This window comes from Streptomyces sp. RGM 3693, assembly GCF_050471125.1.
GTDB lineage: Bacteria > Actinomycetota > Actinomycetes > Streptomycetales > Streptomycetaceae > Streptomyces.
This window is the reverse complement of the sequence record NZ_JBMPPQ010000001.1, coordinates 1137006-1194433: the sequence shown is the minus strand read 5'-3', so window position 1 is coordinate 1194433 and position 57428 is coordinate 1137006. Positions and strand designations below refer to the sequence as shown.

Genomic DNA, 57428 nt, shown 5'->3' with positions numbered 1-57428 from the left:
CGGACCCGCGGGAGGGGCACTGAAGGTGACGCCCTCCTTGGGGTGCCGTCGCTCGGCACGGGTGGTCGGTGACAGGGCAAGCGGCATGGTCACTGAGCGTTGCGAACTGGTAACCGTGTCATAACGGCGTTTCTGGGCCAAGCCCCGACACGCCGGGCAACTCGGCAATGTTGTGGCAGGCTGCACCCGGGCAGGCCACACTCGACTAGCGGAAGCAGCGACGCACGTGACGTCGGCAGGCACCACCCGGGAGGTCCCCATGCCCGAACTGCGTGTCGTGGCCGTCTCCAACGACGGCACACGGCTGGTGCTCAAAGCTGCGGACAGCACCGAGTACACGCTTCCGATCGACGAGCGGCTGCGCGCCGCCGTCCGTAACGACAGAGCGCGGCTGGGCCAGATCGAGATCGAGGTCGAGAGCCATCTGCGCCCGCGGGACATCCAGGCGCGGATACGAGCCGGCGCCTCCGCCGAGGAGGTCGCCCAGCTCGCCGGCATCCCCGTCGACCGAGTGCGCCGCTTCGAGGGACCAGTGCTCGCCGAACGGGCCTTCATGGCCGAGCGGGCCCGCAAGACCCCCGTACGCCGGCCGGGCGAGAACACCGGCCCGCAGTTGGGCGAGGCGGTCGCGGAGCGGTTGCTGCTGCGCGGCGCCGACAAGGACAGCACGCAGTGGGACTCCTGGCGTCGGGACGACGGCACGTGGGAGGTGCTGCTCGTCTACCGGGTCGCGGGTGAGCCGCGGTCGGCGACCTGGACGTACGACCCGCCGCGCCGCCTGGTGCAGGCCGTGGACGACGAGGCGCGAGCGCTGATCGGCGAGAGCGACGACACCCCCGAGCCGAGCTTCCCGTTCGTGCCCCGGATCGCGCGACTGCCGCGCGACCGGCCGCTGGACCGCGCCCTGGACCGGCAGATGCCCGAGCGATCCGGCGAGGACCGGGAACGGGACGGGCGGAGCGAGGAAGCCACCAGCGAGCGGGAGCGGGATTCGCTGACCAGCCTGCTGGAGGCGGTGCCCAGCTTCCGGGGCGACATGGTCGTACCGGAGAGCGCCAAAGCACCACAGGCGGACGAGGCTGAGCAGGCCGAGGTCGAGGAGCCGCCGGCACCGGCGGCGAGCGCGGGCGCGGGTTCCGCGTACGCCGACGTGCTGATGCCGCGGGCGGTCGCCGGCCACCGCGATCGGCTGACCGGGACGACGGACCGGCAGGCCGAGGCGGACGGGGTGCGCCCCGGGCGCCGGGCCGCGGTGCCCAGCTGGGACGAGATCGTCTTCGGCACCCGGAGGAAGAAGCCGGAATAGCCCGGAAGAACGGGGTTCCGGTCCCGTTGCACGAGACGTCCGCCCGCCCCCTGCGCGCAGGGGGCGGGCGGACGTCGTCGTGCGGGCCCGTGACGGGCCTCAGCGGCCGCTCAGCCGGGCTGTGAGCCGGTGGCGACGGGGCGGGAGGGGTCCGCGCACCATTCGCTCCAGGAGCCGACGTACAGCGCCGCGGGGATGCCGGCGACGGCGAGGGCGAGGACCTGGTGGGCGGCGGAGACGCCGGAACCGCAGTAGACGCCGACCTCAGCGTCGGCCGTGGCGCCCAGCGCCGCGAACCGCTCGGCCAGTTCGGCGGCGGGGCGGAAGGACGTACTGCCGTCGGCGACGTTCTCGGTCGTGGGGGCGGACACCGCGCCGGGGATGTGGCCGGCCACCGGGTCGATGGGTTCGGTCTCGCCTCGGTAGCGCTCCCCCGCCCGCGCGTCCAGGAGGACACCTCGGCGGGCCAGTGCGGCAGCGTCGTCCGCGGTCAGCATCGGTACCGCACCGGGTGCGGGGGTGAAGTCACCCACCTGCGAAGTCACTTTGTCGATACTCATGGCGCCGCCAGACGCCTGCCAGGCGGCAAGTCCACCGTCGAGAACCCGCACGTCCGGGTGACCCGCCCAGCGCAGCAGCCACCACGCGCGGGCGGCGGCCCAGCCCTGGCCGCCGTCGTAGGTGACCACCGGACGGCCGGCGCTGACGCCGGCGGCCTGCATCGCCGCGGTGAAGGCGGCGAGGTCGGGGAGCGGGTGGCGGCCCGCCTGGCCGGGCGGCCCGGCCAGTTCACCGTCGAGGTCCACATAGACCGCGCCGGGCAGGTGGCCGGCCTCGTACTCGGGGCGGCCGGGCGGGCCGCCGAGCTGGTAGCGCACGTCCAGGAGGAGCGGAGCGTCGGGGCCCGCCAACTCGCTCGCGAGTTCGGTAGCGGTGATGATGGCATTCATGGGACTCATCCTTGCGTAGCGGTGACTACGTACAGAAGGCGGGTGCCCACCCTCCGTATGACGGAGTTGCGGGGCGTCGCCCCGCCGCCGAAACGGAAGGGAAACGTCAAAACGGGCATTCTCCCTCGTGAACGCGCCGTGGACGGCGCGGCCGGGGCGCACACCCGGTGACAGGGTGCGAGCATCTGCTCGGGACCCGCGCCCGTACCGCACATGGCCAGCACCCCGATGCTCCGAGGAGAGTAACGATGACGACCGAGGCAGCAGCCCGGCGGATGCCCGGTGCGCCCTGCTGGGTGAGCCTCCTGGCACACAGCCTGCCCGCGACGCAGGAGTTCTACGGCGCGCTCTTCGGCTGGGAATTCCGCCCGGGACCGCAGCATTTCGGTCCGTACGCCCGTGCCTTCCTCGACGGGCTAGAAGTGGCCGGGGTCGGTGAGCTAGCGGCCGACCGGCACCTGCCGGTCGCCTGGACCACCTATCTGGCCAGCGATGACGCGGATGTGACCGCCGAGCAGATCCGCGCCTGCGGCGGCACGGTGGGCGTCGGCCCGCTCGACGCCGACGACGCCGGCCGGATGGCGATCGCCTCCGACCCGCAGGGCGCCATCTTCGGGGTCTGGCAGGGCCGGGCGATGTTGGGCACCGCGGTCAGCGGCGAACCGGGCACCCCGGTGTGGAACGAACTCGTCACCCAGGAGACGAACTCCGTCGCCCCGTTCTACGAGCACGTCTTCGGCTTCGAGTCCGAGGCTGTGGTCTCGGCCGACTTCGACTACCTGACGCTGCACATCAAGGGAAAGCCGGTCGCCGGCATCCACGGCGTCGGCAACGCGCTGCCGCGCGACCGCGGTCCGCACTGGATGACGTACTTCGCCGTCTCGGACACCGACGCCGCCGCGCGTCGGGTCGCCGAACTCGGTGGCCAGGTGCTGCGGCCGGCGCGGGACTCGGCGCACGGCCGGCTGGCGACCGTCGCCGACAACGAGGGCGCGGCCTTCACCATCATCCAGCGGCGCTGAGGCGCCCCGCGCGCCCGGCGGACCGGAGCGGCTAGCGCTGGGCGTCGACCGGCAGGACGTCGGGGGAGAGCGCGGCCGCGCGGGCGGTCGCCGCGGTCTGCCGGCGGCGGTGGTGGCGCCGGCACAGCACCTCGTAGCCGACCTCCGCCGGCCGCTCCGCGTCGGCGCCGTCGCTGCGCACGTCACCGACGACGACCTGTGCGCCCTCGACGACCATCCGGCCGTCGACCGTGCGGGCGTTGTGGGTGGCCCGGGCACCGCACCAGCACAGCGCCTCGACCTTCAGCACCTCTATGCGGTCGGCGAGTTCGACCAGCCGCTGGGAGCCGGGGAAGAGCTTGCTGCGGAAGTCGGTGGTGATGCCGAAGGCGAAGACGTCCAAGTCGAGGTCGTCGACGACCCGGGCGAGCTGGTCGACCTGTTCGGGGGCGAGGAACTGTGCTTCGTCGACGATGACGTAGTCGACCCGGCCGCCGGAGCTGAGGTGTTCGACGACGTGGACGTAGAAGTCCAGGTCGTCCTGCACCTCGACGGCCTCCGTGACCAGGCCCAGGCGGGAGGAGAGCTTGCCGTGTCCGGCCCGGTCGTCGCGGCTGTAGATCATGCCCTGCAGACCGCGGGTCGAGCGGTTGTGCTCGATCTGCAGCGCCAGTGTCGACTTTCCGCAGTCCATCGTTCCGGAGAAGAACACCAGCTCGGGCATGGGGGTTAGCGGGCCTTTCGGGCTCGTACGGGAGGGACAGTGGGGGTCGGTGGGGCGTCGGGGAATACAGGGCGCGCGGTCCGGGCGCGGCTACGGATCAGGTGCGGACTTCGAGGAGCGGTACCAACTGCTCCACCGGGGTCATGGAGCCGTGCAGGCCGACCATCTGCGACTCCCCTGGTTCCCGTTCGCTCGCGATGATCGCCATGTCGGCGTGGGCGGCGGCCACCACGTCGCCGATCCGGGCGCGGACCCGGTCGTCGACGTGCGGTCCGAACCAGCCCGCGGCGATGGCCTCCTCGCGGCTGGCCACCCACATCTGGTCGCCGACCACCTCACGCCAGACGGCGAGTACATCGGTGGCGGCGCCCGGGTGGGCGTACACGTGCCGGGCCCGGCCCTCGCCGCCCAACAGGCGTACGCCGGCGCGCAGTTCCCAGTCCTCGTCGAAGTCGATCCGGGAGTCAGGGTCGAAGGGGATGTCGATCATGCCGTGGTCGGCGGTGATGTACAGGGCGCTGCGTGGCGGGAGTTGTTCGGCGAGCCGCTGGGCGAGCCGGTCCACGTAGAGCAGTTGGCCGCGCCACGCGTCGGAGTCGACGCCGTAGCGGTGGCCCTTGCCGTCGACCTCGGAGTAGTACGTGTAGACCAGCGAGCGGTCGCCGGCGGCGAGTTGTTCGGCCGCGAGGTCCATCCGCTCCTCACCGGAGAGACGGCCGTGGAAGGCGCCGCCACTGAGCGCGATCCGGGTGAGCGGAGTCTGTGCGAAGTCCGGTGCGGAGACCTGGCAGGTGTGGATGCCGGCGGCGTCGGCGAGCTGGAAGACCGTCGGGTACGGCTGCCAGACGTGCGGATCGGTCCATGGGCGCCAGCGCAGCTGGTTCATCAGTGCGCCGGTCGCCGGGTCCTCGCAGGTGTATCCGGGCAGGCCGTGGGCGCCCGGGGGCAGGCCGGTGCCGACCGAGGCGAGGGAGGTGGCGGTGGTCGCGGGGAAGCCGGCGGTGAGCGGGTGGCCGGTGCCGTTGAAGGAGGTGTCCAGGAGGGAGGTGAGGAACGGTGCCTCGCCCGGGTGGGCGCGCAGCAGTTCCCAGCCGAGCCCGTCGATCAGGAAGACACAGGCGCGGTCGGCGGGGGCCAGCTCCATGCCGGTGGTGACACCGGGCAGGCCCTGGCCCGCGGCGATGGCGGGCAGCAGGTCGGCGAGGGAGCCGGTGCCGTAACGGGGCACCGGGGCGGTGAGCGGGTCGAGCGGTTCTGGTTCCGGCCAGGCGGGGGCGGTGTAGGCCATCAGCGGGTGCTGGTGGCCGCGGTGGCCTCGGAGAGCGCCTGGGCGAAGGTGAGCGTCTCGCGCACCGAGTCGGGGCCGTCGCCGGCCTCGCTGACCCGGAGGGAGAGGTCGTCGGCGGTGGACGAACCGGTGTAGCCGTGGTCCGCGTCGCAGTTGGGGTCGCCGCAGCTGGCCGGCTCCAGGTCGAGGCGGGCCACCGCGCCCCAGCCGATGGTGAGGACGACCTCGCGGGGAAGCTGGCCGGGGGTGTAGGACTCGGGGTTGGCGACGACGCGGCTGAGCACCACGGACGAGATCCGGCCGAGCTTGACGGATTCCGTGGAGGTGGTGGCGTAGGGGGACGGGGAGGTGGCGTCGGCGGCCTGCTCGTCGGTGTGGCTGACGATGAAGCGGGTGCCGGTCAGGACCAGGACCGTGACGTGGCGGCGGACCTCGTTGGCATCGAAGGTCGTCTCCTGGTGGACGAGGTACGACACCACCGGCTCACCGCCGACCGCAGCCTGCACCGCCTCGGCCACGAGCGTCGGGTAATAGCCACTGCGCTCGATCGCCGCGCGCAGCCCCTGGGTCGTCGTACCGGTCTTAGCCATGGGGTCCATCTTACGGGGCGTACCGGGGCGCGAGAGCCTCAGTAGACGGGCAGCCGACGGGGCCCGAGGTCAGTGGTAGCGGGCGGTCTGGCGAGCCGGACGGAGGCGCCCAGGACGGCCAGGCCGTGCGGGGCGACGACGACGGGTTCGAGGTCGACGGCGACCACCTCCGGGTGGTCGTCGACGAGCCGGGAGACCCGTAGCAGTAGTTCCTCCAGGGCGGCGGTGTCCACGGGCTGGGAGCCGCGCCAGCCGAACAGCAGGGGGGCGCTGCGGATCGACCGGATCTGCTCGTTGACCTCGCGATCGGTGGCCGGAATCAGACGGTGGGCGATGTCGCCGAGCAGCTGGGAGGGCGCGCCGGCCAGCCCGAAGGAGAGGACCGCGCCGGCGGCGGGGTCGATGGCGGCGCGGACGACGGTGTCGACGCCGCGCGGCACCATCGCCTGGACGACCGGCCGCAGCTCTTCGGGGGAACCCAGGAAGTCGGTCAATTCGGCGTAGGTGCGGCGGAGTTCGACCTCGCCGGCGATGTCGAGGCGGACGCCGCCGAGGTCGGCGCGGTGCCGCAGGTGGGGGGCGGTGGTCTTGAGGGCGACCGGGTAGCCGAGGCGGGCGGCGGCGCGGACGGCGGCGTCCGGGTCGGGGGCCGGGAGGGTGGGGCGGGGGTGGATGCCGTAGCGGGCCAGCAGGGCCTCGGCGTCGGCGGGGGGCAGCGCGACGGAGCGGCCGGGGGCGACGTCCGTGGTGAGCCGGTCGAGCAGCTGCTCGATGTCGGCGCCGGCCGCCGCCTCCTGGATGTCGTCGTATTCGGGCACCCGGCCTGGTTCGGTGGCCGCTCGGCGCCACGCTGCGTAGCGGACAGCCTCGGCGAGGGCGCGGACGGCACGCTCGGCGGCCGGGTAGGCGGGGATGTGGACGGGACGGGGGTGGGCCGGGGCCTCGGGGGCGGGCGCCCGGTCCGGGGCGTGCGCGGGGGCCGGGGGGCGGGGCGGGCCCGGGGGGTGCGGCGGCCGGGGCGGGGCGATGGGCCTGCCCTGGGCTTCGGGGGAGCTCTGGGGCTGGGCGGCCGGTTCGTGGGGCGCGTGCGGGTCGTAGGGCTCCGGTGGGGCCGCGAGCGTCGCGGCCAGGTCGTCCATCGCCAGGTGGACGACGGTGACCGGCTTGCCCGGGTCGGCGGCGGCCGCGGCGCGCAGGGCGTCGGCGAGCGCGGCGCCCTCACTCTCCCCCGGGACGGCGGCGTCCTCCTCGGCCACCCACGGGATGGCGGTGACGACGACGGCGTCGCAGCCGGGCCCGGCGAGCGCGGCGGCGAGCGCGGCGCGGAAGTCCTCGGGGATCGCCGCGGAGGGCAGTACGTGGGGGCGCTGCGGGCGCAGTCCTTCGGTGAGGCAGGCGTCGTAGGCCAGCAGGGCCAACGATTCGGAGTTGCCCAGGATGGCGACGCGCGGGCCGGCCGGTAGCGGCTGGGAGGCCAGCACCAGCCCGGCGTCGATGAGTTCGGTGACGGTGTCGACGCGGATCACGCCGGCCTGGCGCATCAGGGCGGCGACGGTGCTGTCGGGGACCCGGACGGTGGGGACGGCGTGGCCCAGGGGGGCGGTGCCGTGGTGCCGGGCCCCCTTGGCGACCACCACGGGTTTCACGGCGGCGGTGCGGCGGGCCAGCCGGGCGAATTTCCGGGGGTTGCCGATGGACTCCAGGTAGAGGATCGCGACGTCGGTGTGCGGGTCGTCGTACCAGTACTGGAGGAGGTCGTTGCCGGAGACGTCGGCGCGGTTGCCGGCGGAGACGAAGGTGGAGATGCCGGCGATGCCGCCGTCGCCGGGGCCGCGCTCGTGCAGTCCGCTGAGCAGTGCGATGCCGATCGCTCCGGACTGGGTGAACAGGCCGATCCGGCCGGCGCCGGGCATCTGGGGAGCGAGGGAGGCGTTCAGCCGGGCGTCGGGAGTGGTGTTGATCAGCCCGAAGGCGTTGGGCCCGATCAGGCGCATGCCGTAGGAGCGGGCTTGGCGGAGCAGGGCGCGCTGTCGCTCGCGGCCGTCGGTGCCGGCCTCGGCGTAACCGGAGGAGAGGACCAGCACCCCTTGGACGCCGTGTTCGCCGCAGTCGCGGACGACGTCGGGCACGCCGGCCGGGGGGACGGCGATCACTGCCAGGTCGACCGGCTCGGGGATCTCGCGCAAGGAACGGGCGACGGGGACGCCCTCGGGCTCCAGACGCCGCAGGTCCTCGGGGAAGGCGTGGTTGACGGCGTGCACCCGGCCGGTGAAGCCGGCGTCGAGGATGTTGCGCAGGGCCGTGCGGCCTACGCCGCCGAGGGCGCGGCCGGTGCCGATGACGGCGATCGAGCCCGGGGCGAGCAGGCGTTGGACGGAGCGGGCCTCCGCGCGCTGCTCGCGGCCGCGCATCACGGCCATGGACTGCTCGGTCGGTTCGAGGTCGAACTCCAGGCGGACGACGCCGTCCTCGAAGGTGCGCTTCTGGGTGTAGCCGGCGTCCGTGAACACCTTGATCATCTTGGTGTTGGCGGGCAGGACCTCGGCGGCGAACCGGCGGATGCCGCGCTCGCGGGCGACGGCGGCGATGTGCTCCAGGAGGGCGGAGGCGACGCCGCGGCCCTGATGGGCGTCCTGGACGAGGAAGGCGACCTCGGCCTGGTCGTCCTCGGGGCGCTTGGCGGGCAGTCCCCGCTCGTCGATCCGGTCGTAGCGGACGGTGGCGATGAATTCGCCGCCCACCGTGGCGGCCAGGCCGACCCGGTCGACGTAGTCGTGGTGGGTGAACCGGTGGACGTCACGGTCGGACAGGCGCGGATACGGCGCGAAGAAGCGGTAGTACTTCGATTCGTCCGAGACCTGCTCGTAGAAGGAGACCAGTCGCTCGGCGTCGGCGGGCGTGATGGGCCGGATGCGGGCCGTACCGCCGTCGCGCAGCACCACGTCGGCTTCCCAGTGGGTCGGGTAGGCGTGATCCGGCGGCGTCTGCATGCGGACAGCGTACGGCGGGGCACTGACAACGGGCTCGACGTGCGTACCCTCGTTTTTCCCGGCCTCGCCGCGGCGAGGCCAAGGACCTGGAAGGGGGGCCCGGAAGCCCGGACGGAATGCCGGGACGAAGGGCTTCGGGACCACTCCTGACAGCGTGCAAGAATGGTCTAGACAACAGTCACGACTTTGAAGGGCAACACCATGGCTGAGCGTCGCGTCAATGTCGGTTGGGCCGAGGGCCTGCACGCCCGCCCCGCGTCGATCTTCGTCCGAGCGGCCACCGCCTCCGGTGTCCCGATAACGATCTCCAAGGCCGGCGGCAACCCCGTCAACGCCGCGTCCATGCTCGCGGTCCTGGGCCTGGGCGCCCAGGGTGGCGAGGAGATCGTGCTGGCCTCCGACGCTGAGGGTGCCGAGGCTGCGCTCGAACGCCTGGCGAAGCTGGTCGCGGAGGGCCTTGAGGAGCTCCCCGAGACCGTCTGAGGAGCGCCGGGGCCGCGCGCCCCGTCCACTACTTCTCCTGATGCGGCCCTGCCGCGGTGACCGGGACATCCGGCTGCTGCGGCGGGGTCGTTTCGTTGCGGAGGCATCGCGGGAGCCTTGGCTCCGCGGACCATCGCCGGTGGCGTCACGGGCAGCGATCTCCCGAGCCTGCGTCACACCGACATCCGGAAGTGCGCAGAAAAGGGCGCCGGGGCATAGCGCGCGACCTCTGGTCAGCCGCGCCCGGAAAATTTCCCCTTGCCCTCTTTCGCCTCCGAGAATTCCCTCTCGCCCGGATATCGCCCCGACCGGAATCCTTCTCCGGTGAATTTATCGCGCCAGGATTCCGGAAACGGAGCGCGAACGCCAAGCCTCGCCCTCCCACCGTCCTCGCCATTCCTTCCGCTCACCAACAATTCCCCTACGCCTCCTCTTTGTATACGGGGTGATTGTTAAGCGCGGGCGCGTGCCGTGTTGACGGGCCGTTTCACCTCCCTCACAGCAGGAGCGGCACGCCGCAGCTGGTACACGGGCAGCGACCGCTCGACGTGCGCCGCCATGAGGGCGCGCGCCCGTTCCGCGTCACCACGGGCCACCGCGTCAAGTACGGCGCCGTGTTCGTCCCACGAATCGGCGGGGCGGGCCGGCGGCTCCACGACGTACACCCACTCGATCTTGCGCCGCAGCTGGGTGAGGAGCGCCGTGAGGCTGGGGCTGCCGGTCGCCTGGGCGAGCGTTTCGTGGAACCAGGCATCCAGTTGACGCAGGTCCGCGGGGTGGCCGTGGCGGGCCCGTTCCCGGCCGAGCCGCACCAGGCCGCGCAACACCTTCAGGTGGGCGGAGCTGCGGCGGGCGGCCGCACGGGCGGCGCCCAGCGGCTCCAGGAGGGCGCGGACGTCGAGGAGGTCGGCGGCCTCCTGTTCGGTGAGTTCGGCGACGCAGGCGCCCGCGTGGTGCCGGGTGGTCACGAATCCCTCGGACTGGAGGGTGCGCAGCGCTTCCCGCACCGGGACCCGGGAGACGCCGTACCGCGCGGCGAGAATGTCCTCGATCAGCCGGCTTCCCGGCGTGAGCACACCCGACACAATATCGTCGCGAATCGCTGTACACACCGCGTGCGCGGAAATGTGACCTCGCATCGTCCGTGCCTCCGCCGTAATCCCCGGAAAACGTCGCCGCTCGGCGACTTTCCCCGACTCTATTCGACCGGGACGGACTTTCCCTCGGGACGTCGTGAATTCATCGGCGCTTTTCGGCCGGTGGGCAGGGGAACCGTGGGGCGGTACGCCGATGGCCTTGGGGAGAAGCCGATGCCCTCGGGAAGACACCGGCGGCCCTATAGGGACAGCAGAACCCCGGCGCGCCAGGGGTGGCGGGCCGGGGTTCCGGGGGACGGTACTGCGGCGGAGAGATCGCGGTCAGGTCAGACGGTGACGCCGTGCGCGCGGAGGTAAGCGACCGGGTCGATGTCCGAGCCGTAGTCGGGGCCCGTCCGGGCCTCGAAGTGGAGGTGCGGTCCCGTGGTGTTGCCGGTGTTGCCCGAGAGGGCGATCTGCTGGCCCGGGGTGACCGTCTGGCCGACCGTCACCCCGAAAGACGAAAGGTGACCGTATTGGGTGTACGTACCGTCGTTCATCCGGATCACGATGTTGTTGCCGTACGCACCGCCCCAGCCGGCCTCGACGACGGTGCCCGAGCCCACGGCGTGGACGGGCGTACCGGAGGCGGCGTGGAAGTCGATACCGGTGTGGCTGCCCGAGGACCACAGGCCGCTGGACGCCTTGTACCCGGTGGAGACGTAGGAACCGGTCACGGGCGCGACGAAGGTGTTGAGGCGCTTGCGCTCGGCCTCGCGGGCGGCGCGCACCTTGGCCGCGCGTTCCTCGTCGGCCCTCTTCTTCGCCACCTCGGCCAGCCGGACGGCCTCGGCCTCGGCCTTCGCCCGGGCCGCGGTGGCCTCGGCGGCCGCCTGCTGCGCGTCGGCCTGGGCCTCGATCCGGACGGCGAGCTCGTCACCCATCACGACGGACTGCTGGAGACCGGTGTCGTGGGGGGCCGACTCGCCCGTGGCGGCCAGCGCGGGCGACGCCACGGAGGCGACGACACCAGAGGCCGCGAGGGTGGCTATGCCGGCGAGGTTACGGGTGGTACGAGCGGTGCGGCTCGCACGGCGGTGCTTCCCGGTGGCACGGGTGAACGCCATGTACTGGCTGGTCCTTTCCTTCCCTCTCGCCTACCGGGTTAGCTGACGGGTTCGGAGCAGGAAGGTCTCCTACGGACTCCTCCGGAGAGGGGTCCGATTCACCCCAAGGGACGGGTGGGTCCCCGGCTCCCCTGGCTCGCGCCGTACGGGGACTCGGCGATGACTGTCCGGTGCCACTGTTGTGGCGGACTTGTGACGAACAGCCGGACCGACGCTAAACGGGACAACTTTCAATCGGCAAACAGAACCGGACTTTTGTGCGGTACGCCACACGCGAATCGGGCAACCGACGCAACCGGGCGGGCAGCACCAGCCGCCCGCCGGACGCGACACCACGGAGTCCCGCACTCCCGGCACGCAGCCGACCGGACGGGCACGCAAAGCGGCTCCCGTGGCAAGTGACCGCCACGGGAGCCGCTTTGTCGACACGCGTCAATAAGTGACGAACCGTCGGGTGACTGGACGTCACGTGGACGGGTCAGCCGCTGACGACCGTCACCTCGCCGATGCCCAGCGCCTTGACGGGCTCGGCGATCTGCGCCGCGTCACCCACCAGGACCGTCACCAACCGGTCCACCGGGAAGGCGCTGACGACCGCCGCGGTCGCCTCGACCGTGCCGGTCTCCGCGAGCCGGACATACAACTGCGCCTGGTAGTCGTCCGGGAGCTGCTGCTCCACCTGGTCGGCCAGCGTCCCGGCGACGGCGGCGGCGGTCTCGTACTTCAGCGGCGCGACGCCGACGAGGTTCTGCACCGCGACGTCGCGCTCGGCGTCCGTCAGCCCCTCTGCCGCCAGGGTGCGCAGCACCGTCCACAGGTCCTGGAGGGCCGGCCCGGTGGACGCGGTGTCCACCGACCCGCTGATGGCGAGCAGGGCGGCGCCGGTCGCCCCCTCCGGGGAGGACGGCGCGGACGAGCGCAGGACCTGCCCGAAGGAGCGCACCCCGTAGGTGTAGCCCTTCTCCTCGCGCAGCACCCGGTCCAGACGGGACGTGAGGGTGCCGCCGAGGCAGTACGTGCCGAGCACCTGGGCGGGCCACACCTGGTCGTGCCGGTCGGCGCCGATCCGGCCGATGAGCAGCTGTGTCTGGACGGCGCCGGGACGGTCGACGATCACCACACGGCCGGTGTCGTCGGCGACGACCGGGGACGGCTTCGGCGGCTCGACGACGGAGCCCGTCCAGGCGCCCAGGGTGTCGGCCAGCGCCGCGCCCAGGTCGACGCCGGTGAAGTCACCGACGACGACGGCGGTGCCCGTGGCAGGCCGGATGTGCGTGTCGTAGAAGGCGCGGACGGCGGCCGCGTCGATCCGCGCGACGGTCTCCTCGGTGCCCTGCCGGGGCCGGGACATCCGGGAGGTGACCGGGAAGAGCTCCTTGGACAGCGCCATCGCGGCGCGCCGGGCCGGGTTGGCCAACTCGTGCGGGATCTCGTCGAGGCGGTTGCGGACCAGTCGCTCGACCTCACTGTCCGGGAAGGCGGGGGCGCGCAGCGCGTCGGCGAGCAGACCGAGGGCGCGCGGCAGCCGGGAGGCCGGGACCTCCAGCGAGACCCGTACGCCGGGGTGGTCGGCGTGCGCGTCCAGAGTGGCGCCGCAGCGCTCCAGCTCGGCGGCGAACTCCTCGGCGGTGTGTTTGTCAGTGCCCTCGGACAGGGCACGGGCCATGATCGTGGCGACGCCGTCGAGGCCCTCGGGCTCGGACTCCAGAGGGGCGACGAGGTTGATCTCCACGGCGACGACCTGCTGGCCGGGGCGGTGGCTGGTCAGGAGGGTCAGCCCATTGGGCAGCTGGCTGCGCTCGGGCGCGGGGAAGGCCCACGGCTTGGGGGCGCCGCCGCGCGGCTGCGGGTGGAACTCCATGGTGCTCACGGGGGCGTCTGCGGGGGTGGTGGCGTCGGTCACTTGGCCGCCTCCTCTTCCTCGGTGCCGGCGGCGTCGGTCTGCGCGGTGGGCTCGTAGACGAGCACGGCGCGGTTGTCGGGGCGCAGCCGGGCCTTGGCGGCCGCCTGCACCTCCAGCGGGGTGATCTCCAGGACACGCTGGACGGCGGTCAGCGCGAGCTGCGGGTCGCCGAACAGGACGGCGAAGCGGCACAGTTCGTCGGCGCGGCCGCTGACCGTGGCGAGCCGGTCCAGCCATTCGCGCTCCAGCTGGGCCTGGGCCCGCTCCATCTCCTCGGGCGTCGGCCCCACTTCGGCGAAGCGGGCCAGCTCCTCGTCGACGGCGGCCTCGATGGCGGGCACCTCCGCGCCACCGGATGCCTTCACGTCCAGCCAGCCCAACGAGGGCGCGCCCGCCAGCCGCAGCAGGCCGAAGCCGGCGGCGACGGCGCTGCGGTCGCGCCGCACCAGACGGTTGTACAGGCGGGAGGACTCGCCGCCGCCCAGGATGGTGAGCGCGAGGTCGGCGGCGTCCGCCTCACGGGTGCCGTCGTGCGGGAGGCGATACGCGGCCATCAGGGCGCGGGAGGGGACGTCCTCCGCCACGACGGTGCGGATCTGCTCACCGATGGTCTCGGGCAGGCTGCCGTCGCGCGGCGGCTGCTTGCCGTCGTGCGACGGGATCGAACCGAAGTACTTCTCCACCCAGGCCAGCGTCTGCTCGGGGTCGATGTCGCCCACGATGGACAGGACCGCGTTGTTGGGCGCGTAGTAGGTGCGGAAGAAGGCCCGCGCGTCCTCCAGGGAGGCGGCATCGAGGTCGGCCATCGATCCGATGGGGGTGTGGTGGTACGGGTGGCCGTCCGGGTACGCCATCGCCGTCAGCTTCTCGAAGGCCGTCCCGTAGGGGACGTTGTCGTAGCGCTGGCGGCGCTCGTTCTTGACGACGTCGCGCTGGTTCTCCAGGGATTCTTCGTCGAGTGCGACCAGCAACGAGCCCATCCGGTCCGCCTCCAGCCAGAGGGCGAGCTCCAGCTCGTGGGCGGGCATGGTCTCGAAGTAGTTGGTGCGCTCGAAGCTGGTGGTCCCGTTGAGCGAGCCGCCGGCGCCCTGGACGAGCTCGAAGTGGCCGTTGCCCTTCACCTGCCCGGACCCCTGGAACATCAGGTGCTCGAAGAGGTGAGCCAGGCCCGTACGGCCCTTGACCTCGTGGCGCGAGCCGACGTCGTACCACAGGCAGACGGCCGCGACCGGCGTCAGGTGGTCTTCGGAGAGCACCACGCGCAGGCCGTTGGCCAGCCTGTGCTCGGTCGCTGTCAGGCCGCCGGAGCCGGCTTCTTCTGTGGCCGTGTGACCCATGGGCATGTACGTCCCTTCGATCCGCTTGCGAGGAAGTCCTGTCACTGTATGCAACCGCGTCGGCATCTGGCGAAGTTCCCGTGAGGAAGGCCCCGAACGTGCGCCGCGCCCCGTGGTGGGGCGGGAAGGGGGGAGTCGTGGTGAGCGTTGTCAGTGGGGCGGTCCACAATGGTCCGCGTCAGACTCATCAGACTCGCCGGTCGGTCCGCCGGCCGGCCGGTCAACGTCGGTCCCAGCGTTGGGCCGAAGCGTTGACCCAATAGCGTTGATCCCCCAGCGTTGATCACACATCGGCAGTAGACGCAGCAGAAGGAGCCGCAGCCGCGATGGCCCGCCGCAGCACGAAGACCCCGCCGCCGGACGACTTCGAGGAGAGGATCCTCGACATCGACGTCGTCGACGAGATGCAGGGTTCCTTCCTCGAGTACGCGTACTCGGTCATCTACTCCCGCGCCCTGCCGGACGCCCGCGACGGTCTCAAGCCCGTACACCGCCGCATCCTGTACCAGATGAACGAGATGAGCCTGCGACCCGACCGCGGGTACGTGAAGTGCGCCCGGGTCGTCGGTGAGGTGATGGGTAAGCTCCACCCGCACGGCGACGCGTCGATCTACGACGCCCTGGTCCGCATGGCGCAGCCGTTCTCGATGCGGCTGCCGCTGGTGGACGGGCACGGCAACTTCGGCTCCCTGGGCAATGACGATCCGCCCGCCGCGATGCGGTACACCGAGTGCCGGATGGCGTCGGCGACGTCCCTGATGACGGAGTCCATCGAAGAGGACACCGTCGATTTCACGCCCAACTACGACGGCCAGGAGCAGGAGCCGGTCGCCCTCCCTGCCGCGTATCCGAACCTCCTCGTCAACGGGACGTCCGGAATCGCCGTCGGTATGGCGACGAACATGCCGCCGCACAACCTCGGCGAGGTGATCGCCGCGGCCCGCCACCTGATCAAGCATCCGAACGCCGATCTCGACGCCCTGATGCGCTTCGTGCCGGGTCCGGACCTGCCGACGGGCGGCCGGGTCGTGGGCCTGAGCGGCGTACGGGACGCGTACGAGAAGGGCCGCGGCACGTTCAAGATCCGCGCGACGGTCACGGTGGAGAACGTCACGGCCCGCCGCAAGGGCCTGATCGTCACCGAACTCCCCTTCGCGGTCGGCCCGGAGAAGGTCATCTCCAAGATCAAGGATCTGGTGGGGTCCAAGAAGCTCCAGGGCATCGCGGACGTGAAGGACCTCACCGACCGCCAGCACGGCCTGCGACTGGTGATCGAGGTCAAGAACGGCTTCCACCCCGAGGCCGTACTGGAGCAGCTCTACAAACTCACGCCGATGGAAGAGTCCTTCGGCATCAACAACGTCGCCCTGGTGGACGGCCAGCCGCTGACGCTGGGCCTGAAGGAGCTGCTGGAGGTCTATGTCGACCACCGCTTCGACGTGGTGCGCCGGCGCAGCGAGTTCCGTCGTACCAAGCGGCGCGACCGGCTCCACCTGGTCGAGGGCCTACTGACGGCCCTGGTGGACATCGACGAGGTCATCCGTCTGATCCGCTCCAGCGACAACAGTGCCCAGGCCAAGGAACGCCTGATGGAGCGGTTCGGGCTGAGCGAGGTGCAGACCCAGTACATCCTCGACACCCCACTGCGCCGGCTGACCAAGTTCGACCGGATCGAACTGGAGGCGGAGCGCGACCGGCTGGAGTCCGAGATCGCGGAACTGACCCGGATCCTGGAGTCGGACGCTGAACTGCGCAAGCTGGTCTCCGGCGAGCTGGCGGCGGTCGCCAAGAAGTACGGCACGCCACGCCGGACGGTCCTGCTGGAGTCCGCGGGCGCCTCGGTGGCCGCGGTCCCGCTGGAGGTCTCCGACGACCCGTGCCGGGTACTGCTGTCCTCCACGGGCCTGCTGGCGCGTACGACCACGGCGGAGACGGCGTTCGACGCCGACGCCAAGCGCGTCAAGCACGATGTGATCGTCTCGACGGTGCCGGCGACCGCGCGCGGCGAGGTGGGTGCGGTCACGTCCCACGGGCGGCTGCTGCGCCTGTCGGTCATCGACCTGCCGCAGCTTCCGGACACCACGACGCCCAGCCTCGCCGGTGGCGCGCAGATCTCGGAGTTCCTGAGCCTCCAGGACGACGAGCAGCTGGTGTGCCTGACGACGCTGGACGAGTCCTCACCGGGTCTCGCTCTCGGTACGGAGCAGGGCGTCGTGAAGCGGGTGGTGCCCGACTACCCGTCCAACAAGGACGAGTTGGAGGTCATCACCCTCAAGGAGGGCGACCGCATCGTGGGCGCGGCGGAGCTGCGTACGGGCGAGGAGGATCTCGTCTTCGTCACCGACGAGGCGCAGCTGCTCCGCTATCCGTCGTCGCAAGTACGGCCGCAGGGCCGGCCGGCGGGCGGTATGGCAGGCATCAAGCTGGGCCAGGGCACGAAGGTGATCGCCTTCGCGGTGGTCGATCCGGCCGCGGACGCCATGGTGTTCACGGTGGCCGGGTCGCACGGCACCCTGGACGACTCGGTGGCGACGGCCAAGCTCACCCCGTTCGACCAGTACCCGCGCAAGGGCCGGGCCACCGGCGGTGTCCGCTGCCAGCGGTTCCTGAAGGGTGAGGATTGCCTGACGATGGCCTGGGTCGGGCCGGCGCCGGTACGGGCCGCTGACGCCAAGGGCGCAGCAGTCCCGCTGCCGGAACCGGATCCCCGCCGAGACGGCTCAGGCATCCCGCTGGCCACGCAGGTGGCGGCACTGGCCGGTCCCGTGTAACCACGATGGACCGCACGCACGACGCCGCCGGGGTGGTGAACGACCACCTCGGCGGCGTCAGTTGTACGCACGGGAATCAATCTGGAGGGGCTGTCGCCGGCGGCCTACCCCACCGGCTCCCGGCCCGTAGGGTCGCTCCCCGCTACGAGCCGCCCCGCCACGAGCGCAACGGCCAGCCCGCACCCGACCTCCCTCATTCCTCCTGCGAGGGCACATACCGCAGCACACCCCACATGCTGTTCTCGTCGGCCTCCGCCAGCGCGGCCTGCCGGCAGTTCTCCAGCTCCTTGCGCAGCGCCGGAGCATCGACGCCACTGCCGATCATCACCAGCTGGGTGCACCGCTCCTCCCCCTTCGCCCAGGGCTCGGGGTAGAAACGCAGGAAATTGCCGACCGCGTGCAGCACGAACTTCTGACGGTTCTCCGGGACGTCGAAGTGGACGAATCCCTTGATGCGGTAGAGGCCACCGGGGCGACTGTCGAGGAACTCCATCAGTCGACGCGGATGCATCGGCTCGACGGACGTGAACTCCACGCTCTCGTAAGCGGCGTGAAGGTGCCCGGCGTGATCGTGATCGCAGTCGGGGCAGTCCTCGTGGTCATGCCCACTGTCACCGTCGACTCCCTGCCCCGGGGCCCCGTTGGCAGAAGCCTCACGCAGCAGGTCCTCGAACGACAGCTGGCGTACGGCCGCGTTGCGGTCCTCCCCCGGACCGCGGTCGAAGAACAGCTCCGGTTCGACCCGTCCGAAGGCCGTGCAGATCACCGGCCTGCCGGGAGCAAGATCCGCGAGCGTGCCGATGAGCGCCTGACGCGCCTCGTCCCCGATCCGGTCTGCCTTGTTGAGCACCACGAGGTCGGCGATCGCCACGTGCCGGTCCAGTTCGGGGTGTCGGGCACGCGTGTCGCCGAACTCCGCGGCATCGACGACCTCGATCAGTCCGCCGTAAACGATCCGGTCGTTGTCGCTCGCGAGGATCATCCGGATGAGTTCCTGCGGCTCGGCCAGCCCGCTGGCCTCGATGACAATCACGTCGATACGAGCGGCAGGACGGGCCAGCCGCTCCAGATAGGTGTCCAGTTCGCTGGTGTCGACCGCGCAGCACAGACACCCGTTGCCGAGCGAGACCATCGAGTCCACCTGCCCGGCGACCGTCATGGCATCGATCTCGATGCTGCCGAAATCATTGACGATCGCACCGATCCGGGTGCCGTCGCCGGCGCGCAGCAGGTGGTTGAGGAGCGTGGTCTTGCCCGACCCCAGAAAGCCCGCGAGGACAACGACCGGGATCTGTTGCGTGGCCAAGGGAGCGCCTCCATGGTGCGGGTGGCGGGCCGCACGGCCCGGCGGCGGACGAGCTGTCGATCGTAACGGACCGCCCACGTCACAACCTCGCCTGCTGCCGTCCCCACCCTGACCGCCCCAGAGGAACGCGTCACGATCGCGAACAGCGGCCACTGCCTACCGGACGCACCTCACCCCCAGATCGCCCCGCAGATGCACTCGGAGCTCCGGCCCTACCGCAGGTCAAGGGCCATCCCACCGACCACCTGAGGCATGCGCCCCCTACCTGACATCCTCAGGGCCTCCGCCCACCCGCCGTAGGCCCCGCCGGCAACGGTCTCCTGTTCCTCGGCCTCACAGGACGGCGCCGCAGCCATCGGCCTCCGTGCCCGACTCCGCTGTACCGGAGACACGACACGCCACCACCGCTCGTCGTCGCATGCCTCGCCACTCTCCCGGCATTCCGGACATGACGCTCCGGGTTAGGCTCACCTTCGTGAGCACATGCACCACCTCTTCCCTCGAAGCCGCCGAACCCCTCGCCGGAACAGCGGCCACTGCCCAGACCTGGCTGTTGATCGAACAGACCGGACCGTGGGGTGCCAAGGCACTGACGGACAGCCACCTCGACCCGCACATCGGCCGGGCCTTGGAAGCTGCGGCGGAAGGTACTGGTGTACGCGTTGCTCTCATCCGCCGCCCTGGACGCCATGCCGATCTTCACGGCATTCCCCGGCGTCGGCTCTTCCTCGCGCACACCGCACCTGGCCGCTCTTGGATCCGCACCACCGTCGCCACCGACCCTCGAGCTGCGCTCGGGCTGGATTTCGTCGCCGCGGGAGCCGGAGACCATGGCGGACTTTGGGAGCCGTACACCGGCGAACCTGTGGTGCTCGTGTGCACCAACGGCAAGCGGGATCGCTGCTGTGCGCTCCTCGGCCGCCCGCTGGCCGCGCAGCTGGCCGCCGAGGGCAACGCGACCTGGGAGGTGACGCACATCGGCGGTCATCGCTTCTCCCCCACTCTTTTCGTCCTCCCCTACGGCTACGCCTACGGACGTGCCTCGGCTCAGCTCGTCGAGGATGTCGTGGAAGCGGCGCGCAGTGGCCGCATCGCCCTCGACCAGTGCCGGGGCCGTTCGACGTGGGACCGGCCGGCCCAGGCCGCCGACCTCGCGGTCCGCGAGCTGCTCCGGGAGCGGCGCGCGGACGCACTCGACGTCGTACGGACCGACTCGGTGCGGCCCGAACCGGGGGACGCGCGCGGACGGACGTCCAGAGGCGGGCCGGCTGCGGACGCCGTTCGGAGTTGGGCGATTACCGTTGCGCACGCCGACGGGCGTGCCTGGCGCGTGGTGATCGATCAGCGGGCCGATGGTGCTCCGGCGCCCGCCAGCTGTGGTGCGCCGCTCGGCCCACCGACCCGCATGGCGGTCGCCTCCATCACCACGCTCACGGACAGCGCTGCCACCGGGCAGCCCCTCGCGCCTACTGTTCCGCCGCTCTGACGCCGGGGGCGGATCTGGTTCCACTACTTCCCCGCCCCGCCCGAATTGCCGCATTCCACCGGGCCGTCCGCCGCCTGCCCCCATGGCGCAAGCCAACGCAACTCCGAACGCCAGCCCCAGCGTCGCGGCAAACCCCAACCCCAACATCGGCCCTACGCATCGCAGCACGGTGGCCCGCCTCCCCGTGCCTCGCACCGGCACCCTCGATGCCCTCGCACCAGCCCCCACAGCACACATCCCCGTCCCCCTCCGCCCGCGGCCCTTGCGCGCACCCTGCCGGCTCTCTCGCCCGTCGCAGCGCGGCACTCCGCAGCGCCACCAACGGGAATGTGACCGACCCCGACTCTCGGATCTGACCCTGCGAGACTACGCACACACAATCCGCTACCGCAGAGCCTGTGGATAACTCCACGGCCGGCCCCGGCACGGGCTTCGCCATCGCCGCAAAGAGTCCCGACTCGAGCCCTCACGAGGGGACGCCGCTCCGCGTCCAAGCCCTCGCAGCGCCTCCATCACGACGCTCAAGCCAAAACCACCGAACCGCCAGCACCAACCACACCTGCTAATCGGGGGGCGGAAGCACCTCGCCTCGTCGGATTACGGTGCAGACGTGTCTGGAGGGTCCGCGAGGCCGTGCCGGTAGGCATAGTGGATCGCCTGGGCCCGGTCGCGCAGCCCCGCCTTGGCGAAGAGATTGTTGATGTGAGTCTTCACTGTCGCCGTGGAGACGTGCAGCGTACGGGCGATCTCCGGATTGGTCTGCCCCTCCGCAACGAGACGTAGGACCTCAACCTCCCTCGCAGTGAGCCCGTCTGGCGGCTCGTCGGGGGGTTCGGGACGGCTTCGTGCGGGCTCAGCGATGCGCTCCAGCAGGCGCCGCTGGATCTTCGGCGACAGCCCGGCCTCACCCGAGAGCACGTCGTCAATGGCGCGGACGATCTCATCCCCGTCCGCGTCCTTGGTGAGGTATCCGCGAGCGCCGGCCTGCAGGGCAGGAAAGAGCGAGTCGTCATCGGCGTAGGTGGTGAGCACCACAACCTGGGTGCCGGGGTGCTCCGCACGGATACGACGGGTGGCCTCAACGCCCTCGCAGCGCGGCATCCGGAGGTCCATCAGGACGACGTCGGGGGCGAGTTCGGCAACCATCCGGACGGCCTCGTCCCCATCGGCCGCCGAACCGACAACGTCGATGCCCGGTAGCAGCCCCAGGAGCATCACGATTCCTTCGCGCACCACCGTCTGGTCATCGGCCACGACCACACGCGCCGTCGTACGCGCCGTCACGCGAGCACCCGCAACCGCACCACGAAACCCTCCTCATCGGGGCCGGACTCCAGCGTTCCACCGAGGAGTTCGGCGCGCTCCCGCATCCCGAGAAGACCGTACCCGGAACCGCTCTGTGCGAGCTCACCCGGCTTGCCTCGCCCACCGGAGTCACGCACCACCAGCCCCACGTTGTCGTCGGCGTACTCCAGCCGCACACCTACCTGGGCGCCCGGTGCATGCTTGCGCGCGTTCGTCAGCGCCTCCTGCGCGACCCTTCGGACCGTAAGCCCCGCCTCCGCGGACAGCGCGCGCTGCTCACCCACGACTTCCAGCTTCACGCCCTCAGCAGCCGTCAGGCGGCGCAGGAAGTCCTCGACCGGGGCCATCTCGCCACGCAACGCGGAAAGCGCCTCACGCGTGCCGTCAAGCCCTTCTCGCGCCATTCCACGGCAGGCCACCACCCGCTCCAGCAGTTGTTCACGGTCCGCCTCCAGATCGGTGCTGCGCTGGATCAGCTGTCGAGCCGCCTCCAAATGCACCAACTGGGCACTCAGGCTGTGCGCGAGGATGTCGTGGATCTCGCGTGCAATGCGACCTCGTTCGACGAACGCCGCAGTTTCGGCCTCGGCCTTGCGGGCGGCGCGCTCCTGGGCCAGTAGCCGCTGGGCGTTGCCGCGCGCCTCGGCGTCCAGGCGTACGACATAGCCGGCCAGGGCCAGGCCCGCGGCAGTCACGGCGGTGGTCAGCCAGTTGTCGTTGTTCACCGCGGCGAACGCACCCAGTGCAATGGCGGAGCACGGAACCGCGGCGCTGAGTGGCAGTCGCTCCATCGCCGTCATGGCGCATGCGCACCACAGGACGGTCGCCGGCAAGCGAGCGCCGACCAGAAAGAAGCCGAAGGCGGCGGCCTCCAGTACGACGAACAGTCCGATGGAGGGCCAGATCCGTCGCTCCAGTGTCATGTGGAAAAAGCCCCGGAACGCCAGCACGGTGATGGCCATTCCGGCGGCCGCTGCGGCCAGTCCCCAACCGCTGAAGGTCCCTGCCCCGAAGGTGGCCCATAGCAGGCCGACGACCACCATGATGCGGATACCGCGGCCGATCCGCAGACGAGTCTCGCTCAGGCCCTCATGGGTGAGTGACTCCCGCAGCGGCCATCTCGTCCAGGCATTCGGCGGCACGTCGGGTCCTTTCGGCGCGTGGCTCAGGTCTCAGCCCGCAACAGGGACACGGTACGTGTGCTGCAGCCCCTGAGCCCGCCACGTGGTCACACCGGCACGGGTGAGCAGCATCGCCGCTACGGACAGCAGGGTCGCCTGGCTGCCCTGGTGGACGCCCAGGACAGCGGCTATGCCCATGAGACCCAGGCGCAGGGCTATACCGCAGAGCCACACTCCTGCTGCTGCCCAGGTTCCTTCGGTCCAGACCGCGCCGTTCTCGTCTGTCCACATACGTGTCGTCCACGCCCATGCCGCACCGCTGGCCAGTCCGATGAGGAGCGTCGCGACCAGCAGGACCACGGAGGCGGCGCGATGGGCGGAGTCCAGGAGGCCGGGCTGCCGCAGCGCCATGAAGACCAGGATGACCGGCATCAGCCACCGCTTCCTGCCTTCTGATGTGATGCGCTGCGCCGTGAACTGCCGCGCGAAGACGATCGCGACAACCGCGATGAGCACAGCGATGTTGAGCAAGCCACTCATGGCCTGAGCCTCCGTGGGACGGGGAATTTCGATACTCCCGACGCTACGGAGAGGGACCCGTCGCCCGGATCGGAGCCAGGGTGGGACGCGGGTGGAAATGACGACGGGCGTCTCTCCACCCGCAGGTGGAGAGACGCCCGTACCGAGCTGCGGCCGACTCAGGTGTCGATGCGCGAACGGTCCAGAGTGGCGGCGGAGTTGGTGATGAACTCCTTACGGGGAGCCACCTCGTTGCCCATCAGGAGGTCGAATGCCTTCTCGGCAGCTTCGAGGTCGCTGATGTTGATCCGACGCAGGGTGCGGTGGCGCGGGTCCATGGTCGTTTCGGCCAGTTGGTCGGCGTCCATCTCACCGAGGCCCTTGTAGCGCTGGATGCCGTCCTTGTAGCGGACGTTCTTGCGCTGGAGCTCCAGGAGGGTCTGCCGCAGTTCGTTGTCCGAGTACGTGTAGATGTACTTTTCCTGGCCCTTTTTGGGGTTGATCAGCTCGACGCGGTGCAGCGGCGGGACGGCGGAGAAGACGCGGCCCTGTTCGACCATCGGCCGCATGTAGCGCTGGAACAGCGTCAGCAGCAGACAGCGGATGTGGGCGCCGTCGACGTCCGCGTCGGCGAGGAAGATGACCTTGCCGTAACGGGCGGCGTCGATGTCGAAGGTGCGGCCGGATCCGGCCCCTATGACCTGGATGATGGCGCCGCACTCGGCATTCTTCAGCATGTCCGAGACCGACGACTTCTGGACATTGAGGATCTTGCCGCGGATCGGCAGCAACGCCTGGAATTCCGAATTCCGCGCCAGCTTGGCGGTACCAAGCGCCGAGTCCCCCTCGACGATGAACAGCTCGCTGCGGTCGACGTCATCGCTGCGGCAGTCGGCCAGCTTGGCCGGCAGTGACGAGGACTCCAGCGCCGTCTTCCGACGCTGGGCCTCCTTGTGCTGGCGGGCGGCGATACGCGTACGGGCCGCGGCGACGACCTTCTCCAGCACGGAACGCGCCTGCTGCTTGGCATCCCGCTTGGTGGAGGTCAGGAACGCCTTGAGTTCCTTGCTGACCACCTGGGCGACGATCCGGGACGCTGCGGAGGTGCCGAGCACCTCCTTGGTCTGGCCCTCGAACTGCGGCTCCGCAAGCCGGACCGTGACGACGGCAGTCAGGCCCTCCATCGCGTCGTCCTTGACGACGTCGTCCTCGGCGACGCGCAGCAGCTTGCTGGAGCGCAATGCCTCGTTCACGGTCTTGGCCACCGAGCGCTCGAACCCGGCGAGGTGGGTGCCGCCCTTGGGGGTGGCGATGATGTTGACGAACGACTTGATCGTCGCGTCATAGCCGGTGCCCCACCGAAGGGCGATGTCGACGCCCAGTTCACGGGTGACTTCGGTGGGTGTCATGTGGCCGCGCTCGTCGAGGACCGGCACGGTCTCCTTGAAAGTGCCCTGGCCGGTCAGCCGTAGGACGTCGCAGACCGCCTTGTCCTGGGCGAGGTACTCGCAGAACTCGCTGATGCCGCCGTCGTAGCGGAACGTCTCTTCCGTCTTCCCGGCACCGTCGATGCCACGCTCGTCCCGGACGATGATGGTCAGGCCCGGCACCAGGAAGGCGGTCTGGCGGGCGCGGGCGTGCAGCGTCTCCAGGGAGAGCTTGGCGTCCTTGAGGAAGATCTGCCGATCGGCCCAGTAGCGAACCCGGGTGCCGGTCTTGGTCTTGGGGATGCGCTTGCCCTTGTGCAGCCCGTTCGCAGGCTCGAAGGGGGCCTCCGGGCCGGCTTTTGCGAAGGCACCGGGAACGCCGCGGCGGAAGCTGATCGCGTGCGTCTTGCTGTTGCGGTCGACCTCGACGTCCAGCCGCGCGGAGAGCGCGTTGACGACCGAGGCGCCGACGCCGTGCAGACCGCCGGAGGCGGCGTACGAGCCACCGCCGAACTTTCCGCCGGCGTGCAGTTTGGTCATCACGACCTCGACGCCGCTAAGCCCGGTCTTGGGCTCGACGTCGACAGGGATGCCGCGGCCGTTGTCCTGGACCTCCACGGACCCGTCGTCGTGGAGGATCACCTCGATGTGGTCGCAGTAGCCGCCGAGCGCCTCGTCGACGGAATTGTCGATGATTTCCCACAGGCAGTGCATCAGACCGCGACTGTCCGTCGATCCGATGTACATGCCAGGACGCTTCCGGACGGCTTCCAGGCCCTCAAGGACGAGCAGGTGCCGCGCGGTGTAGTTGGAACCGTCCCGGTCTGCCCCGGTCAGCACTGCGGTGGACGGCACGGACATCTCGGCGGTCACGCGGTTCGCTCCTCGCTTAATTTCTGACAGTCCGCATTCCGCGGACTCGGTTGTGGCGGTGTCGCCGGTGAGAGGGTACCGAGGCCTAGTAGAGCCGATGTGACGCCACCCGTGAGCGTGACCATGGTAGTAGAATTTCGCTCGTACGTTCGATCGCTCGATGGGGTGACGTCCGAGTGACGTGCACATCACGTTCCCTTCGAGGCATGAACCATTTAGGCTCCGGGCACGTCCTCATGAACAACCGGCAAGCCAGCCGGGAGGGCAGACTTCAGCAACCAACGTGAATCAGACCACCACGCGATACGGCTCATTCGCCGCCACCCGGCAGCACCCGGCCCCCTCGAAAGAAATTTTTCGAGGAAAAGGCACGAGCGGGAACGTTTTCGGCCTGGTTGGATGTTGACCCTGGTACGACAGCTCGTCGAGCTAGAGAAGAGGCGACGTGACTACTGTTCTGACACCCGCGAGCCCGCTGACGGCCGCTGACCGGTGCGACCGCTGCGGCGCCCAGGCATACCTGCGCGTCGTCCTGATGTCCGGCGGAGAACTGCTCTTCTGCGCCCACCACGGCCGCAAGTTCGAGCCAGAACTCAAGAAGATCGCCGCGGAAATACAGGACGAGACGGAGCGGCTCACCACCACTCCAAAGTCTGCGACCAACGAGGAACGCTGACACTTCGCATCCACGACGAGCGAGTAGCGGCCCAGTGCCGTGCGGCGGGCGGTCTTTCCGGCACCACCGGGGAGGCCGCCCGTACTCGTACGCTCCGACTCATGCCGCTTCCACGGCGCCGTTCAGCCGGCGCCGTGCATCAGCACTGCCGGAAGCAGCGCGGACGCCCGCGTATAGACCCCGGGGCTGCCTGCGCGCCCGCAGCCGGTCCCCCACGACACCAGCCCCACCAACCGGCCGCGCACCACCAGCGGCCCTCCACTGTCCCCCTGGCAGGCGTCTCGCCCGCCCTTCGGCTCCCCTGCACAGAGCATCGAGGCGGCGTTGTACACACCATCGGCGCTGCCCGGGTAAGCCCGCGCACACACTGCGTCATGCAGGACGTTCACCCTGGCGGACCGCAGTCGTGACGCATAGCTGCCATCACCTGTCATGTCACCCCACCCGTAGACCGTGGCGGTGTTGCCCGGGTCGTAGACACTGTCGTTCGGGTGGGCTATCTGAATCGGCTGGTTCGGGACGCTCTTCTGCAAGGTGACGACCGCCATGTCGTCCTCATTGGTCCAGCTGTTGTAGTGCGGATTGACCCACACCTTGGCGACCTTGATCTCATGGCCACCCTTGCCGGTGAGGTTGTTGCGTCCGACGACGATCCGCAGGTCCTTCACCTCCTGCCAAGGCAGTCCCAGGACCTCCCGGCCCAGGCAGTGCGCGGCCGTCACCACCGTCGCGTGTCCGACCAGTACACCGCCGCAGAACTGCCCGGAGCGCTGCTCCCCGAACCGCTGGTGCGAAGCCAGGGCGACCGCCCAGGGGCTCTGCGAGAGGTGAACGGGCTTCCCCCCGACCACCGAATCATCCGCGGCCGCAGAGGCCGGCACAGCGAGAATCAACGCAAGGGCCCCGAGGGCGGCGCGTATGGTCGGGCGCATACGGACTCCTGACTCTGGGACAGCGGTCACCCACCCAGAGTGACCCAAACGGGGGCGCCCCGCACCCGGACGGCCGCGAGCCCGGCCCCCACAGAGGTGGAGGGCCGGGCTCGCGGCACATTCGGAGCTGTTCCGGCTAGTCGAGGTAGTCCCGCAGCACCTGGGAGCGCGACGGGTGACGCAGCTTCGACATGGTCTTGGACTCGATCTGGCGGATCCGCTCACGGGTGACGCCGTAGACCTTGCCGATCTCGTCGAGCGTCTTGGGCTGGCCGTCCGTGAGGCCGAACCGCATGGACACCACGCCGGCCTCGCGCTCCGAGAGGGTGTCCAGCACCGAGTGCAGCTGCTCCTGCAGGAGCGTGAAGCTGACCGCGTCGGCCGGGACAACCGCCTCGGAGTCCTCGATCAGGTCACCGAACTCGCTGTCGCCGTCCTCGCCCAGCGGGGTGTGCAGGGAGATCGGCTCGCGGCCGTACTTCTGGACCTCGATGACCTTCTCGGGGGTCATGTCGAGTTCCTTGGCCAACTCCTCCGGAGTGGGCTCACGGCCCAGGTCCTGGAGCATCTGGCGCTGGACGCGGGCCAGCTTGTTGATGACCTCGACCATGTGGACGGGGATACGGATCGTTCGGGCCTGGTCGGCCATGGCGCGGGTGATGGCCTGGCGGATCCACCACGTCGCGTAGGTCGAGAACTTGTAGCCCTTGGTGTAGTCGAACTTCTCGACCGCGCGGATCAGACCGAGGTTGCCCTCCTGGATGAGGTCCAGGAAGAGCATGCCGCGGCCGGTGTACCGCTTGGCCAGGGAGACGACCAGACGGAGGTTGGCCTCCAGGAGGTGGTTCTTCGCTCGGCGGCCGTCCTCGGCGATGATCTCCAGCTCGCGCTTGAGCTTCGGCGCGAGCTTGTCGCTGTTGGCGAGCTTGTCCTCGGCGAACAGGCCGGCCTCAATGCGCTTGGCGAGCTCCACCTCCTGCTCGGCATTGAGGAGCGGAACCTTGCCGATCTGCTTGAGGTAGTCCTTGACCGGGTCGGCGGTGGCGCCGGCCGCGGCGACCTGCTGGGCCGGGGCGTCGTCCTCGTCCTCATCCGACAGCACGAAGCCGGCGTTCTCGGCGTTCTCGGCCTCGGCGGGCTCGCCCTTACCGGGAGCCGGGGTCTCCTCGGTCAGCTCTTCGTCGAGCAGGTCGTCGACGTCCTTCTTGGACCCGGTCTTCTTGGCGGTGGCCTTCTTGGCCGTGGCCTTCTTCGCGACCGTCTTCTTGGCGGTCGTCTTCTTCGCCGCAGCCTTCTTGACAGCCGCGGACTCGGACTCACCGGCGGCCGGGTCCCCCATGGAGGCGGCGGCCGACGCGGTGGTGGTCTTCTTCACCGTGGCGGTCTTGGCCGCGACGGTCTTGGTGGCGGTGCGCTTCGCCGGACTCTTCGCTGCGACGCTCTTGCGGGTGCGCTTGGGCGCCTCTGCGGCACTGACCATCAGCGTCACACCCTCCTCGTCGAGGATCTGGTTGAGGCTGCGCAGAACGTTCTTCCACTGGGTTGGCGGAATCTGGTCAGCCTCGAAGGCCCGACGCACGTCATCGCCGGCGATCTGCCCATCTGCCTTTCCCCGCTCGATGAGCGCCATCACAGACTCGGACTCGGCGATCTCCGGCGGGAGCGTACGGGATGTGCTGGCCGACACGAACAACCTCTCGGAACGATGGAAACGGCTTCCGACCCCGTCCACTGTGGATCGGAGCCGACGACCGCCGGTGGGGATGGACCGACGGCGCAGGGGCAACCGGGGAGTTGAACAGCGCCACGAACGCCGCTCGTATTCCCTCCTCGGCTATCACCTCTTACGTCATCGCGCTTCCTCGGAGAGCGTTACGCCCAATCTGCGTGGCCCGAGTCACACCCCATAACGACCCCTTCCCCGTCATATGCCCTGCAATCCTCTCAAAGCCTTCCGCCGGATCCGGTCGACGTCCCGGATCCGGCGATCTTGCGCTCCTTCGGTGCGTACGGCGCGGCCTCGGCAGAGGCGTACGGGGCACGAGTCCGCGCGGTGCTCACGGTCCGCACGTGGTCGGGTACGAGCCTTCAGTGCTCGCGCGGCGCGGGGACGACGTGGTCGGCGGGCGTACCGGCGCCCTGGCCGCTGGCCTCACTGTGGGCGGCGAGCAGCTGGCGCATCGCGCTTTCGGCGGCGGTGGCGTCACCGGAACCGATGGCGTCGACGACCCGCATGTGCTGGCCCACGGATGTCTCGACCGGCCGCTCACAACCGCCGCCGGATCCGCCGGAGACGTGCAGGGCGGAGGCGACGATGCCCGCGAGGTGCTCGAGCATGCGGTTGCCGGCGAGCTGGAGCAGCAGGTTGTGGAACTCGGCGTCCGCGCGGGCGAACGTCATGGTGTCACCCTGGGCCGCGGAGTGACCCATGATCTCGACCATGTCCGCGAGCCGCTGCTGGATGTCCTCGCGGGCGTGGCCGGCGGCGAGCCTGGCGGCGAGCGGCTCGATCGTCCAGCGCAGCTCGCACAGCTCACGACGCTGGTCGTCACGCTGCGGCCCGTAGGCGCGCCACTCGATGATGTCGGGGTCGAGGAGGTTCCAGTCACTGACCGGGCGCACCCGGGTCCCCACGTTCGGACGCGCGCTCACCAGGCCCTTGGCTTCGAGGACGCGCAGTGACTCGCGGACGACGGTGCGGGAGACCTCGAAGCGCTGGCCGATCTCCTCGGGGACGAGCGGGCGATCGGCGCCGAGATCGCCGGAGACGATCATCTGGCCGAGCTGCTGGACGAGTTGGCCGTGGAGGCCACGGCCGCGGCTGCCCGCCGCGCGCCGGCCGACCCGGCCGATGTCTGCCTCGGAACTTTCCCAGACCGACGAGACGCGCTCTGCGCGGTCGTGGCCGGTCGCGTTGGCGGCGTTGGCGTAGGGGTAGCGGTCAAGCTCGCCGGGGCCTGCGAGGCCGGTGTCGCCGGGGCGAGCCGCGGTCATCATGGTGTGCGCAAGGGTACTCACGCATCCTTTGTCGGCGGCGCTCTGAACGGCCTTGAGGTCTTTGGTGAAAAGCACACGAAAGGGTGATCGCCCGTTATCTCGCAATTGACGCTTTATCGGAAAGAAATGCGCTTTCAGGGGCGAGTTGTGGACAGCGGGCGCAACAACGGGGCCTGGAAGCGGGCGTTTTGGCCGGCCAGCGTCGCCAGCCCGTTAGCACGGTGAACACATAAGCGCAGACCAGGGAGATGGTGGCAACACCCTTGCGTTGCCCACTGGTTGGGGTGCAGACGACGTCATGACCGGAATACGTTGATCGCTTCCGGAAGGCGTCTGGTGAGCATCGGGCGGAAGGTGGGTGTGGTGTGGTGCGGGACTGCGTTCGCTGTGGTGTGTGGCGGTTAGTTGGGTCGGCAGGAAAGGGAGTTGCCGGGAGCTGCCTAGCGAGCCGGGTGGTGGTGGCGGTGCGTGCTGGAGTCCCTGAAGTCACCGTGGGAGCCGAGGTCGCCGTGCTGGTGGGGACGCCGTGGTCGCCCGGGTCGCTGGGGCGCGAGGTCACCGAGGACGGTGAGTTCGGGGGCGGCTCGTTGACGGTGCGGGGGATCGAGAGCTCGGGCCGGCGAGAGCGGTGGTGCGAAGCAGTGGTCGCTGTGTGTCCGGCCACCATGGGGAAGTCGCCGGCAGCGTGCTCCGGCGGCAGTGAGGGAGCTTTGTTGCCGTACCGCGTTGCCGGGCCCGTGCGAGGCTCGGGTGGTGGGTCAGACCTCTGGGCGGAGCATCGGCGGGTTGAGGAGGGTCGCGCCGCCGGCGCGGAAGAGCTGGGCCGGGCGGCCGCCCTGGCGGGTGGTGGTGCCACCGGTGGGGACCAGGAATCCGGGAGTGCCGGTCACCTTGCGGTGGAAGTTGCGGGGGTCGAGGGCGACGCCCCAGACCGCCTCGTAGACGCGGCGCAGCTCGCCGACGGTGAACTCCTGCGGGCAGAAGGCCGTCGCGAGCGAGGAGTATTCGATCTTCGACCGGGCGCGTTCCACCCCGTCGGCGAGGATGCGCGCGTGGTCGAAGGCTAGCGGGGCGGCCAGGTCGCCTTCGCGGGCGTGGGTGTTGTTCTCCTGGTCCAGGAGGGTTTCGACGGGGGCCCAGCGGGCGCTGTGGGCGTCGCCGCCGGCCCGGGGGGCGGGCAGATCGGGGGCGAGGACGAGGTGCGCGACGCTGACCACGCGCATGCGGGGGTCGCGCTTGGGATCGCCGTAGGTGGCGAGCTGTTCGAGGTGCGCCCCGTATGCGGGCGGCGGGCTGCCCTCCGGCGGGTAGGCGTGCAGGCCGGTCTCCTCGACGAGTTCCCGGGCGGCCGCCTCCGCCAGGTCCTCGTCGGCGCGAACGAATCCGCCGGGCAGGGCCCAGCGGCCCTGGAACGGCGGCTCACCACGGCGTACGGCCAGCGCACACAGGGCATGGCGACGCACGGTGAGCACGACCAGGTCGACGGTGACAGCGAAGGGCGGGAAGGCCGACGGGTCGTAGGGAGGCATGCCGTGATCATAGTCGTCCGCCTGACGATAAACGGGTCATGCGGCCTTCACGCCCTCAGTTGCAGACCGTCCGCGGCTTCCTCGACCATCCCCATCCCGAGGCGGCTGATCCGTACGGCGAAGGGGTGCTCGGCGATGGTCAGTCCGGTCAGTTGCATCGCGCCGAGCGGGGTGGTGCCGAGTGGGCGGACGACGACCGTTCCGGCCGGAACGTCGGGGCGCAGTCCTGCGAGGGCGATGAGTATCTGCACCGCGCCGGCCGCCGCGATGGCTGCGGGACGGCAGGCCGCCGGGTGCGGAACGGGGATGCTGCCGGCGGTGCGCTGCTCACCGGCGAACATCTCCGGCAGGCGGTGCCCGAAGTTCTCCGCGGCGTCGAGGAGGCCCTTGGTCAGGGCGCCGGCGGCGGCTTCGCGGCCGGCCGCGGCCAGTCCGGCGGCGGCGACCGCGGTTTCGTGGACGCGGACCGCTCCGCTGCGGTGGCCGAAGGGGTTGTAGCCGCTCTCCTTGGCGCCGAGTCCGCGCAGGCCCCATCCGGAGTCCATGGTGGGGCTGCGGAGCAGTCGGGACAGTTGGTCGGTCTGGGGCGCGTCCAGGAGGCCCGGGGCGAAGGTGCCGCCGCCGAGCAGGCCGGTGTCGAGGAGGTGGGCGGCGGTGGCGCCGAGGTGCGGGACCGGGCGGCCGTCGCCGGTGAGCAGGGCGGCGGGGCGGCCTCCGGTGCGGTCGTCCACCCAGAAGTCGGTGCGGAAGCGGGCGCGCAGCTCCACCGCCCAGTCGCGGAGCGCGGCGGCGCCGGAGGATCCGCAGGCATCCAGGAGGTCGGCGCCGAGGACCGCGGCACGATGGGCGTGGGCCTGTGTCTCGCAGCGGTAGGGGCCGTCGGGTGCGGGATCGGGGAGGTATCCGCCGCGGTCCGCGCCGCGCGGGTCGGTGGCCGTGCACAGCCATTGGAGGCAGCGTTCGGCGGCGGGCAGCAGCCGCTCGGTCTCCTGGTCGGGCAGGCCCCAGCGGCGGGCCTCCGCGAGGACGGCCGGGAAGAGGAGGGTGGCTTCGATGCCGGTGCAGCCGGCTGGGGCGTGCGGTCCGGCGTCCCGGAGCGCGCCGGGAATTCGGCCGAAATCCGCTCCTGGGGTGGCCTGTTGGGTGCGGGCGAGGGTGCGCAGGGTGCTGGTGACGAGCCGGGTGCCGAGGGGAAGCAGCATGCGGGCGGTCCACAGGGCCTCGGCGGGTGCGAGGCCGCACCGCCACGGGAAGCCGCCGGCGACGAAGACGTCCGTGGGGAGGGCCGGGTCGCGCATCAGGAGCCCGTGCAGGTCGTCGAGGCTGCCGGCCATGAGGGCGTCGGCTCGGGCGTCGTCGCACTCCAGGCGGGCCGCGGACCAGGAGTGCGGCGGCCGTTCGCTGCGGGTGCGGGGCCCGGCGGGCCCGGTGCGCGGGCTGGGGACGGAGGTGTCGCTGCCCCACCCGGCCGGGGCCGGCAGACCCCCCACGCCGTGTTCCAAGCGGGGTCGGAGTTCGATGGTGCGGCGACCGCCGGGCAGCAGCTCAAGTTCCCAGCGGAGCAGGCCCGCAGAGGCCAGCGCGTCCTGGGGGGCGGGGTTGGCGGTCACCACGGCATGGGCTCCCCGCCCGGACCAGCGAAGGCCCGATCCGTGGACGGCGGCACGGAGTTCGGGACCGGGGAGGCCGACGGCGACGGCTCCGAGGTCCGCCAGGTCGGTGCCCAGGTAGATCTCAACGGGCAGTCGGACGGATCGGGTGGCGCTGCTGTGGAAGGTGATCCGTTCGGTGCCGTCGGCGGACCGCAGCCGTTCCATCCGGATCTCCGGGTCCGGCCCGCGCTCGCCCGTTCTGCGGATGACGCCGGTGAAGTGGGCACGGTCCGCGGCGATCAACCGCCCCTGGACGACGAGTGGTTCTTCGCCCGCGGCGCGTACTTCGCAGCGGGCGAGGATCCGCCGGCCGTCGCGGTAGCAGCCGTCCAGGCCCTGGCCGGTCAGCTGCCCCGTGGTGGACGACACGGCGAGCGACGGGAGGGCCGTGCAGACCAGCGCCGCATGGACCGGTTGGGGCTGGGGCAGCCGGGCCGGCATGGTGCGCCGGTCCGAGGTGGGCCGGTGGGCCGGCTGGGTGGTGGGGACAATCCCTGGCACGCTCTGCGCTCCCTGGTGAGGTCGGGGCTCCGTACGGCCTGCGCCACTCAGCTGAACGGTGCGGCCGGCGCCCAGGTCACGCCGGCCGTGCCTCGCCCCGTGCGGTCATCGCCGGCTTCGGTCACCTCCCCGTCCTGCCCGGCGGGTGCCCGGCGCGCCGGTCGTACGCGAACCGGGGCCGGTGTCCCCGCGTGGCCCGCGGGGCCGGGCGCGGTTTGCCGGGCGTGGGGGTGCCGGCCGCCGCTGGCCCGCAGTGGGCGTCGTGGCACCGTCGGTGGCGGCCTCGGCCTCCTCCCGCTGTTGGCGCAGGCAGCGGCGCAACTGCTCAGGATCTAGGCCCTCGTTGATGGCGCGGTGCAGCAGCTGGGCGAAGACACAGTCGGGGTCGGCGGTCAGGGCGCGGCTGAGGGCGACGCGGGCGGAGGGGCCGTCCGCTGTGGACCAGCAGACCCAGCCGGCGAGGGTCAGGGGCGCCGCCGCGTGTTCGGTGTAGCCACCGGTGCAGCGGCGGGCGAGGGCGCGCCACAGCCGGAGGGCCGCCGCGGCGTCGGGGCCGTCCATCCATTCCGCGGCCCGGTCGCGGGTGGTGCGGTCCTGGAGGCCGAGGATGAGGGTGGCTGCCTCGGCGTCGGTGATCAGCGCGTCGTCGCAGGCGTCCCGGGCACGGTTGCTGCCGGAGGGGGTGTCCTGGCGGAATCGGTGGATCATCGCGGCGGCCAGTTCGAGGGTGGCCTGGCGGACGGTGGTGGCGCCGTCCGGTTGGAGCATCCGCGGCAGGAGTTCCGCGGCCGCATCGTCCAGCGCCTTCTCCTGGTCGGCACCGCGTGGTCCGGTGCGGGGCGCCAGCCGGGCGTCCATCTCCTTGAGCGAGCCGCGCACCTGCATTCCGGCGTAGGCGGCGGCCGCGGCCATCACGGACGTTCCGGGGAGGCACAGGGGCGTGCCGTCGGCGGGGCAGCAGCGGTAGTCGGGGCAACAGTAGGACCAGTATCGGCCGTTGGAGATGCACAGGGCTTCCAGGACCGGCACGTCAAGGGAGCCGCAGGCGGTGCGCAGCCGCTGGGCCAGGGGGCGCAGGCGCTCCTTGACGTCCCGGCCGCTTTCGCCGGGCGCTGGTTCCTGGCAGAGGAAGACGAGGATGCCGACGAGGTGGTCGGCGCTCTTGCGGGCGCCGGAGACCAGGCAGTCGGCGAGTTGGTCGCTGACATCGGGCCAGTGGGACGGGTCCGTGGGGATGCCGAGCCGCAGTCGGCCGCCGAACCGGGCGCGCTCGCCGTGGAGCGCGACCATGACGACGCTGTCGTCCGGATAGAAGCCGAGGAGGTAGGGCAGTGCGTCGGCGAGTTCGGCGGAGCCGCGCAGGGTGACCTGTGGCTCGGCGGGCCGGCTCGCGTCCTGGTCTGCGGATTCCGGCGGAGGAGCCCCGGTCTGCGCGTGGGAGACGGCGGGGTCGCCCGCGGCGATGGGCGCGGCGTAGGCGCTGCCGGTGGGGGGGGGGGGGGGCGGGTGGGAGGGGGTGGGCGGGGTGTCGTCGGGGGTCGGCGGTCGGGGCGGGCCGATGCGGGGGGTGGTGGGGGGTGCGGGATCGCCGCCGGTGCCGGGCCCGCTGCTGCCGGGGGCGCAGGTGCCGGATTCCCCGCCACTGGGGTCGTGGGCGTCGATGTCGTCGGGGCGGGTGCCGTCGGGGTGAGTGTCGTCGATGTGGGGCTCGTGCGGTTCGCTGTGCGGATTCATGGCTCGAAGATCCCGCGATTGCGCAGCGTTCCGCGACCCCTGTGGATAACTCTTGAGTGACGCGGTTTTCCACAGCTCGAGGCGAGGGTTCGCGCGTTGTCAGTGGGATCGGGTTGCATGGGGGCATGAGCAACGAAGACCTGCGTGCCGCGGCCGATGCCGTCCTCAGCCGTCTCGTCGGGGATCCCGGCGGGACAGCCCGGCTGCGTGCGGACCAGTGGCGGGCGATCGAGGCGCTGGTCGCCGACCACCGCCGTGCCCTGGTCGTGCAGCGCACCGGCTGGGGCAAGTCCGCGGTCTATTTCGTCGCGACGGCGCTGTTGCGGGAGCGCGGCAGTGGACCGACGGTGATCGTCTCGCCGCTGCTCGCGCTGATGCGCAACCAGGTCGATGCGGCCGCGCGGGCCGGCATCCGGGCGCGCACGATCAACTCCGCCAACACCGAGGAGTGGGACACCGTCCAGGCCGAGGTGGCGGCTGGTGAGGTGGACGTCCTGCTGGTGAGCCCCGAGCGGCTCAACAACCCGGATTTCCGTGATCAGGTGCTGCCCAAGCTCGCGGCGGCCACCGGCCTGCTGGTGGTGGACGAGGCGCATTGCATCTCCGACTGGGGACATGATTTCCGGCCGGACTACCGGCGGCTGCGCACGATGCTGGCCGATCTTCCGCCCGGTGTGCCGGTACTCGCCACGACCGCCACCGCGAATGCCCGGGTGACGGCCGATGTCGCCGAGCAGCTGGGGACGGGTGAGGGCTCCGCCGAGGCGCTGGTGCTGCGCGGACCGTTGGACCGGGAGAGCCTGAGCCTGGGTGTGCTGCCACTGCCCGATGCCGCGCACCGGCTGGCCTGGCTCGCGGACCATCTGGACGAGCTGCCGGGCTCGGGGATCATCTACACCCTCACCGTCGCGGCCGCCGAGGAGGTCACCGCGTTCCTGCGGCACCGGGGGCATACGGTCGCCTCGTACACCGGCAAGACGGAGAACGCCGACCGCCAGCAGGCGGAGGAGGATCTGCTCGCCAACCGGGTCAAGGCGCTGGTGGCGACGTCCGCCCTGGGGATGGGCTTCGACAAGCCCGATCTGGGGTTCGTGGTGCACCTGGGTTCGCCGTCGTCGCCGATCGCGTACTACCAGCAGGTGGGCCGGGCCGGCCGCGGTGTCGAGCATGCCGAGGTGCTGCTGCTTCCGGGCCGGGAGGACGAGGCGATCTGGAAGTACTTCGCCTCGCTGGCGTTCCCGCCGGAGGAGCAGGTGCGGCGGACGTTGGACGTGCTGGCGGCGGCGGGCCGGGCGGTGTCGCTGCCGGCGCTGGAGCCGCAGGTCGAACTGCGTCGCTCCCGCCTGGAGATCATGCTCAAGGTGCTCGATGTGGACGGGGCCGTCCAGCGCGTCAAGGGCGGCTGGACGGCTACGGGCCGGCCGTGGGCGTATGACGCGGAGCGCTATGCGTGGGTGGCGCGGCAGCGGGAGGCCGAGCAGCAGGCGATGCGGGAGTACGCCGCGTCGTCGGGTTGCCGAATGGAGTTTCTGCGGCGGCAGTTGGACGACGAGGCTGCGGCGCCGTGCGGCCGGTGCGACAACTGCGCCGGGCCGCGGTTCACCGCCGAGGTGTCCGCCGCGTCGCTGGACGCGGCCCGTGGTGAACTGGGCCGCCCCGGTGTGGAGGTGGAACCGCGGCGGATGTGGCCCACGGGGCTGCCGGCCGTCGGCGTCGACCTCAAGGGCCGGATCCCGGCGGGTGAACTGGCCGCGACCGGCCGGGCGTTGGGGCGGCTGTCGGACATCGGGTGGGGCAACCGCCTGCGGCCGATGCTCGCTCCGCAGGCGCCGGACGGCCCGGTGCCCGACGACGTGGCGGCCGCGGTGGTGACGGTCCTCGCCGATTGGGCCAAGGGGCCCGGAGGCTGGGCCGCGGGTGCACCGGACGCTCCGGCGCGCCCGGTGGGTGTCGTCAGCCTCGGCTCGCACAGCCGCCCGCAGTTGATCCGGTCGCTCGCCGAACGGATCGCGACGGTGGGCCGGATGCCGTTCCTGGGCACGGTGGCCTCGGTGGACGACGGCCCCGGGACGAGGGTGCCGCGGAGCAACAGCGCCCAACGGCTGCGGGCCCTGCACAGCACGCTGGTGGTGCCGCCGGAGCTGGCCGGAGCGCTGGCGTCGGCGGGCGGCCCGGTGCTCCTGGTGGATGACTACGCCGACACCGGCTGGACGCTGGCGGTGGCCGCCCGGCTGCTGCGCAGAGCCGGGGCCGACGGGGTGTTTCCGCTGGTCCTCGCCGTGCAGGGGTAGTCGGCTCCGACGGCGGGGCCTGGCGAGATGGGAGGGAGCGCCTGGGTATCGGAGCCGGGTGCGGCGGGCAGGAATAGCAGCGGTACACCGGGCATTTTCGGCCGTGCGCGGGGAATTGCTCGTTGCCGCAAGCCTGTACGAGCCGCGAGAATGGGAAGTGCTTCCCGGTATCCGGCCGTTCGCGGTCCGGCAGGGTCATGCCGTGGTGCACCGGCGCGCCCGGCAGCGGCCCGCAGCGCGGACGCGTAGACGAAGGGAGAACGATGGCCTTCGGATTCGCCCGGCCCCCACAGGACCCGCTGCCCGAAGCCGCCGATTCCACCGCTCGCCTGGGGCGGCTGTTGGAACCGGCGGAATGGGCGTCGGCCGGAATCCCGCTCCTACGCAATCCCCGTGAGGTCGTCGCCGACCTGTACACCCGTCATCATCCGAGGCCGTCGACGGTGATTGTGGCGGTGCTCGACCCTCAGGAACGGGTCATTGCCAGCGCATCGTTCACGGGGCCGGTGTCGGCTCCGGATGGTTGGGCCTACCGCAATGCGCTGCTGGCGCAGCTGCGTCGGATCATCCCGCACGATCTGCGGTTGCGGGTTCCGGTTCGGACGGCGGTACTGCTCCACTGCCGGGAGGGCGAGCTCCGTTGGATGGAGGCGGACGGCGCGTGGATGTGGGGTCTGCGCGACGCGTGCACCCTGCACGGGCTCCGCTGCGGGGCGTTCATCGCGCTGGCCCGGGGCCACTGGCAGGTACTGGGTGAAGGGCGGGGCGGGCGGTGGCCCCGGGTCCCCGCTCCCGGGAAGCCCCGGAGCGCGGACGCGGCGCGGGTGGGGCCCCGTCGCGGCGCGGCCGACCGGGCCGGAGCTGTGGGCGACACCGGTGGTGCGCCCGCTCCGGAGGACGTCACGCCGTCGTCGGCTGTGCCCCCACAGGACTCGCGGGCCGCGGAGGGGCCGCCCGGCCAGGGCCCGGCGGGTTCGCAGCGCGCCTCGTCGGCGCGGACCGTCGCACCGGGCGAGCAGCCGTGGAACGGCGGCCGGGGATCACCCCGGCGCGCTGGCGGAGGCGCCGCGGAAGCACGCCGCCGCCGGGCGGCGCGCTGACCGCGGCGGGCCCGACTCTCGCCCCGTGCCCGGGCGCGCCAACGAGCCCGACCGGCCGCGAGGGCCGGCGGGCCACGCCGGGCCAGCGGCGGTCAGGCGTTCGCGCCGAGCACCGCGTTGATCCGCTCCGGGTCGCCGCAGACGATCAGCAGCGCTCCGGCACGGGCCATCGCGGCGGGCAGCGCCCGCGCGGTGACCTCGTGGTCGTCACCGTTGACGGCGACGACCACGACGGGCCGTTCGGTGGCGCGTTCGGCGCCGGCGTCGGCGTAGAACACGTCGTCGGCGGCGTCGTGCTGCGCCCAGTAGGACGCCTCACCGAAGGACAGTTCGTGGGACGCCCACGGGTGGTTCTCGCCGGTGGTCAGCACCAGGATCTCGCCCGGCGCGCGGCCGGAGTCCAGGAGCAGGTCGACGGCCTCATCGGCGGCGTCGATGGCTCCGCCGGCGGGTGCCGGGATCAGCTGGAGTTGGGCGCCCGCGGCGGTGCCGGTCGTGGTGGCCGGAGGCTGCGGGGGGCCGGTGCGCTGCGCCGGCGGGACCGGGGCGGGCCCACGCGACGGGGCGGCGGGTCCGGGCTTGCCCGGACGGGCACTGGACGCGGGGGCGCCTCGCGGCGGGGCGGGGCGGGGACCGGGACCAGGTACGGGACGGGGGGTCGGCGCGGTGCGGCCGGCGGCCGGAGTTGCGCGGGGACCCGGGACACTCTCGTGAATCTGAGGCTCCTCGGGGATGAGAGGCATAAAGGGATGTCTATCAAACGTAGGTGCGGGACATGTCAGTGGGTACCGAATTCCTGCCCCGCTCCGCTCAGAAGTCGAAGCCGAGTTGGCCACCGGCTTCCAGAGCGGCTGCTTCGGGGGTGACGCGCACCTTCTTGAGGTGCCGCCACCGGGGCAGGGCGTCCATGTAGGACCAGGACACCCGGTGGTACGGCGTGGGACCGTGCTCCTCCAGGGCGGTGCGGTGGGTCGGCGAGGGATAGCCGGCGTTGGTCGCGAAGTCGAAGTCGGCGTACTCCAGGCCGAGTTCGGCCATCATGGCGTCCCGCCGCACTTTGGCGATCACGGACGCGGCGGCGACCGCAATACAGGACTGGTCGCCCTTGATGACCGTACGGACCCGCCACGGCGCGCCCAGGTAGTCGTGCTTGCCGTCGAGGATGACCGCGTCCGGCCGGACCGGGAGCGCCTCCAGGGCACGTACGGCGGCGAGCCGCAGTGCCGCGGTCATCCCCAGGGTGTCGATCTCCTCCGGGGAGGAGTGCCCCAGGGCGTACGAGGTGACCCAGGTGGTGAGCACCTCGCAGAGTTCGGTGCGGCGCTTGGGGGTCAGCAGCTTGGAATCAGTGAGTCCGTCCGGTGGTCGGCGCAGTCCTGTGATGGCGGCGCAGACACTGACCGGGCCGGCCCAGGCTCCGCGCCCGACCTCGTCGATCCCTACGACGATCTTGGCGCCCGTGGTGGCGCGCAGTGATCGCTCGACGGTATGGGTGGGGGGCTCGTACGGCATGGCGCCAGCCAGATTACGCCTATTCGGCGCGGCCGTCCGCATCGGATCCGAAGCTGGCGTTCGTGGGCGCCGGCGGAGCGCCCGGCCCGGCGGTCCGAAACGGTTGTCCACGGGTGGGCGCAGGGGCTCCGGCGGGCGCGGGGAGGCGGGCGTCTGGGCGCGAAGTCGCTGGCCGGCGCGGCCCGTTGCGCCCCGGGGCGGGCGGGCGGCGTGGGGGTGGTGGTCAGAGGGCGGGGGTCCAGGCGGGGAGCGGCTCGGTGCGGTCGAGCCATTCCCGGGGCGGGGCGCCGCCGGGGGCCGCGGCGACGATGCCGCCGACGATGCCGCAGGTGGTGTCGACGTCGCCGCCGGCCCGGGCGGTGGTCCAGAACGCCTGCTCGAAGTTGCCGAGGTTGCGGGCGGCGGCCCACAGGGTGAACGGCACCGTGTCGTGGGCGCTGGTGCGGCGTCCGCAGCCGAGGACGGCGGCGACGGTTCCGGGGTCGGCGTAGTCGAGCATGTCGCGGGCCCGGCGCAGGCCGGCCTGTACGGCGCTGCGCGGGATCAGGGCCAGTACGCCGTCGATCAGCTCCTCGGGGCCGAGGGTCCGGGCCGGGTCCGCGACCAGGGCGGCCGCGGCGGCCACGGCCATGGCACCGACGACGGCCTCACGGTGCTGGTGGGTGGGGTAGGCGGAGATCTCCGCCTGGTGGGTGGCCTGCTCGGGGTCGTCGGCGTACCAGGCGCCGAGGGGGGCGATGCGCATGGCAGCGCCGTTGCCCCAGGAGCCGTGGCCGTTGAAGAGCGCGGCGGCCAGCTCGCGCCAGTCGCCGCCCGCACGGATCAGGCGGAGGAGTCGGTCGACGGCCGGGCCGTACTCACGACCGTCGTCGTGGTGGTCGGCGAAGGAGCGGGCCAAGGCGTCCTGGTCGACGCGATGGTGGGTGGTGAGCACGGCCAGGACGGAGCAGGCCATCTCGGTGTCGTCGGTCCACCGCCACGGCGCGGGTGGCAGCTCGCGGCGTTTGAGGGAGGGGTAGTGGCTGGGGGCGAAGAACTGCGATCCGAGGGCGTCGCCCACGGAGAGGCCACGCAGGCTCGCCAGAGCCCGCGTACAGCGGTCCGCGTCACGAGGATCAGGGGTCGTCATCGCTGTGCACTTTAACCGGTGACGCCGTAAGGCTCGGGTTCACACCAGCGGTCAAAAGGCCGGTCGAGGGTGTAGCGGCCGTCCGGGCCGAGGAGCAGGGTGCGCCATTCGGCGTTGCCCGGGTTGGACAGCGATTCGAAGTCGGCGACCGACCAGTGGAACCACCGCATGCAGAACAGCCGCATGGTGAGGCCGTGCGTGACGATCAGGACGTTGGGCGGGTGGTGGGGGTCCTCGAAGCTGCGCCAGAGGCTCTCCAGGAAGGCTCCGACCCGGTCGTAGACGTCGGCGCCGGACTCGCCCTGCGCGAAGCGGTAGAAGAAGTGACCGTAGGCGTCGCGGTACGCCTTCTGGCGTCGTACGTCGTCGCGGTCCTGCCAGTTGCCCCAGTCCTGTTCGCGGAGGCGGGGCTCCTCGCGGACCCTCACCTTGCCGGGGTCCAGGTCGAGGCTCCGGAAGGTCTGGTGGGTGCGGCGGTACGGCGATACGTAGGCGGAGATCCGTTCGTTGCCGAACATCTCGTGCAGCCTACGGCCGGCTTCCTCGGCCTGGTGCAGCCCGCTCTTCGTCAGGGCGAGCGCGTGGTCGGGCTCGCGCTCGTAGACGGTGTCGTCGACGTTCCCCACGGACTCGCCGTGGCGGAGCAGGACGATGCGTCGGGGCCGGGCCATGCGGCCAGCGTAAAACGCCTGCCCTGTACATGCCGTGTTGCGGGTGGGGCTGCCGAGGGAGCCGCGCTCCTTCAGCAGGCGGCGAGGACCGGTCGGCCGTCGCGTATCTCGTAGGGGCGGCCGGTGAAGCGGCGGCGCAGCAGGCGGTCGTGGGAGACCACGACCAGGGCACCGGGCCAGGCCGTCAGCGCCTCCTCCAGTTCCTCGACGAGGGCGAGGGCCAGGTGGTTGGTGGGTTCGTCGAGCAGCAGTAGGTCGGCGGGGCGGGCCAGCAGTCGGGCCAGTGCCAGGCGGCGGCGCTGGCCGGCCGAGAGCACCCCGACGGGGACATGGAGGTCACGTTCCCGGAACAGGCCGAAGGACAGCAGCAAGGCGGCCAGCTCGTCGGCGTCACCGGTGAGGCCGCGACTGAAGGTGGCCAGCAGCGGCTCCGTGGGGCGGGACACCGGGATTTCCTGGGCGAGGAAGCCGATGCGTCCCCGGCGGACGACCGTGCCGCTGTCGGGTGCGGTCAGGCCCGCCATGACCCGCAGCAGGGTGGTCTTGCCCGCGCCGTTGGCGCCGTGGACGAGGACGCGCTCGCCGGCGGACACGGTGAGCGCGTCCACCGCGAGGCGGTCGCCGACCCGGACGTCGTCGAGGCGGACCAGGGTGCCGGTCGTTTCGCCGGTGTCGGGGGCCGCTTGGAAGCGGAGCGGTTCGGGCGGCCGGGGAACCGGCTCCGCGCGGAGCCGGCGGAGCCGTTCCTGGGCGTTGCGCAGCCGACTGGAGACGGATGCCTGGACGCGTCCCCGGTCGCGGTCGTAGGCCATCTTGTTGTTGTCCTTCATGGCCCGGCCCTGGGCGACGCCATGCGCGGCGCCGGCGGCGTGCTCGGTGAGCCGGGCGACCTCGTCGCACCACTGGGCGTACTCCTGCTCCCAGCGGCGGCGGGCGGCGGCCTTGGCGGCGAGGAAGGTGCCGTACCCCTCGCCGTAGCGGACGAGGGCGTGGCGGTCGGCGTCGACCTCGACGACGGTGGTGGCGATGCGCTGGAGGAAGAGCCGGTCGTGGGAGACGGTGAGGACCGTGCCGCGGTGGGCGAGCAGAGCCTCCTCCAGCCAGTCGAGGGCGGTGGCGTCGAGGTGGTTGGTCGGTTCGTCGAGGAGCATGACCTCGGGCGAGGCGGCGATCAGGCAGGCGAGGCCGAGCCGGGCCTGTTCGCCGCCGGAGAGGCTGCCGAGGACCCGGCCGCGGTCCAGGCCGTGCAGCCCCAGGCCGTGCAGGGCACGGTCGACGCGGGCGTCCGCCTCGTATCCGCCGCGCAGTTCGAAGCGGGTGAGCAGGTCGCCGTACTCGTCGAGCTGTGCCGGGGTGGCGTCGCCGAGGGCGGCCTCCAGGGACCGCAGGCGGCGCTCGATGCCGCGGAGCTCGGCCAGCGCGGCGTCGATGGCGTCCTGGACGGTGTGGTCCGGAGGGAGGTCGGGGGTCTGGCCGAGATAGCCGGTGCCGCCGTCGGCGGTGAGGACGGCTCGGCCTTCGTCGGGTGGTTCCAGGCCGGCGACGATGCGCAGCAGGGTGGACTTGCCGGCGCCGTTCTCCCCGACGATCCCGATCCGTTCGCCGGGGCGTACGGCCAGGGAGACGCCGTCGAAGAGCGGGCGGTCGGCGTGGGCCTTGGTGACGTCGTGCAGTGAGACCTGAGTGGGCACGTGATCCTCCGAGTGATGCCGCGGGCGCGCCGGGCGGCATGGCCGACCGGAGTAACGCAACTGGAGTTGCGTTACGATGAGGATGGCACACCGAACCAACTAACGCAACTGGAGTTGCAATTGCCTGGCGAGGACGAGAAGAAGCAGGCCGAGGGTGACGGCGCGGCGCCCTCTCCCACCCCAGGCGCCCGGCGCCCCGGCGGGCGCACGGCACGCACCCGGGCCGCCGTCCGCGACGCCGTGCTGACCGGCCTCACCGAGCTCGGCTATCCCGGACTGACCGTCGAATACGTCGCCGAGCACTCCGGGGTGCACAAGACGACGCTCTACCGCCGCTGGGGGGACGTGGAGGGCCTGCTGGCCGACGCCCTGGACCTGGCGGGCGAGGACAGTTGGCTGCCGCCCGACACCGGGTCCCTGGAGGGCGATCTGCGTACGCTCGCCCACGAGGTCGTCACCTCGTTCGCGGAGCCCGCGGCGGCCGCGTCGGGATCCGCGATGATCGCGGCCGGCTTCCAGTCGGAGCGGGCCGCCGTGGCGCTGCGCGCCTACTACACCGAGCGGTTCGCGCGCTGCGAGGCCATCGTCGAGCGCGCCGCCCACCGCGGGGAGCTACCGGCCGATCAGGACGCCGCCGTCGACGCCGGGGCGCTGGTCCGGGCCGTCTCCGCCCCCCTGCTCTTCCGGCTCTTCATCACCCGGGAGCCGATCGACGAGGCACTCGCCGAACAGGCCGCTGCGGCGGCACTGGCCGCGGCCCGCGCAGGTGTCTTCAGTCGTGGCCGGCCGGCCGGCGCCGCGTCCGGCTCCCCGGAGCGGTCGGGCTGAGCTCGGCGCTCACACCGTCCAGGAGGGTTCGAGCTGCACCACGTCGCCCGCGATCGCTTGGATGTCGGCGGCTATCTGGGCCCGCAGCGCCAGCCGTTCCACCCGCTCCGGACGGTACTTGCCGCGCTCGGCCGCCGACTGCCACATCGACAGGACCAGGAACTCCTCCCCCGGCGCCCGGCCGACCATCCCCCGGAGCATGCCGGGCGACCCGGCCATCGCCGGGTTCCAGACCTTCTCCTGCATGAGCACGAAGTGGTCCACCCGGTCCGGGCGCACCTGGCAGTGCGCCAACCGCAGCACGTCCGCGTCTCCGAAGGCTGGCCGGAACCCCACTTTCACGTCGAATTCGTGCTCGAACAGCCGGATTTGCGTGTCCTTGTAGGTGCCGGCCTGCGCGGACGCCAGGCGATCGTGCGACCGCGCCATGAAGGAGTCGTAGAACGCCCGGCTCTCCCAGAAACCGACCAGGTGGGCCACGCCGGGCCGGGACCGACTCCAGCCCCCGGCCTGCCCCCGGAAACCGGGCTCGCCCAGCAGCCCGGCCCATTTCCGCTGCCCCCGTTCGAACCCTCGACGGTCCACGACGGTAAGGCGAATCCACTTGACCAGCACCGCGCCATCGTACGGCCCGATGTCCACCGAAGCCGCTGCACAGTGGCTACCGTCCGCCCCGAACTCCCTTACGGCATCGGATCGGTGAACAGCGGCACCAGGGCAGGCGGAGAGACGTACACGAACGAACGTGGCCCGGCCTCACTGCCCGGCCTTGCTCGACGCCGAGCGAGCGGCAGCTAGCCCCCACCCACACCAAGAGGCTTGCGGCAGCGCTTCGCCGCACAGGGACATTGCTTCGCCGTGCAGGGGCGTTGATTGCCACCCTCAGGGCGGGTGGGTGGTGCCACGGAAGGGCACTGGGGTGTACGCCGACTGCGCCTGACTGGCGTGAAGTGGGTGCTCGAACGGTGCGTCAGGCAACCCGCCTTGCTCGGCGCACCGCATGAACACCACGTAGACAGTGTCGACTTGCCGATAACGACGAGTTAACAGCACCGCGAATGCCTCGACTTACCGAGGTCCACTTACTCGGCACAATGGATCATCGCGCCGGAGACAATGACAACATTGTACCGAGGCAATGGCATTCATTGCACTGAAGGTGTCGGGCTCTTTGCACCCGGTGCAAGAACACCCCCGGATGGCCGCGGACTTACCGGGTCGACGCCCCCGGCAGCGTGGCACGATGGTCGAACACGGGGAAATCCCGGGGAGTTGTCCGCGGGCACGCGGACGGGCTGGGCCGCGGAGCTGACGGAAGGGGAGCCCGGTGAGCACGCTCAACAAGGGGATCGAGAAGGTCGTGGTGGCGCTCGGATGGGATCCCAGCCCCATCGGTGAGCCGGACATCGACCTGGACATCATTGCGGCGACGTACTCAACGGACGCGCCGCAGGGCGAACCGGCCTACCTGGTGCACTTCGACAGCAGGTCACCTGATGGGACCATCACCCTCAACCGGGACAGCCGGACCGGCCAGGGGTTCGGTGACGACGAGGTCATGACGCTGGAGTTGGAGCGGCTGTCCGAGCGCTACTCCCGCGTCGTGGTGGGCGTGGTGATCCAGCAGTTGCACGGCCGGAGGGTCTTCGGCGAGGTGGCGAACACGCTCATCGAGGTACGCGAGGGCTACACCACACTGGCGCGGATCGACTTCGCCGGGGTCGCGGATGCCACCGCGGCGACCGTCGCCGAGTTCGCGCGGGACGCCTCCGGCGAATGGCGGTTCCAGGCCGTACTGCGCGGGTTCGACGCCGAACCGGACGCGTTCAGCAGGCTGATGGGCAGTTGACCGGTACCGGCGGCAGATCTGGAGGGGAGGCGGCGGGCCGCCTCCCCTCCGGCGTTCGGCCTGCTCGACGCACCCGTCACCCGCTCGCCTTCTTACGACGACGGTGGGCCGCGACCCGCTCCCGGGTGGCACAGGCCGCAGAACAGTAGCGGCGGGCGCTCCCCGGTCCGGTCCCCAGATAAAGGGTGGTGCAGCCGGACGCCGCGCACTCGCCCCAGGGGACGCGGCCGTACTCGGTCAGGATCTGGGCAAGCGCCAGGGCGCTGGAGGCCAGGAACCAATCGGCCCAGCCCGCGTCGTCCCCACCGTCGACATGTAGATGCCAGGGGTGGCCGCCGTGCCGGGAGAGCCGCGGCCGCGCGCCACAGGCCGCCAGCAGCGCATTGAGGGCGTGGGCGGCCCGGTCGGTGTCGGTCTCGGCGAGGAGGCCGGCGATCCTCGCTGCGGCGCCGCGCAGTTCGTCTGCGTCGCGCTCCGAGAACGCCTGCTCGGCGAGGTCGTCGGGGCCCTCCCCGTGCCGGGCGAGGAGTTCCACGAGGGCGGCGCGGGGCAGGTCCGGCACCGCCCGCACGGCGTTGGCGAGGTCGATCATCCGCTCCGCGGGCCGGAAGCCGTGCACCGCGGAGCCGCTACTGCTACCGACCTCGGCTCTGTCGCCACTGATATTGGTACGCATGCCGAATTCCCGTTCCCTGCCGTGCCGTTACCGCCGTGGAGCGGCGGCCAACAGCATCCCGCACAGCAGCCGACTCCACTCCACTCCACTCCACTCCACTCCACTCCACTCCACTCCACTCCACTCCACTCCACTCCACTGCAACGTCTTGTCATGGGAAGGCGTTACGAAGTTGTCGGACGGGAGGGATCGCCCCATGCACACCGAGCAAAATCCCGCCGGATTACCGCGCTATTTGGCCGTCGCCCTGCTCGCCAGGCTGGCCGAGGAGGGCATGGCCGTGGCGGCGGTGCTGCTGACACTCGCCCGTACCGGCAGTGCCGCCCAGGGGGCGTTCCTCCTCACCTCCTGGATGGCGCCGCATGTGCTCGCCGCTCCCCTGGTGGGCGCCCTCGCCGCGCGAACCCGCCGGCCCCGGCTCTTCCACCTGGCGGCACTGGGCGGGTTCGCCGCGGCCATCGCGGCACTGGCGCTGCTCGCCGGGCGCGCGCCCGCCCCTGTGACGTTGACGGTGGCCCTGGTCGGCGGCGCTTGCGGCCCGGTGGTCTCCGGTGGGTTGTCAGGGCTGATCGCGGTGCTGGTTCCGGCGGGACCGCCGCGCGACCGCGCCTATGCGCTGGACGCCGCGGTCTACAACGCCGCCTCGGTGGCCGGGCCGGCCACCGTGAGCGTGGTCGCCGGACTGTGGTCACCGGGCCCGGCGATGGCGCTGCTCGCCGGGGTGGCGGCAATTGCCGCCGGGCTGACCCCCGGGTTGTTCCGCGGACGTGAGCGGTCCGGTCGCCAACGCCCCGACGACGGGCCCGCCGCGGTCGCGCGCCGGTCCGGCCCGACGGCGGGCCTGGTCGCCGTGCTGCGCGTCCGGGAGCTGAGGGCGATCACCGCGGCCACCTGCCTGGCGTTCGTCGGGGTCGGCGGGCTGACCACCACCACGGTGCTGCTCGCCGCCCAACGCGGCTACCCGGGCAGTGGCGGCGCCCTGATGACCGCGTTCGCCATCGGGGCGCTCGCCGGGTCCCTGGCCATCGCCCGATGGCGGCCGCGCGTAACGCCCCAATTGACCGCCACCATCGCCCTGTTGGGCACCGGTTCGACCCTCGCCGTCGCCGCGCTGATCCCGCGGCCGGCCGCCGCCGCGGGGTTGTTCGCCCTCGCCGGGCTGTGCGACGGACCACTGCTGACCGCGACGCTACGGATCCGCGCCGACCATGCCCCGGCGGCCGTACGGGCCCAGGTCTTCACCCTGGGGGCCGGCATGAAGATCACCGCAGCGGCCTGCGGGGCGGGGCTCACAGGGCTGGCCGCGACACTCCCACCGCCCGCCCTGCTTCTGGGGATCGCCGCCCTCCAGATCGCCGCCGCGCTGCTCCATACACTCCTCCGATCCCCGATCCCCGATCCCCGATGCGCAGCCGTCCCACCCCGCCCGACGCCCCACCGCCACCTCCGCCACCCCCACCGCTCAGGACAGAAACCGGGATCCGCACCTGCACACCCCAGGGTGACGCAGGAGGATCGGTAGCTCTCAGCGAGACCCGACCCGGCCCGAAAGCGACCAAATCACCAACCCGCCAAACCACTTACCCCTACTCCACCAATCCACCGGCCCCCAAAAAAGCCCCCGCTTCCCCCTCCCCCCACCGGAATATCGCAATTTCCCGATTCTCCGCCGTTCACCATGCCCTCGGCATAACCACTTGCCGCACGGTTCACGCGCGCCAAGGATTACCGCCATGCCTGTTCTCACCGCGTCTGACGGGACCACGCTCGCCTATCACGTCGCAGGGAAAGGCGAGCCGCTGCTCTGCCTTCCCGGGGGCCCGATGCGCGCTTCCGCCTACCTCGGTGATCTGGGGGGATTGGCGGCCCATCGCCAATTGATCCGGCTCGATCTGCGCGGCACCGGTGATTCCGGCATTCCCGCCGACCCGGCGACCTACCGCTGCGACCGGCAAGTGGACGACGTCGAGGCGCTCCGCGCGCACCTCGGTCTCGAACGCGTCGACGTTCTCGCGCACTCCGCGGCGGGCGATCTCGCCCTGCTCTACGCGGCCCGTTTTCCGGGGCGGATCCGCAGCCTCACCCTGGTCACCGCCCGGGCCCGCGCCCTGGGTATCGATTTCACCGAGGCGCACCGGCGGGAAGCAGCCGCCCTGCGGTCCGCCGAACCGTGGTTCCCGGCCGCGTACCGCTGCTACGAGACGGTGTGGTCCGGTTCCGCCACGGACGCTGACTGGGATGCCATCGCCCCGTTCTTCTACGGCCGTTGGGATGCGGCCGCGCAAGAGCACGCCGCGTCCGAGGTCGCGCAGAGCAATGAGGAGGCCGGGGAACGGTACGCCGCCGAAGGCGCCTTCGCCCCGGTCGCGACGCGTGCCGTCCTGGCCGTGCTGGACCTGCCGGTGCTGCTCCTCGCGGGCGAGCTGGACAGCGGCCCGCTGCCCCGGGTCGCTGCGGAGATCGCCGCGCTACTGCCCGGCGCCACGCTGACCGTCCAGCCGGGTGCCGGCCACCACCCCTGGCTCGATGACCCGGATCGTTTCACCCGGACCATCAGGGAATTCCTCCCGTAGACCATTCCGCCCCGCAAGCCACCGAGGACCGCCGTAGGCCGGGCACGCACCCCACCGGCCCCGGGCACTCGGCCCGCGCAGGGCTCCCGGCGGGGCGACGGCCCCGCCACACCACGCAAGCCGCACACAGCAGGGCGGCGACCCCGGGTCCTCCCGGTGTCGCCGCCCTGTTCAGCTCACGCCCGGCGGCCGATCAACGGCCGCCGCCCCCGTGGGGCGCCGGGCTCAGCTGCAACCGCTGGTCGAGCCGCAGCCCTCGCAGAGGTAGCAGCTGCCGGCCCGCTGCATCTTGGTACCGCAGGAGAAGCAGAGCGGGGCGTCGGCGTTGATCCCCAGCTGCATCTCGACCAGTTCGGCGTTGGTGTGCGCCTGCTTGGGGGCCGGTGCGGCGACCTCCTCGACGACCTTGGCCGTCGGCGCGGCCTCCTTCGGCGGCTCGATCTGCCGCGGCGCGGACTGGGCCAGGCCCTCCACGTCGACCTCGTCCTCGGGCAGTTCGTACGAGCCGGTCTCCAGGTGCCGCTGGCGCTCCTCGACGGAGTGGATGCCGAGCGCCGAGCGGGTCTCGAACGGCAGGAAGTCCAGCGCCAGGCGGCGGAAGATGTAGTCGACGATCGACTGCGCCATCCGCACGTCCGGGTCGTCGGTCATACCGGCCGGCTCGAAGCGCATGTTGACGAACTTCGAGACGTAGGTCTCCAGCGGCACGCCGTACTGGAGGCCGACCGACACCGCGATGGAGAAGGCGTCCATCATGCCCGCGAGGGTCGAACCCTGCTTGGACATCTTCAGGAAGACCTCGCCGAGACCGTCGTCCGGGTAGGAGTTGGCGGTCATGTAACCCTCGGCGCCACCGACCGTGAAGGAGGTGGTGATCCCCGGACGGCCCTTGGGAAGGCGCTTGCGGACCGGGCGGTACTCGACGACCTTCTTGGCCGCGGTCGGCTCGACGACCGCGGCCTTCTTCTCCTCTTCCTTCTTCTTGGCGGAGAGGGGCTGGCCGACCTTGCAGTTGTCACGGTAGATCGCGAGCGCCTTCAGGCCGAGCTTCCAGCCCTGGAAGTAGACGTCCTCGATCTCCTCGACGGTGGCCGTCTCCGGGACGTTGACCGTCTTAGAGATCGCGCCGGAGAGGAACGGCTGGGCCGCGGCCATCATGCGGACGTGGCCCATCGGGGAGATGGAGCGCTCGCCCATGGCGCAGTCGAAGACCTCGTAGTGCTCCGACTTGAGGCCGGGGGCGTCGACGACATTGCCGTTCTCGGCGATGTGGGCGACGATCGCCTCGACCTGCTCGGGCTGGTAGCCGAGCCGCTTGAGCGCCTTGGGGACCGTGTTGTTCACGATCTGCATGGAGCCGCCGCCGACCAGCTTCTTGAACTTGACCAGCGCCAGGTCCGGCTCGACGCCGGTGGTGTCGCAGTCCATCATCAGGCCGATGGTGCCGGTCGGGGCCAGCACCGACGCCTGCGCGTTACGGAAGCCGTTCTTCTCGCCGAGGCGCAGCACGTCCTGCCATGCCTCGGTCGCCGCGGCCCACACCGGGGTGTCCAGGTCGTCCATGCGCACCGCGACACCGTTGGCGTCGGAGTGCTGCTTCATGACGCGCTTGTGGGCGTCGGCGTTGCGGGCGTAGCCGTCGTACGGGCCGACGACCGCGGCCAGCTCGGCGGAGCGCTTGTAGGAGGTGCCGGTCATCAGCGAGGTGATGGCACCGGCCAGCGCACGGCCGCCGTCGGAGTCGTAGGCGTGACCGGTGGCCATCAGCAGCGCGCCGAGGTTGGCGTAGCCGATGCCCAGCTGGCGGAAGGCGCGGGTGGTCTCGCCGATCTTCTCGGTGGGGAAGTCCGCGAAGCAGATCGAGATGTCCATGGCCGTGATGACCAGCTCGACGACCTTGGCGAACCGCGCGGCGTCGAAGGACTGGTTGCCCTTGTCGTCGTCGCGGAGGAACTTCAGGAGGTTGAGCGAGGCGAGGTTGCACGAGGAGTTGTCCAGGTGCATGTACTCGCTGCACGGGTTGGACGCGGTGATCCGGCCCGTCTCCGGCGAGGTGTGCCAGTGGTTGATGGTGTCGTCGTACTGGATGCCGGGGTCGGCGCAGGCCCAGGCGGCCTCGGCCATCTTGCGGAACAGGCCCTTGGCGTCGACCTCCTCGATGACCTCGCCGCTCATCCGGCCGCGCAGCCCGAACTTCGAGCCGGACTCGACGGCCTTCATGAACTCGTCGTTCACGCGGACCGAGTTGTTGGCGTTCTGGTACTGGACGGACGTGATGTCGTCGCCGCCCAGGTCCATGTCGAAGCCCGCGTCGCGCAGCGCGCGGATCTTCTCCTCTTCCTTGACCTTGGTCTCGATGAACGCCTCGACGTCGGGGTGGTCGACGTCCAGGACGACCATCTTGGCCGCGCGGCGGGTGGCGCCGCCCGACTTGATGGTGCCGGCGGAGGCGTCGGCGCCGCGCATGAAGGAGACCGGACCGGAGGCGTTGCCACCGGAGGAGAGCAGCTCCTTGGAGGAGCGGATGCGGGAGAGGTTCAGGCCGGCACCAGAGCCGCCCTTGAAGATCATCCCCTCTTCCTTGTACCAGTCCAGGATCGACTCCATGGAGTCGTCCACGGAGAGGATGAAGCAGGCGCTGACCTGCTGCGGCTGCTGGGTGCCGACGTTGAACCACACCGGGGAGTTGAAGCTGAAGACCTGGTGGAGCAGAGCGTAGGCCAGCTCGTGCTCGAAGATCTCAGCATCGGCCGGGGAGACGAAGTAACCGTTCTCCTCGCCGCTCTTGCGGTACGTCTTGACCACGCGGTCGATGAGCTGCTTGAGGCTGGACTCCCGGTTCGGGGAGCCCACCGCGCCGCGGAAGTACTTGCTCGTGACGATGTTGACCGCGTTCACCGACCAGAAGTCGGGGAACTCGACGCCACGCTGCTCGAAGTTGACCGAGCCGTCGCGCCAGTTGGTCATGACGACGTCACGGCGCGCCCACTCGACCTCGTCGTACGGATGCACGCCGGGGGTGGTGTGGATGCGCTCGATGCGCAGACCCTTGCCCGCCTTGCTGCCCTTGGCGCGGGAGCCTCGTGCCGGGCCGCTCGTCGTCTCTGTCATTCCGCCTCCCTATACGGGCAAACGCCCATATGTGCACACAAATTCCGTGGCACGGTGTATGTCTTTCCGGGAACGGGGCGCCCTGCTCTCGCCCCGGCCCAGGTCTGGATGTGTGCCGAACTCAGTCGGCAGTGGTGGCGGGAACGGGAACGGCCGGCTCGCCGGCCTCCTCGTCGGTCCCGCCGCGCGCGGGCGGCCCCTGCTCGCGCTGCTCCCGCAGCTCGGCGATGGCCGCCTCGAAGTCCTCAAGTGAATCGAACGCCCGGTAGACGGACGCGAAGCGCAGGTACGCGACGAGGTCGAGTTCCTGCAGCGGGCCCAGTATGGCGAGCCCGACGTCATGGGTGGTCAGCTCGGCGCTTCCGGTGGCGCGCACCGCCTCCTCGACCCGCTGGCCGAGCTTGGCGAGGGCGTCCTCGGTGACCGGGCGCCCCTGGCACGCCTTGCGCACCCCGGCGATGACCTTGGTGCGGCTGAAGGGCTCGGTGACCCCGCTCCGCTTGATCACCATCAGCGATGCCGTTTCGACGGTCGTGAAACGGCGGGAGCAGTCGGGGCACTGGCGGCGCCGGCGGATCGCCGTTCCGTCATCCGTGGTGCGGCTGTCGACGACCCGGCTGTCCGGGTGCCTGCAGAAGGGGCAGTGCATGGCTCCACCCTCCTCACCCTCGGAAACGGATGCACGCCAAAGGAACCGGCGTACGGCGACTGACCTCCGGCCGGTCCGTACGGGCCCTTCGGAGCAGCCACAAGCATAGGCGATCCCGGGGGCCCGAAGGACCCGACACCACAACTTGTAGGTGGCCGACCGCATCTAAGCACTAGATGTGGTGTCGGGCCGCTTATATCTGCCTACCGCGTGTCGCGGTGGCGGCGGGCCTGCGGGCCGTCCAAGAGGGTACGGGAAGCCACCCGGCGCGGGGACCGGAGGGGCGGGGATGACACAATCGGCGAGGCCGCGGAGAGGCTCCGCCGCGGTGCAGTTCGCTGCTTTTCGGGACGGGTTCCGATCGACATTCCGGATCGGATTCCGGGCGGGAATCCGGAGCGGGACGACGTCCCGGAGGCCCGAATTGCCATTCGGCCATACACCGCACTGCTTGATCAGGTCAGCCAATCGCCGAATTTTTCACTCGAACGTGTGTTTGGCGCAACCTTTCGAAAGCAACTACCGTTGGCTAACTAGGGAGAACATTTCGAGAGGGGCCGACGTGACCACCACCGCAGACAGCGCGACCATCACCGCACAAAGCCACTCCCCGAGCCGATTCGAACAACCGCAAAGGGCACCGCGGCCGATGGAAGACACCACGTCGGACTCCGAAGAGCACAAGCCGACTCGCTCGCTGCCGGGGCGCCCCCCGGGTATTCGCGCCGACAGTTCCGGGCTCACCGACCGCCAGCGCCGAGTGATCGAAGTGATCCGGGATTCGGTGCAGCGCCGCGGATATCCACCGTCCATGCGGGAGATCGGCCAGGCCGTGGGGCTCTCCAGCACCTCGTCCGTCGCCCACCAGCTGATGGCCTTGGAGCGGAAGGGCTTCCTCCGCCGCGACCCGCACCGCCCGCGGGCGTACGAGGTGCGCGCCTCGGACCAGCCGACGAGCGCGGCGACGGAGACCGCCGGCAAGCCCGCCGCGTCCTACGTCCCGCTGGTCGGCCGGATCGCGGCCGGCGGCCCGATCCTCGCCGAGGAGTCCGTCGAGGACGTATTCCCCCTCCCCCGCCAGTTGGTCGGCGACGGCGAGCTGTTCGTGCTGAAGGTCGTGGGTGACTCCATGATCGAGGCAGCGATCTGCGACGGAGACTGGGTCACCGTCCGCCGCCAGCCGGTCGCCGAGAACGGCGACATCGTCGCCGCAATGCTCGACGGCGAGGCGACCGTCAAGCGCTTCAAGCGCGAGGACGGCCATGTGTGGCTGCTGCCGCACAACTCCGCGTACCAGCCCATCCCCGGTGACGAGGCGACCATCCTCGGCAAGGTGGTCGCGGTGCTGCGTCGGGTCTGACCGCCCCGCCCTCACGACCGAGCCCCGGGACGGAACCACTGCGCCGGTTCCGTCCCGGGGCTCTGCGCCGTCCTGACAGGGCCCGCTCCCCGCTACTCCCCGGCCGCCTTGGCCGCCTGGTCGATGGCGGCCAGCGAACGACGGACCTGATTGCGGTCGGTGGTGTACCAGAAGTTCGGCATGGACTTGCGGAGGAAGGAGCCGTAACGGGCCCGCTCCACGCGCGGGTCCAGCACCGCCACCACACCACGGTCCCCCGTGGCGCGGACCAAACGACCCGCCCCCTGGGCCATCAGCAGCGCGGCATGGGTCGCCGCGACCGCCATGAAGCCATTGCCGCCGGCCTCCTCCACGGCCTTCTGCCGGGCGCTCATCAGGGGGTCGTCGGGGCGCGGGAAAGGCACCCGGTCCATCACCACCAGCTGGCAGTTGGGGCCCGGCACGTCGACGCCCTGCCAGAGCGACAGCGTGCCGAACAGGCAGGTCCGCGCGTCCGCGGCGAAGTTCCGGATCAGCTCGCCGAGGGTCTCCTCGCCCTGGAGCAGGATTGGCATGTCCAGCCGCCCGCGCATCGCCTCGGCCGCGGCCTGGGCACCGCGCATCGACGAGAACAGCCCGAGCGTCCGCCCGCCGGCAGCCTCGATCAGCTCGGCCAGCTCATCGAGCATGTCCGTACGGCTGCCCTCCCGGCCGGGCTGGGCGAGGTGCTTGGCGACGTAGAGGATGCCCTGCTTGCCGTAGTCGAACGGCGAGCCGACGTCCAGGCCCTTCCACACCGGTTCGTCATCGCCCGCGGTGCCCTCCGGGCCCAGGCCCAGCGAGGCCGCCACGCCGTTGAAGTCGCCGCCCAGCTTGAGGGTGGCGGACGTCAGTACCACGGAGCGGTCGGTGAAGAGCTTCTCCCGCAGCAGCCCGGACACCGACAGCGGCGCCACCCGCAGCGACGCGCCGAAACGGTCGTGGCGCTCGCACCAGACCACGTCGTACTCCGAGCCGTCCGCGATCCGCTCGGCGACCGCGTGGACGTTCTCCACCGCGGCCAGGGCCTGCTTGCGGACGGCGTCCTCGTCCTGGACGGACTTGTCGCGGGTCGAGCCCAGCGCGACGATCACCGTGCGGGCCGCGTCCCGCAGCGCCATCAGGCAGTACCCGAGCTCCTCGGGGATCTCCTCCAGGCGGCCCGGCAGTGCCAGCTCCATCAGGCGCTCGAAGGTCTCCGAGGCCGTCTGGAGCTGGTCGGCGGCCTTCTCGTTGACCAGCTTGGCGGCGCGGCGGACGGCGCGGTTGACCTGGCCGGGGGTGAGCTCGCCGGTGGCCACGCCGGTGACCCGGGAGACCAGCTCATGGGCCTCGTCGATGATCAGGACCTCGTGCTGCGGCAGGACCGGGGCGCCCTCGATGGCGTCGATCGCCAGCAGCGCGTGGTTGGTGATCACCACATCGGCGAGCTTGGCCCGCTCCCGGGCCGCCTCGGCGAAGCACTCCGCGCCGTACGCGCACTTCGAGGCGCCCAGGCACTCCCGGGAGGAGACCGAGACCTGGCCCCAGGCGCGGTCGGAGACGCCGGGGGTCAGGTCGTCGCGGTCGCCGGTCTCGGTCTCGTCCGCCCAGTCGCGCATCCGCAGCAGGTCCTTGCCGAGCTTGCTGGTCGGCGTCGCCTGCTCGAAGACGTCGAAGAGGCCGTCCTCCTCGTCCTGCGGGGCGCCCTCATGGAGGCGGTGCAGGCAGAGGTAATTGGAGCGGCCCTTGAGCATCGCGAACTGCGGCCGGCGACGGAGCTGCGGATGCAGCGCCTCGACCGTCCGCGGCAGATCGCGCTCGACGAGCTGGCGCTGGAGGGCCAGGGTGGCCGTGGCGACCACGACCCGCTCGCCGTGGGCCAGCGCCGGCACCAGATAGCCGAGGGACTTTCCGGTGCCGGTGCCGGCCTGCACCAGCAGGTGGGCCTGGTCGTCCACGGCCTCGGCGACGGCCTCGGCCATGGCCACCTGGCCGGGCCGCTCGGTGCCGCCGACGGCGGATACGGCGGCGTGGAGCAGATCGGGGAGAGAGGGCTTCGTCATAGCGCCTGCAAGCCTACGCGGGACCACTGACAGCGCGGGTCGATCACGGACCGTGCAGGGGATTGGGGACGGTGCCGTGGACGGCGGCGTGCGGGCGGTCGCGGCGGTCGCGGTAGCCGTCCACATGCAGCCGGTTGCGGTTCAGGCACAGCCGCTCGATCTCCGGGGTGAGCAGGTCGAAGGTCTCCTGGCGCTCCTTGAGGTGCGGGAACCGCTCGTGGTGGCGGAGGATTTCCGCGCGGACGAGTGACCAGAACTCGGCCTCGGGAACGCCCAGTTGGTCCTCGCACAGCGGCGCGAGGTAGCGGAAGACGCCGACGA

43 protein-coding genes, 1 pseudogene and 1 riboswitch (1 of these 45 only partly in view) are annotated in these 57428 nt (G+C 71.2%); of the genes and pseudogenes, 13 read left to right on the top strand and 31 right to left on the bottom strand.

Going from position 1 to position 57428, the window contains the following annotated elements:
• Positions 1–259: 259 nt before the first annotated feature.
• A complete protein-coding gene (gene sepH / locus ACO0M4_RS05030; RefSeq protein ID WP_430368387.1) occupies positions 260–1306 on the top strand; it encodes a septation protein SepH in 1047 nt (348 codons plus the stop codon).
• A 110-nt stretch (positions 1307–1416) separates the two neighbouring features.
• Here sepH and ACO0M4_RS05025 read toward each other — a convergent pair whose 3' ends face one another.
• Positions 1417–2256, bottom strand: a complete 840-nt coding sequence (locus ACO0M4_RS05025; RefSeq protein WP_430368386.1) for a sulfurtransferase — start codon at positions 2254–2256, stop codon at positions 1417–1419.
• Positions 2257–2504: 248 nt separating this feature from the next.
• On the opposite strand from ACO0M4_RS05025, the gene ACO0M4_RS05020 reads away from it, so the two are divergent.
• Positions 2505–3278, top strand: coding sequence for a VOC family protein (locus ACO0M4_RS05020; RefSeq protein ID WP_430368384.1), 774 nt, complete (start codon positions 2505–2507; stop codon positions 3276–3278).
• Between the two features lie 31 nt (positions 3279–3309).
• Here ACO0M4_RS05020 and ACO0M4_RS05015 read toward each other — a convergent pair whose 3' ends face one another.
• The 4 genes from ACO0M4_RS05015 to ACO0M4_RS05000 all read right to left on the bottom strand — a co-directional run bounded on the left by ACO0M4_RS05015 (position 3310) and on the right by ACO0M4_RS05000 (position 8849).
• Positions 3310–3981: a thymidine kinase gene (locus ACO0M4_RS05015; RefSeq protein ID WP_430368383.1), complete on the bottom strand. Its 672-nt coding sequence runs from the start codon at positions 3979–3981 to the stop codon at positions 3310–3312.
• 97 nt (positions 3982–4078) lie between these two features.
• Positions 4079–5269: an alkaline phosphatase family protein gene (locus ACO0M4_RS05010; RefSeq protein ID WP_430368382.1), complete on the bottom strand. Its 1191-nt coding sequence runs from the start codon at positions 5267–5269 to the stop codon at positions 4079–4081.
• Positions 5269–5859, bottom strand: coding sequence for a DUF5998 family protein (locus ACO0M4_RS05005; RefSeq protein ID WP_100603970.1), 591 nt, complete (start codon positions 5857–5859; stop codon positions 5269–5271). Before ACO0M4_RS05005 ends, ACO0M4_RS05010 begins: the two co-directional genes overlap by 1 nt.
• A gap of 38 nt (positions 5860–5897) precedes the next feature.
• Complete coding sequence (locus ACO0M4_RS05000) at positions 5898–8849, bottom strand: GNAT family N-acetyltransferase (RefSeq protein WP_430368381.1); 2952 nt, start codon at positions 8847–8849, stop codon at positions 5898–5900.
• A 201-nt stretch (positions 8850–9050) separates the two neighbouring features.
• Here ACO0M4_RS05000 and ACO0M4_RS04995 point away from each other — a divergent pair, with 201 nt between their 5' ends.
• Positions 9051–9332, top strand: coding sequence for an HPr family phosphocarrier protein (locus ACO0M4_RS04995; RefSeq protein ID WP_390021880.1), 282 nt, complete (start codon positions 9051–9053; stop codon positions 9330–9332).
• 452 nt (positions 9333–9784) lie between these two features.
• Here ACO0M4_RS04995 and ACO0M4_RS04990 read toward each other — a convergent pair whose 3' ends face one another.
• The 4 genes from ACO0M4_RS04990 to ACO0M4_RS04975 form a co-directional block, all read right to left on the bottom strand.
• Positions 9785–10471 (bottom strand): GntR family transcriptional regulator, encoded by a 687-nt coding sequence (locus ACO0M4_RS04990; RefSeq protein WP_430368379.1) that lies wholly within the window; start codon positions 10469–10471, stop codon positions 9785–9787.
• Positions 10472–10755: 284 nt separating this feature from the next.
• The gene (locus ACO0M4_RS04985; protein WP_430368378.1) at positions 10756–11535 is read right to left on the bottom strand and encodes a M23 family metallopeptidase; all 780 of its coding nucleotides are present in this window, start codon (positions 11533–11535) and stop codon (positions 10756–10758) included.
• Positions 11536–11547: 12 nt separating this feature from the next.
• A riboswitch (cyclic di-AMP (ydaO/yuaA leader) is annotated at positions 11548–11704 on the bottom strand.
• 309 nt (positions 11705–12013) lie between these two features.
• On the bottom strand, positions 12014–13396 hold the full coding sequence (locus ACO0M4_RS04980) for a M16 family metallopeptidase (RefSeq protein WP_430371247.1): 1383 nt from the start codon (positions 13394–13396) through the stop codon (positions 12014–12016).
• A gap of 38 nt (positions 13397–13434) precedes the next feature.
• On the bottom strand, positions 13435–14775 hold the full coding sequence (locus tag ACO0M4_RS04975; protein ID WP_430371245.1) for a M16 family metallopeptidase: 1341 nt from the start codon (positions 14773–14775) through the stop codon (positions 13435–13437).
• Positions 14776–15101: 326 nt separating this feature from the next.
• On the opposite strand from ACO0M4_RS04975, the gene ACO0M4_RS04970 reads away from it, so the two are divergent.
• The gene (locus tag ACO0M4_RS04970) at positions 15102–17546 is read left to right on the top strand and encodes a DNA gyrase/topoisomerase IV subunit A (RefSeq protein ID WP_430368377.1); all 2445 of its coding nucleotides are present in this window, start codon (positions 15102–15104) and stop codon (positions 17544–17546) included.
• Between the two features lie 193 nt (positions 17547–17739).
• Here the strand turns inward: ACO0M4_RS04970 and ACO0M4_RS04965 are convergent, their stop codons facing one another.
• Complete coding sequence (locus tag ACO0M4_RS04965) at positions 17740–18852, bottom strand: CobW family GTP-binding protein (RefSeq protein WP_430368376.1); 1113 nt, start codon at positions 18850–18852, stop codon at positions 17740–17742.
• A gap of 475 nt (positions 18853–19327) precedes the next feature.
• On the opposite strand from ACO0M4_RS04965, the gene ACO0M4_RS04960 reads away from it, so the two are divergent.
• Complete coding sequence (locus ACO0M4_RS04960) at positions 19328–20338, top strand: sucrase ferredoxin (protein WP_430368375.1); 1011 nt, start codon at positions 19328–19330, stop codon at positions 20336–20338.
• A 597-nt stretch (positions 20339–20935) separates the two neighbouring features.
• On the opposite strand, the gene ACO0M4_RS04955 is transcribed toward ACO0M4_RS04960, so the two are convergent.
• The 4 genes from ACO0M4_RS04955 to ACO0M4_RS04940 all read right to left on the bottom strand — a co-directional run bounded on the left by ACO0M4_RS04955 (position 20936) and on the right by ACO0M4_RS04940 (position 25583).
• Positions 20936–21622 carry a response regulator transcription factor gene (locus tag ACO0M4_RS04955; protein ID WP_430368374.1) on the bottom strand — a complete coding sequence of 229 codons (687 nt, stop codon included), beginning with the start codon at positions 21620–21622 and terminating at the stop codon, positions 20936–20938.
• Positions 21619–22785, bottom strand: a complete 1167-nt coding sequence (locus ACO0M4_RS04950; RefSeq protein ID WP_430368373.1) for a sensor histidine kinase — start codon at positions 22783–22785, stop codon at positions 21619–21621. The genes ACO0M4_RS04955 and ACO0M4_RS04950 overlap by 4 nt, the downstream gene beginning before the upstream one ends.
• A gap of 30 nt (positions 22786–22815) precedes the next feature.
• Positions 22816–23304: a DUF1453 domain-containing protein gene (locus ACO0M4_RS04945; protein WP_430368372.1), complete on the bottom strand. Its 489-nt coding sequence runs from the start codon at positions 23302–23304 to the stop codon at positions 22816–22818.
• 158 nt (positions 23305–23462) lie between these two features.
• On the bottom strand, positions 23463–25583 hold the full coding sequence (locus ACO0M4_RS04940; protein ID WP_430368371.1) for a DNA gyrase/topoisomerase IV subunit B: 2121 nt from the start codon (positions 25581–25583) through the stop codon (positions 23463–23465).
• 445 nt (positions 25584–26028) lie between these two features.
• Here ACO0M4_RS04940 and ACO0M4_RS04935 point away from each other — a divergent pair, with 445 nt between their 5' ends.
• Positions 26029–26259: a DUF7455 domain-containing protein gene (locus tag ACO0M4_RS04935; protein WP_430368370.1), complete on the top strand. Its 231-nt coding sequence runs from the start codon at positions 26029–26031 to the stop codon at positions 26257–26259.
• 122 nt (positions 26260–26381) lie between these two features.
• Here the strand turns inward: ACO0M4_RS04935 and ACO0M4_RS04930 are convergent, their stop codons facing one another.
• The 6 genes from ACO0M4_RS04930 to ACO0M4_RS04905 form a co-directional block, all read right to left on the bottom strand.
• Positions 26382–27191 carry a serine protease gene (locus ACO0M4_RS04930; protein WP_430368369.1) on the bottom strand — a complete coding sequence of 270 codons (810 nt, stop codon included), beginning with the start codon at positions 27189–27191 and terminating at the stop codon, positions 26382–26384.
• A gap of 136 nt (positions 27192–27327) precedes the next feature.
• Positions 27328–28878 (bottom strand): RNA polymerase sigma factor, encoded by a 1551-nt coding sequence (locus ACO0M4_RS04925; RefSeq protein ID WP_430368368.1) that lies wholly within the window; start codon positions 28876–28878, stop codon positions 27328–27330.
• A gap of 401 nt (positions 28879–29279) precedes the next feature.
• A complete protein-coding gene (locus tag ACO0M4_RS04920; protein ID WP_430368367.1) occupies positions 29280–30263 on the bottom strand; it encodes a FadR/GntR family transcriptional regulator in 984 nt (327 codons plus the stop codon).
• A 683-nt stretch (positions 30264–30946) separates the two neighbouring features.
• A complete protein-coding gene (locus ACO0M4_RS04915) occupies positions 30947–31717 on the bottom strand; it encodes an NUDIX hydrolase (RefSeq protein WP_430368366.1) in 771 nt (256 codons plus the stop codon).
• 47 nt (positions 31718–31764) lie between these two features.
• On the bottom strand, positions 31765–33810 hold the full coding sequence (locus tag ACO0M4_RS04910; protein ID WP_430371244.1) for a glycogen debranching N-terminal domain-containing protein: 2046 nt from the start codon (positions 33808–33810) through the stop codon (positions 31765–31767).
• Positions 33811–33975: 165 nt separating this feature from the next.
• Entirely contained in the window at positions 33976–35604 is a 1629-nt protein-coding gene (locus tag ACO0M4_RS04905; protein WP_430368365.1) for a DUF4192 domain-containing protein, read from the bottom strand.
• Between the two features lie 125 nt (positions 35605–35729).
• On the opposite strand from ACO0M4_RS04905, the gene ACO0M4_RS04900 reads away from it, so the two are divergent.
• Positions 35730–37895, top strand: a complete 2166-nt coding sequence (locus ACO0M4_RS04900; RefSeq protein WP_430368364.1) for a RecQ family ATP-dependent DNA helicase — start codon at positions 35730–35732, stop codon at positions 37893–37895.
• Between the two features lie 263 nt (positions 37896–38158).
• Positions 38159–38737, top strand: a pseudogene (locus ACO0M4_RS04895) (hypothetical protein); the annotation flags it as partial.
• Positions 38738–39087: 350 nt separating this feature from the next.
• Here the strand turns inward: ACO0M4_RS04895 and ACO0M4_RS04890 are convergent.
• The 5 genes from ACO0M4_RS04890 to ACO0M4_RS04870 form a co-directional block, all read right to left on the bottom strand.
• Entirely contained in the window at positions 39088–39738 is a 651-nt protein-coding gene (locus tag ACO0M4_RS04890) for a hypothetical protein (RefSeq protein WP_430368363.1), read from the bottom strand.
• 67 nt (positions 39739–39805) lie between these two features.
• Positions 39806–40507, bottom strand: a complete 702-nt coding sequence (locus ACO0M4_RS04885; protein ID WP_430368362.1) for a ribonuclease HII — start codon at positions 40505–40507, stop codon at positions 39806–39808.
• Between the two features lie 223 nt (positions 40508–40730).
• A complete protein-coding gene (locus ACO0M4_RS04880) occupies positions 40731–41636 on the bottom strand; it encodes an ADP-ribosylglycohydrolase family protein (protein WP_430368361.1) in 906 nt (301 codons plus the stop codon).
• An 11-nt stretch (positions 41637–41647) separates the two neighbouring features.
• Positions 41648–42307 (bottom strand): histidine phosphatase family protein, encoded by a 660-nt coding sequence (locus ACO0M4_RS04875; RefSeq protein ID WP_430368360.1) that lies wholly within the window; start codon positions 42305–42307, stop codon positions 41648–41650.
• Between the two features lie 71 nt (positions 42308–42378).
• Positions 42379–43998: an ABC-F family ATP-binding cassette domain-containing protein gene (locus tag ACO0M4_RS04870; protein WP_430368359.1), complete on the bottom strand. Its 1620-nt coding sequence runs from the start codon at positions 43996–43998 to the stop codon at positions 42379–42381.
• Positions 43999–44118: 120 nt separating this feature from the next.
• On the opposite strand from ACO0M4_RS04870, the gene ACO0M4_RS04865 reads away from it, so the two are divergent.
• Positions 44119–44826, top strand: a complete 708-nt coding sequence (locus tag ACO0M4_RS04865) for a TetR-like C-terminal domain-containing protein (protein ID WP_430368358.1) — start codon at positions 44119–44121, stop codon at positions 44824–44826.
• A gap of 9 nt (positions 44827–44835) precedes the next feature.
• Here the strand turns inward: ACO0M4_RS04865 and ACO0M4_RS04860 are convergent, their stop codons facing one another.
• Positions 44836–45441, bottom strand: a complete 606-nt coding sequence (locus tag ACO0M4_RS04860) for a YdbC family protein (RefSeq protein ID WP_430368357.1) — start codon at positions 45439–45441, stop codon at positions 44836–44838.
• A 712-nt stretch (positions 45442–46153) separates the two neighbouring features.
• Between ACO0M4_RS04860 and ACO0M4_RS04855 the strand changes: the two genes are divergently transcribed.
• Complete coding sequence (locus ACO0M4_RS04855; protein ID WP_430368356.1) at positions 46154–46675, top strand: TerD family protein; 522 nt, start codon at positions 46154–46156, stop codon at positions 46673–46675.
• A 76-nt stretch (positions 46676–46751) separates the two neighbouring features.
• Here the strand turns inward: ACO0M4_RS04855 and ACO0M4_RS04850 are convergent, their stop codons facing one another.
• A complete protein-coding gene (locus ACO0M4_RS04850; protein WP_430371242.1) occupies positions 46752–47267 on the bottom strand; it encodes a CGNR zinc finger domain-containing protein in 516 nt (171 codons plus the stop codon).
• A gap of 280 nt (positions 47268–47547) precedes the next feature.
• Here ACO0M4_RS04850 and ACO0M4_RS04845 point away from each other — a divergent pair, with 280 nt between their 5' ends.
• Positions 47548–48873 carry an MFS transporter gene (locus ACO0M4_RS04845; RefSeq protein ID WP_430368355.1) on the top strand — a complete coding sequence of 442 codons (1326 nt, stop codon included), beginning with the start codon at positions 47548–47550 and terminating at the stop codon, positions 48871–48873.
• 211 nt (positions 48874–49084) lie between these two features.
• On the top strand, positions 49085–49924 hold the full coding sequence (locus tag ACO0M4_RS04840; RefSeq protein WP_430368354.1) for an alpha/beta fold hydrolase: 840 nt from the start codon (positions 49085–49087) through the stop codon (positions 49922–49924).
• 225 nt (positions 49925–50149) lie between these two features.
• On the opposite strand, the gene ACO0M4_RS04835 is transcribed toward ACO0M4_RS04840, so the two are convergent.
• Positions 50150–53035 (bottom strand): vitamin B12-dependent ribonucleotide reductase, encoded by a 2886-nt coding sequence (locus ACO0M4_RS04835; protein WP_430368353.1) that lies wholly within the window; start codon positions 53033–53035, stop codon positions 50150–50152.
• A gap of 121 nt (positions 53036–53156) precedes the next feature.
• Positions 53157–53684: a transcriptional regulator NrdR gene (nrdR, locus tag ACO0M4_RS04830; RefSeq protein WP_430368352.1), complete on the bottom strand. Its 528-nt coding sequence runs from the start codon at positions 53682–53684 to the stop codon at positions 53157–53159.
• Positions 53685–54246: 562 nt separating this feature from the next.
• Here nrdR and lexA point away from each other — a divergent pair.
• Complete coding sequence (lexA, locus tag ACO0M4_RS04825) at positions 54247–55044, top strand: transcriptional repressor LexA (RefSeq protein ID WP_100603870.1); 798 nt, start codon at positions 54247–54249, stop codon at positions 55042–55044.
• A gap of 92 nt (positions 55045–55136) precedes the next feature.
• On the opposite strand, the gene ACO0M4_RS04820 is transcribed toward lexA, so the two are convergent.
• A complete protein-coding gene (locus ACO0M4_RS04820; RefSeq protein WP_430368351.1) occupies positions 55137–57107 on the bottom strand; it encodes an ATP-dependent DNA helicase in 1971 nt (656 codons plus the stop codon).
• A gap of 43 nt (positions 57108–57150) precedes the next feature.
• Positions 57151–57428: the final stretch of an IucA/IucC family protein gene (locus tag ACO0M4_RS04815; protein WP_430368350.1), read on the bottom strand. It continues 1531 nt past the right edge of the window; 278 of the gene's 1809 nt are visible here — the last part of the coding sequence; its start codon lies beyond the right edge, outside the window — the gene reads right to left on this strand; its stop codon occupies positions 57151–57153.

Excerpts from the sequence above, each read along its gene's own strand:
- ACO0M4_RS04835 (WP_430368353.1), bottom strand. The coding sequence starts at position 53,035 with ATGACAGAGACGACGAGCGGCCCGGCACGAGGCTCCCGCGCCAAGGGC.
- ACO0M4_RS04985 (WP_430368378.1), bottom strand. The coding sequence starts at position 11,535 with ATGGCGTTCACCCGTGCCACCGGGAAGCACCGCCGTGCGAGCCGCACC.
- ACO0M4_RS05010 (WP_430368382.1), bottom strand. The coding sequence starts at position 5,269 with ATGGCCTACACCGCCCCCGCCTGGCCGGAACCAGAACCGCTCGACCCG.
- ACO0M4_RS04900 (WP_430368364.1), top strand. The coding sequence starts at position 35,730 with ATGAGCAACGAAGACCTGCGTGCCGCGGCCGATGCCGTCCTCAGCCGT.
- ACO0M4_RS04880 (WP_430368361.1), bottom strand. The coding sequence starts at position 41,636 with ATGACGACCCCTGATCCTCGTGACGCGGACCGCTGTACGCGGGCTCTG.
- ACO0M4_RS04945 (WP_430368372.1), bottom strand. The coding sequence starts at position 23,304 with ATGAGTGGCTTGCTCAACATCGCTGTGCTCATCGCGGTTGTCGCGATC.
- ACO0M4_RS05025 (WP_430368386.1), bottom strand. The coding sequence starts at position 2,256 with ATGAATGCCATCATCACCGCTACCGAACTCGCGAGCGAGTTGGCGGGC.
- ACO0M4_RS04905 (WP_430368365.1), bottom strand. The coding sequence starts at position 35,604 with ATGAATCCGCACAGCGAACCGCACGAGCCCCACATCGACGACACTCAC.
- ACO0M4_RS04820 (WP_430368351.1), bottom strand. The coding sequence starts at position 57,107 with ATGACGAAGCCCTCTCTCCCCGATCTGCTCCACGCCGCCGTATCCGCC.
- ACO0M4_RS04915 (WP_430368366.1), bottom strand. The coding sequence starts at position 31,717 with ATGCCTCCCTACGACCCGTCGGCCTTCCCGCCCTTCGCTGTCACCGTC.
- ACO0M4_RS05005 (WP_100603970.1), bottom strand. The coding sequence starts at position 5,859 with ATGGCTAAGACCGGTACGACGACCCAGGGGCTGCGCGCGGCGATCGAG.
- ACO0M4_RS04845 (WP_430368355.1), top strand. The coding sequence starts at position 47,548 with ATGCACACCGAGCAAAATCCCGCCGGATTACCGCGCTATTTGGCCGTC.
- ACO0M4_RS04840 (WP_430368354.1), top strand. The coding sequence starts at position 49,085 with ATGCCTGTTCTCACCGCGTCTGACGGGACCACGCTCGCCTATCACGTC.
- ACO0M4_RS04975 (WP_430371245.1), bottom strand. The coding sequence starts at position 14,775 with ATGGGTCACACGGCCACAGAAGAAGCCGGCTCCGGCGGCCTGACAGCG.
- ACO0M4_RS04850 (WP_430371242.1), bottom strand. The coding sequence starts at position 47,267 with ATGATCGACCTCGCCAACGCCGTGCGGGCGGTGCCGGACCTGCCCCGC.
- ACO0M4_RS04885 (WP_430368362.1), bottom strand. The coding sequence starts at position 40,507 with ATGCCGTACGAGCCCCCCACCCATACCGTCGAGCGATCACTGCGCGCC.
- ACO0M4_RS05000 (WP_430368381.1), bottom strand. The coding sequence starts at position 8,849 with ATGCAGACGCCGCCGGATCACGCCTACCCGACCCACTGGGAAGCCGAC.
- ACO0M4_RS04990 (WP_430368379.1), bottom strand. The coding sequence starts at position 10,471 with ATGCGAGGTCACATTTCCGCGCACGCGGTGTGTACAGCGATTCGCGAC.
- ACO0M4_RS04910 (WP_430371244.1), bottom strand. The coding sequence starts at position 33,810 with ATGCCGGCCCGGCTGCCCCAGCCCCAACCGGTCCATGCGGCGCTGGTC.
- ACO0M4_RS04890 (WP_430368363.1), bottom strand. The coding sequence starts at position 39,738 with ATGCCTCTCATCCCCGAGGAGCCTCAGATTCACGAGAGTGTCCCGGGT.
- ACO0M4_RS04970 (WP_430368377.1), top strand. The coding sequence starts at position 15,102 with ATGGCCCGCCGCAGCACGAAGACCCCGCCGCCGGACGACTTCGAGGAG.
- ACO0M4_RS04995 (WP_390021880.1), top strand. The coding sequence starts at position 9,051 with ATGGCTGAGCGTCGCGTCAATGTCGGTTGGGCCGAGGGCCTGCACGCC.
- ACO0M4_RS04980 (WP_430371247.1), bottom strand. The coding sequence starts at position 13,396 with ATGGAGTTCCACCCGCAGCCGCGCGGCGGCGCCCCCAAGCCGTGGGCC.
- nrdR (WP_430368352.1), bottom strand. The coding sequence starts at position 53,684 with ATGCACTGCCCCTTCTGCAGGCACCCGGACAGCCGGGTCGTCGACAGC.
- sepH (WP_430368387.1), top strand. The coding sequence starts at position 260 with ATGCCCGAACTGCGTGTCGTGGCCGTCTCCAACGACGGCACACGGCTG.
- ACO0M4_RS04875 (WP_430368360.1), bottom strand. The coding sequence starts at position 42,307 with ATGGCCCGGCCCCGACGCATCGTCCTGCTCCGCCACGGCGAGTCCGTG.
- ACO0M4_RS05020 (WP_430368384.1), top strand. The coding sequence starts at position 2,505 with ATGACGACCGAGGCAGCAGCCCGGCGGATGCCCGGTGCGCCCTGCTGG.
- ACO0M4_RS04930 (WP_430368369.1), bottom strand. The coding sequence starts at position 27,191 with ATGCGCCCGACCATACGCGCCGCCCTCGGGGCCCTTGCGTTGATTCTC.
- ACO0M4_RS05015 (WP_430368383.1), bottom strand. The coding sequence starts at position 3,981 with ATGCCCGAGCTGGTGTTCTTCTCCGGAACGATGGACTGCGGAAAGTCG.